Annotated in this window: 51 protein-coding genes (2 of these 51 running past the window's edge); 33 read left to right on the top strand and 18 right to left on the bottom strand. The window is 67.7% G+C overall.

Annotated elements, in window-relative coordinates; genetic code table 11:
- Window positions 1-511, bottom strand: partial view of an isochorismate synthase gene (locus ABDZ81_RS12145; RefSeq protein WP_343774248.1) — the 5' portion only. Its footprint begins 827 nt before the window's first position; 511 of the gene's 1,338 nt are visible here — the first part of the coding sequence; it begins with the start codon at window positions 509-511; its stop codon lies beyond the left edge, outside the window.
- A 193-nt stretch (window positions 512-704) separates the two neighbouring features.
- Between ABDZ81_RS12145 and ABDZ81_RS12140 the strand changes: the two genes are divergently transcribed.
- The 9 genes from ABDZ81_RS12140 to ABDZ81_RS12100 all read left to right on the top strand — a co-directional run bounded on the left by ABDZ81_RS12140 (window position 705) and on the right by ABDZ81_RS12100 (window position 13,009).
- Complete coding sequence (locus ABDZ81_RS12140; protein WP_343774247.1) at window positions 705-1,595, top strand: DUF4129 domain-containing protein; 891 nt, start codon at window positions 705-707, stop codon at window positions 1,593-1,595.
- Window positions 1,592-2,155 (top strand): DUF7269 family protein, encoded by a 564-nt coding sequence (locus tag ABDZ81_RS12135; protein ID WP_343774246.1) that lies wholly within the window; start codon window positions 1,592-1,594, stop codon window positions 2,153-2,155. The genes ABDZ81_RS12140 and ABDZ81_RS12135 overlap by 4 nt, the downstream gene beginning before the upstream one ends.
- The gene (locus ABDZ81_RS12130) at window positions 2,152-3,711 is read left to right on the top strand and encodes a DUF58 domain-containing protein (protein ID WP_343774245.1); all 1,560 of its coding nucleotides are present in this window, start codon (window positions 2,152-2,154) and stop codon (window positions 3,709-3,711) included. The genes ABDZ81_RS12135 and ABDZ81_RS12130 overlap by 4 nt, the downstream gene beginning before the upstream one ends.
- Entirely contained in the window at window positions 3,654-4,229 is a 576-nt protein-coding gene (locus ABDZ81_RS12125; RefSeq protein WP_343774244.1) for a DUF7519 family protein, read from the top strand. Before ABDZ81_RS12130 ends, ABDZ81_RS12125 begins: the two co-directional genes overlap by 58 nt.
- Window positions 4,230-4,818: 589 nt before the next feature.
- Window positions 4,819-6,891, top strand: coding sequence for a PrkA family serine protein kinase (locus ABDZ81_RS12120; RefSeq protein ID WP_343774243.1), 2,073 nt, complete (start codon window positions 4,819-4,821; stop codon window positions 6,889-6,891).
- Window positions 6,891-9,170, top strand: coding sequence for a PrkA family serine protein kinase (locus ABDZ81_RS12115; RefSeq protein ID WP_343774242.1), 2,280 nt, complete (start codon window positions 6,891-6,893; stop codon window positions 9,168-9,170). Before ABDZ81_RS12120 ends, ABDZ81_RS12115 begins: the two co-directional genes overlap by 1 nt.
- Window position 9,171: 1 nt before the next feature.
- Window positions 9,172-10,485, top strand: coding sequence for a YeaH/YhbH family protein (locus ABDZ81_RS12110; protein ID WP_343774241.1), 1,314 nt, complete (start codon window positions 9,172-9,174; stop codon window positions 10,483-10,485).
- A gap of 16 nt (window positions 10,486-10,501) precedes the next feature.
- A complete protein-coding gene (locus tag ABDZ81_RS12105) occupies window positions 10,502-12,520 on the top strand; it encodes a SpoVR family protein (RefSeq protein ID WP_343774240.1) in 2,019 nt (672 codons plus the stop codon).
- Between the two features lie 87 nt (window positions 12,521-12,607).
- Entirely contained in the window at window positions 12,608-13,009 is a 402-nt protein-coding gene (locus ABDZ81_RS12100; protein WP_343774239.1) for a secondary thiamine-phosphate synthase enzyme YjbQ, read from the top strand.
- A 279-nt stretch (window positions 13,010-13,288) separates the two neighbouring features.
- On the opposite strand, the gene ABDZ81_RS12095 is transcribed toward ABDZ81_RS12100, so the two are convergent.
- Together ABDZ81_RS12095 and ABDZ81_RS12090 are read right to left on the bottom strand one after the other, a co-directional pair.
- On the bottom strand, window positions 13,289-13,663 hold the full coding sequence (locus ABDZ81_RS12095; protein ID WP_343774238.1) for a DUF5658 family protein: 375 nt from the start codon (window positions 13,661-13,663) through the stop codon (window positions 13,289-13,291).
- A 277-nt stretch (window positions 13,664-13,940) separates the two neighbouring features.
- Entirely contained in the window at window positions 13,941-14,636 is a 696-nt protein-coding gene (locus tag ABDZ81_RS12090) for a glycerophosphodiester phosphodiesterase (RefSeq protein ID WP_343774237.1), read from the bottom strand.
- Between the two features lie 87 nt (window positions 14,637-14,723).
- On the opposite strand from ABDZ81_RS12090, the gene ABDZ81_RS12085 reads away from it, so the two are divergent.
- The 4 genes from ABDZ81_RS12085 (at window position 14,724) to ABDZ81_RS12070 (ending at window position 18,987) form a co-directional block, all read left to right on the top strand.
- On the top strand, window positions 14,724-15,434 hold the full coding sequence (locus ABDZ81_RS12085) for an SDR family oxidoreductase (protein WP_343774236.1): 711 nt from the start codon (window positions 14,724-14,726) through the stop codon (window positions 15,432-15,434).
- A 243-nt stretch (window positions 15,435-15,677) separates the two neighbouring features.
- A complete protein-coding gene (locus ABDZ81_RS12080; protein WP_343774235.1) occupies window positions 15,678-17,021 on the top strand; it encodes a sodium-dependent transporter in 1,344 nt (447 codons plus the stop codon).
- A gap of 95 nt (window positions 17,022-17,116) precedes the next feature.
- A complete protein-coding gene (locus ABDZ81_RS12075; RefSeq protein WP_343774234.1) occupies window positions 17,117-18,661 on the top strand; it encodes an acyl-CoA carboxylase subunit beta in 1,545 nt (514 codons plus the stop codon).
- Window positions 18,661-18,987, top strand: coding sequence for a DUF8022 family protein (locus ABDZ81_RS12070; protein WP_343774233.1), 327 nt, complete (start codon window positions 18,661-18,663; stop codon window positions 18,985-18,987). The genes ABDZ81_RS12075 and ABDZ81_RS12070 overlap by 1 nt, the downstream gene beginning before the upstream one ends.
- 46 nt (window positions 18,988-19,033) lie before the next feature.
- Here ABDZ81_RS12070 and ABDZ81_RS12065 read toward each other — a convergent pair whose 3' ends face one another.
- On the bottom strand, window positions 19,034-20,503 hold the full coding sequence (locus tag ABDZ81_RS12065) for a cytochrome P450 (RefSeq protein ID WP_343774232.1): 1,470 nt from the start codon (window positions 20,501-20,503) through the stop codon (window positions 19,034-19,036).
- A gap of 89 nt (window positions 20,504-20,592) precedes the next feature.
- Here ABDZ81_RS12065 and ABDZ81_RS12060 point away from each other — a divergent pair, with 89 nt between their 5' ends.
- The 8 genes from ABDZ81_RS12060 (at window position 20,593) to ABDZ81_RS12025 (ending at window position 30,793) form a co-directional block, all read left to right on the top strand.
- Window positions 20,593-21,261, top strand: a complete 669-nt coding sequence (locus ABDZ81_RS12060) for a helix-turn-helix domain-containing protein (RefSeq protein WP_343774231.1) — start codon at window positions 20,593-20,595, stop codon at window positions 21,259-21,261.
- A 196-nt stretch (window positions 21,262-21,457) separates the two neighbouring features.
- Complete coding sequence (locus tag ABDZ81_RS12055; protein WP_343774331.1) at window positions 21,458-23,287, top strand: acetyl-CoA carboxylase biotin carboxylase subunit; 1,830 nt, start codon at window positions 21,458-21,460, stop codon at window positions 23,285-23,287.
- A gap of 439 nt (window positions 23,288-23,726) precedes the next feature.
- Window positions 23,727-25,385 carry an ABC transporter substrate-binding protein gene (locus tag ABDZ81_RS12050; RefSeq protein WP_343774230.1) on the top strand — a complete coding sequence of 553 codons (1,659 nt, stop codon included), beginning with the start codon at window positions 23,727-23,729 and terminating at the stop codon, window positions 25,383-25,385.
- 15 nt (window positions 25,386-25,400) lie between these two features.
- A complete protein-coding gene (locus ABDZ81_RS12045; RefSeq protein WP_343774229.1) occupies window positions 25,401-26,351 on the top strand; it encodes an ABC transporter permease in 951 nt (316 codons plus the stop codon).
- Between the two features lie 2 nt (window positions 26,352-26,353).
- Window positions 26,354-27,385 carry an ABC transporter permease gene (locus tag ABDZ81_RS12040; protein ID WP_343774228.1) on the top strand — a complete coding sequence of 344 codons (1,032 nt, stop codon included), beginning with the start codon at window positions 26,354-26,356 and terminating at the stop codon, window positions 27,383-27,385.
- Entirely contained in the window at window positions 27,386-28,834 is a 1,449-nt protein-coding gene (locus ABDZ81_RS12035; protein WP_343774227.1) for an ABC transporter ATP-binding protein, read from the top strand. It begins immediately after the preceding gene.
- Window positions 28,827-30,182 (top strand): ABC transporter ATP-binding protein, encoded by a 1,356-nt coding sequence (locus tag ABDZ81_RS12030; RefSeq protein ID WP_343774226.1) that lies wholly within the window; start codon window positions 28,827-28,829, stop codon window positions 30,180-30,182. Before ABDZ81_RS12035 ends, ABDZ81_RS12030 begins: the two co-directional genes overlap by 8 nt.
- 71 nt (window positions 30,183-30,253) lie before the next feature.
- Window positions 30,254-30,793 carry a DUF7974 family protein gene (locus ABDZ81_RS12025; protein ID WP_343774225.1) on the top strand — a complete coding sequence of 180 codons (540 nt, stop codon included), beginning with the start codon at window positions 30,254-30,256 and terminating at the stop codon, window positions 30,791-30,793.
- Between the two features lie 45 nt (window positions 30,794-30,838).
- On the opposite strand, the gene ABDZ81_RS12020 is transcribed toward ABDZ81_RS12025, so the two are convergent.
- Window positions 30,839-34,006, bottom strand: coding sequence for an FAD-binding and (Fe-S)-binding domain-containing protein (locus ABDZ81_RS12020; RefSeq protein ID WP_343774224.1), 3,168 nt, complete (start codon window positions 34,004-34,006; stop codon window positions 30,839-30,841).
- 269 nt (window positions 34,007-34,275) lie between these two features.
- Here ABDZ81_RS12020 and ABDZ81_RS12015 point away from each other — a divergent pair, with 269 nt between their 5' ends.
- The gene (locus ABDZ81_RS12015) at window positions 34,276-34,467 is read left to right on the top strand and encodes an HEWD family protein (RefSeq protein WP_343774223.1); all 192 of its coding nucleotides are present in this window, start codon (window positions 34,276-34,278) and stop codon (window positions 34,465-34,467) included.
- Between the two features lie 55 nt (window positions 34,468-34,522).
- A complete protein-coding gene (gene cutA / locus ABDZ81_RS12010) occupies window positions 34,523-34,834 on the top strand; it encodes a divalent-cation tolerance protein CutA (RefSeq protein WP_343774222.1) in 312 nt (103 codons plus the stop codon).
- Window positions 34,835-34,904: 70 nt separating this feature from the next.
- On the opposite strand, the gene ABDZ81_RS12005 is transcribed toward cutA, so the two are convergent.
- Both ABDZ81_RS12005 and ABDZ81_RS12000 read right to left on the bottom strand, forming a co-directional pair.
- Complete coding sequence (locus ABDZ81_RS12005; protein WP_343774221.1) at window positions 34,905-35,864, bottom strand: hypothetical protein; 960 nt, start codon at window positions 35,862-35,864, stop codon at window positions 34,905-34,907.
- An 80-nt stretch (window positions 35,865-35,944) separates the two neighbouring features.
- Window positions 35,945-36,598 carry a DUF7978 family protein gene (locus ABDZ81_RS12000; protein ID WP_464489246.1) on the bottom strand — a complete coding sequence of 218 codons (654 nt, stop codon included), beginning with the start codon at window positions 36,596-36,598 and terminating at the stop codon, window positions 35,945-35,947.
- Window positions 36,599-36,750: 152 nt separating this feature from the next.
- Between ABDZ81_RS12000 and ABDZ81_RS11995 the strand changes: the two genes are divergently transcribed.
- Window positions 36,751-37,239, top strand: coding sequence for a 50S ribosomal protein L11 (locus ABDZ81_RS11995; RefSeq protein WP_343774218.1), 489 nt, complete (start codon window positions 36,751-36,753; stop codon window positions 37,237-37,239).
- Window positions 37,240-37,340: 101 nt separating this feature from the next.
- On the opposite strand, the gene ABDZ81_RS11990 is transcribed toward ABDZ81_RS11995, so the two are convergent.
- On the bottom strand, window positions 37,341-38,924 hold the full coding sequence (locus ABDZ81_RS11990; RefSeq protein ID WP_343774217.1) for an outer membrane protein assembly factor BamB family protein: 1,584 nt from the start codon (window positions 38,922-38,924) through the stop codon (window positions 37,341-37,343).
- On the opposite strand from ABDZ81_RS11990, the gene ABDZ81_RS11985 reads away from it, so the two are divergent.
- The 4 genes from ABDZ81_RS11985 (at window position 38,885) to ABDZ81_RS11970 (ending at window position 41,542) form a co-directional block, all read left to right on the top strand.
- The gene (locus ABDZ81_RS11985) at window positions 38,885-39,523 is read left to right on the top strand and encodes a 50S ribosomal protein L1 (protein ID WP_343774216.1); all 639 of its coding nucleotides are present in this window, start codon (window positions 38,885-38,887) and stop codon (window positions 39,521-39,523) included. The two genes, ABDZ81_RS11990 and ABDZ81_RS11985, sit on opposite strands and share 40 nt — an antisense overlap.
- Before the next feature lies 1 nt (window position 39,524).
- Window positions 39,525-40,583, top strand: a complete 1,059-nt coding sequence (locus tag ABDZ81_RS11980; RefSeq protein ID WP_343774215.1) for a 50S ribosomal protein L10 — start codon at window positions 39,525-39,527, stop codon at window positions 40,581-40,583.
- Between the two features lie 7 nt (window positions 40,584-40,590).
- Window positions 40,591-40,950 (top strand): 50S ribosomal protein P1, encoded by a 360-nt coding sequence (gene rpl12p / locus ABDZ81_RS11975; RefSeq protein WP_343774214.1) that lies wholly within the window; start codon window positions 40,591-40,593, stop codon window positions 40,948-40,950.
- Window positions 40,951-41,107: 157 nt separating this feature from the next.
- Window positions 41,108-41,542 carry a DUF488 domain-containing protein gene (locus tag ABDZ81_RS11970; RefSeq protein ID WP_343774213.1) on the top strand — a complete coding sequence of 145 codons (435 nt, stop codon included), beginning with the start codon at window positions 41,108-41,110 and terminating at the stop codon, window positions 41,540-41,542.
- Window positions 41,543-41,549: 7 nt separating this feature from the next.
- Here the strand turns inward: ABDZ81_RS11970 and ABDZ81_RS11965 are convergent, their stop codons facing one another.
- Window positions 41,550-41,828, bottom strand: coding sequence for a DUF7513 family protein (locus ABDZ81_RS11965; protein ID WP_343774212.1), 279 nt, complete (start codon window positions 41,826-41,828; stop codon window positions 41,550-41,552).
- On the bottom strand, window positions 41,825-43,390 hold the full coding sequence (locus tag ABDZ81_RS11960; RefSeq protein WP_343774211.1) for a Na+/H+ antiporter NhaC family protein: 1,566 nt from the start codon (window positions 43,388-43,390) through the stop codon (window positions 41,825-41,827). The genes ABDZ81_RS11965 and ABDZ81_RS11960 overlap by 4 nt, the downstream gene beginning before the upstream one ends.
- A gap of 200 nt (window positions 43,391-43,590) precedes the next feature.
- On the opposite strand from ABDZ81_RS11960, the gene ABDZ81_RS11955 reads away from it, so the two are divergent.
- A complete protein-coding gene (locus ABDZ81_RS11955; protein WP_343774210.1) occupies window positions 43,591-44,484 on the top strand; it encodes a bifunctional methylenetetrahydrofolate dehydrogenase/methenyltetrahydrofolate cyclohydrolase in 894 nt (297 codons plus the stop codon).
- Window positions 44,485-44,509: 25 nt separating this feature from the next.
- On the opposite strand, the gene ABDZ81_RS11950 is transcribed toward ABDZ81_RS11955, so the two are convergent.
- The 3 genes from ABDZ81_RS11950 to ABDZ81_RS11940 form a co-directional block, all read right to left on the bottom strand.
- Complete coding sequence (locus ABDZ81_RS11950; protein WP_343774209.1) at window positions 44,510-45,427, bottom strand: glycosyltransferase family 2 protein; 918 nt, start codon at window positions 45,425-45,427, stop codon at window positions 44,510-44,512.
- Window positions 45,428-45,502: 75 nt separating this feature from the next.
- Window positions 45,503-46,231: a DUF7117 family protein gene (locus ABDZ81_RS11945; protein ID WP_343774208.1), complete on the bottom strand. Its 729-nt coding sequence runs from the start codon at window positions 46,229-46,231 to the stop codon at window positions 45,503-45,505.
- Window positions 46,232-46,321: 90 nt separating this feature from the next.
- Entirely contained in the window at window positions 46,322-48,586 is a 2,265-nt protein-coding gene (locus ABDZ81_RS11940) for a DNA methyltransferase family protein (RefSeq protein WP_343774207.1), read from the bottom strand.
- A 145-nt stretch (window positions 48,587-48,731) separates the two neighbouring features.
- Between ABDZ81_RS11940 and ABDZ81_RS11935 the strand changes: the two genes are divergently transcribed.
- The 4 genes from ABDZ81_RS11935 (at window position 48,732) to ABDZ81_RS11920 (ending at window position 50,864) form a co-directional block, all read left to right on the top strand.
- Entirely contained in the window at window positions 48,732-48,878 is a 147-nt protein-coding gene (locus ABDZ81_RS11935; protein ID WP_343774206.1) for a hypothetical protein, read from the top strand.
- Window positions 48,879-49,299: 421 nt separating this feature from the next.
- Entirely contained in the window at window positions 49,300-50,052 is a 753-nt protein-coding gene (locus tag ABDZ81_RS11930; protein ID WP_343774205.1) for a high-affinity nickel-transporter protein, read from the top strand.
- A 123-nt stretch (window positions 50,053-50,175) separates the two neighbouring features.
- Window positions 50,176-50,430: a glutaredoxin family protein gene (locus ABDZ81_RS11925; RefSeq protein WP_343774204.1), complete on the top strand. Its 255-nt coding sequence runs from the start codon at window positions 50,176-50,178 to the stop codon at window positions 50,428-50,430.
- A 110-nt stretch (window positions 50,431-50,540) separates the two neighbouring features.
- Window positions 50,541-50,864 carry a PadR family transcriptional regulator gene (locus ABDZ81_RS11920; RefSeq protein ID WP_343774203.1) on the top strand — a complete coding sequence of 108 codons (324 nt, stop codon included), beginning with the start codon at window positions 50,541-50,543 and terminating at the stop codon, window positions 50,862-50,864.
- Between the two features lie 40 nt (window positions 50,865-50,904).
- Here the strand turns inward: ABDZ81_RS11920 and ABDZ81_RS11915 are convergent, their stop codons facing one another.
- From ABDZ81_RS11915 to ABDZ81_RS11895, 5 genes are all read right to left on the bottom strand, one after another.
- On the bottom strand, window positions 50,905-51,843 hold the full coding sequence (locus tag ABDZ81_RS11915; RefSeq protein WP_343774202.1) for a phosphoribosyltransferase HisG-related protein: 939 nt from the start codon (window positions 51,841-51,843) through the stop codon (window positions 50,905-50,907).
- Between the two features lie 50 nt (window positions 51,844-51,893).
- Entirely contained in the window at window positions 51,894-53,927 is a 2,034-nt protein-coding gene (locus ABDZ81_RS11910) for a midas domain-containing protein (protein ID WP_343774201.1), read from the bottom strand.
- Window positions 53,928-54,095: 168 nt separating this feature from the next.
- Window positions 54,096-54,932 (bottom strand): MBL fold metallo-hydrolase, encoded by an 837-nt coding sequence (locus tag ABDZ81_RS11905; protein WP_343774200.1) that lies wholly within the window; start codon window positions 54,930-54,932, stop codon window positions 54,096-54,098.
- A 79-nt stretch (window positions 54,933-55,011) separates the two neighbouring features.
- Window positions 55,012-55,404, bottom strand: coding sequence for a YlbF/YmcA family competence regulator (locus ABDZ81_RS11900; RefSeq protein WP_343774199.1), 393 nt, complete (start codon window positions 55,402-55,404; stop codon window positions 55,012-55,014).
- Window positions 55,405-55,462: 58 nt separating this feature from the next.
- Window positions 55,463-56,465, bottom strand: partial view of a hypothetical protein gene (locus tag ABDZ81_RS11895; RefSeq protein WP_343774198.1) — the final stretch only. The gene runs 1,073 nt beyond the window's last position; 1,003 of the gene's 2,076 nt are visible here — the last part of the coding sequence; its start codon lies off the right edge, out of view — the gene reads right to left on this strand; the stop codon is at window positions 55,463-55,465.

The following is a 56,465-nucleotide window of genomic DNA, read 5'->3' as shown; positions in this document are numbered from 1 at the left end:
GCTCGCCGGGGGTTTCTGCGGCCGCGGCCTCGATGTCCTCGGCGACGGCGTCGAGACGCCGATCGACGGCGTCGGACTCGGGCGGGTCGACCGCCGCGACGGTCAGCCAGACGGCGTCGTCACCCCAGACGAGTTGCACCTGCGGGAGGACGAACCGGGCGCCGGCAAACCCCTCCCAGGGCCCGACTGGATCGTGATCGTCGTGAAACGCGAACCCGCCGAACAGTCGCGGACGGGCGACGGCCCCCTCGCCGTCGGCGTCCAGCCCCGAGAACAGCCGCTCGGCGGCCTCGCGCACCGCGGCGAAGCGATCCGGGCCGTCCGCGGCGATCGTCGACGCCGCGCCCCAGCCGGCGATCGCCGGACCGTCCGGCGGCGTCCAGAGGCCTCTCGGCGGTTCGAAGGCGTCGAGCACGGCGCCCCGGGACACGTCCGCGAGTTCGCGGCGCCGGGTCACGAGCGGTCCGTCCGCCGGATCGCGGCGGCCGTCGCCGCTGCGCAGCGATTCCATCGCACGTCACTCGGGAGGCCGGACTATTTAGCCTGTCCCTCTCCGCCGGGACGTCGTCCGTCCTCCGGTCGGCGGCCGCGCCGGCGGGTGTGAATCTCTACCGGTACGTTTTTTTCGGGGTCACCCGAAGGATCGGTCAATCGACTGACGCGGCGGCGTCGCTCGGACGGCGCCGACGGTCAGTTTTCACACCATGCAATCCGACACGCTCCGACCCGCGCTCGCCGCCGGCCTCTGTATCGCCGCCCTGGGGCTCGGAGCGGCGACGCTGTCGAACGCCGTCGTCGTCGAGTCGAACCCGATGGCGATGCCGGGCGGCGGGATCGACCCCCCGTGGTCGACTACCGCTGCGTTCGTCGCCGTGGGGGTTCTGTTCGCACTACTCGCGCTCGCCGTCTACGCGGTCAACGGCGGCGGCATCGGCGACAAGCGGTGGGCGCTCAAGGGCATCCCGGTGCTCGTCGGAATCATCGCGTTGATCATCGTCGTCAACCACCTGTGGCTCACTGCACTACAGCCGCCCGAGGGGTTCCCGATGCCGACCGGCAACGAGTCCGGCGGTGGCGGCGGTGGCGGCGCTAACGTGTCGCCCGGCGGCGGGGGCGGACCGGGCGACCCCGTCGGAAGTGGAAATATGTTGGTCACCATCGCCCTGTTCGGCGCGGTGCTGGTCGGGGTGGTCGCGGTCTTCGGCGCGGAGTACATCCCCTGGCAGCGGGATGACGACACCACGCGCGCGGAGGTCGCCGAGGAGGCGAGCGACGACGACGAATCGATCGGCGAGGCCGCGGGGCGCGCGGCCGACCGAATCGAATCCGCCGAGGATAGCGCCGAAAACGAGGTGTACCGCGCCTGGCGCGAGATGGCCGAGAGCGTCGACGTCGGCAACCCGCGGACGAGCACGCCCGCGGAGTTCGCCGCCGCAGCTGCCGACGCCGGGCTCGACCGCGATCGGGTCGCGGAGCTCACCGAACTGTTCGAGGCGGTGCGCTACGGCGACCGACCGGTCACCGAGGAGCGCGAGGAGCGTGCGGTCGCGGCGCTCCGCGAGATCGAGCGCGAGCACGGAGGTGACGAGCGGTGAGCGACTTCAGCCGCGCGCTCACCGGGCTCGGCGTTGTACTCGCGGTCGCCGGACTGGCCGTCTTTCTCGTCCCGTCCCTCGGCGGGGCGGCGGCCGCCGGCCAGTTCTACGTCGGCGCCGTCGGCGTCATCGCGCTGCTCCAGGGCGGCCGCTACGCCCGCGACGCCTGGCGATCGCCGCTCGCCGGCGCCGACACAGGCGATCCGGAACTCGTCTCTGGCGTCCCGACGCCGGGCGACGGCTTCGACGAGGCGCTGGCGGCGACGTTCGAGGTCCACTCGCTGGAGGGTCGCAAGGAGGTCGAAGCGCGCCTCGATCCGGTCGCGCGCGCCGTCCTCGAACGGCGACGCGACTGGTCGACCGACGAGGCCGAGCGCAGACTGGCGGCCGGCGACTGGACGGACGATCCGCTCGCAGCGGCCTTTTTCAGCGACGACGCCGCCGACCGGGTCCCGTTCGCGACCCGCCTGAAAATTCGCTGGAGCGAGAAATCGGCCTACGGCGTCCGCGCCGAGCGGGCGGCGGCCGAACTCGAACGGATCTGGAGGACAGAATCGTGACCGAAGATCGAGCGAGCGACGGGGCGGGACGAACAGGTGGCGGATCGGGGCGGACGGACGGCGGATCCGAGCGCGCCGACGGCGGTGCGGCGGTGGTCGGAGAGACCGACGATCCGTCCGACCGACCATCGGCGTCGGACGACGCCGAACCCGGGGCAGACACGGCCGAGAGCGACGCCGGAGACGGCACGGCAGGCGGCGACGCCGACACCGTACCGGGCGACCGCGAAGCGGGCAGCGACGCCGACCACGCAGCGGAGACGAGGGACCGGCTCGCGTCGTTCGAGGACAGTTTCACCGGGCGGTGGAACGGCGTCGACGCCGCGGCGCTGCTGGCGATCGGCGTCGGGGCGATCGCCCAGTCGCCGGCGGCGTTCCTCGTCGGCGCGGTCGGCGTCGCCTACGCCGCCTACGCCCGCGCGGCCCGACCGCCCGAGGTCGATCTGCGGATCGAGCGCGCGTTCGGCGACGATCGGCCCGATCCGGGCGAGGAGGTCGAGGTCACGGTGCGAATCACGAACGAGGGCGAAGCGATCCCGGACCTGCGGATCGTCGACGGCGTCCCCGCGCAGCTGCACGTCGTCGAGGGGACGCCGCGGCTCGCGGCCGAACTGGGGGCGGGCGAGACCGTCGAACTGACCTACTCGATCGGTGCCGAGCGGGGGCGCCACGGCTTCGAGCCGGTGCGAGCGATCGCTCGCGGCTACAGCGGCGCCGTCGAGCGCGACGCACGCGTCCGGTCGGCGACCGACGACGAGGTGTACTGCACGCCCGGCGGGCTGCCGCCGTCGACCGACCTCTCCCTGCAGTCGCTGACGACACCGTACGCCGGGCGCGTCGAGACCGACATCGGCGGCGACGGCACCGAGTTCTACGCGACCCGCGAGTACCAGCGCGGCGACCCGCTCTCGCGGGTCGACTGGAACCGGAAGGCCCGCACGGGTGAGCTCTCGACCGTCGAGTTCCGCGAGGAGCGGGCGGCGTCGGTCGTGCTGCTGATCGACGTGCGAACCGAAGCGTGGCTGCGGCCCGACGACGCCTCGCCCAGCGCCGTCGAGCGATCGGTCGAGGGGGCGATGCAGGTGTTCTCCTCGCTGGTCGAGGGCGGCGACCGGGTCGGCGTCGCGGTCGTCGGCGCGACCGACCCGTGGCTCCCGCCGGGCAGCGGCGAGGACCACCGCGCGAAGGCGCGCGAGCTGTTCGTCGAGCACCCGCTACTGACCGCCGAGTCCGCCGACGACCTGATCCAGCGGCCGATCAGCGTCCAGGCGCTGCGCCGCCAGCTGCCGAGCCACTCCCAGGTGATCCTGTTCTCGCCGCTGTGCGACGACGGCGTGATCGAGCAGGCGAAGCTACTGGAGGCCAGCGGCCATCTCGTCACCGCGATCAGTCCCGACCCGACCGCGACGGCGACCTCGGGGCAAACCGTCGCCCACGTCGAGCGCGAACTCCGGCTCTCGGAGCTACGCCGATCGGGGGCTCGGGTCGCCGACTGGGAGTGGAACGAGTCGCTGGCGTCCGCGATCTCGCGGGCCGGCGAGAGGTGGTCGGCGTGACGGGCGTCGACCGATCGCCGACGCGGACGAGCGGGCGAATCGCCGTCCTCGCGGGCGCCGCGGCCGCCGTCGCGCTGGCGACCGGCTCGCTCCCGTCGCTGGCGCTGGGCGGTCCGGGCGTCACCGTGCTCGCGGTCGGCGTCCGGCGCGGCGAACACTCGTTCGTCTCGGTCGGCGGGTTCGGACTGTTCCTGGCGGCGCTGCTGGCCGGCGTCGCCGGCGCACCGGTTCCGACGACGCTCGTCGGCGCCGCGCTGGCCGTGCTCGCGTGGGACGCCGGCACCGGGGCGATCGAACTCGGCGAACAGGTGGGGCGAAACGCGGCGACCCGAAGCGCCGAACTCGCGCACGTTTCGGGCACCGTCACCGTCGCCGCGGTCGCCGGCGGGTTGGCGTACGGAACCTACGCGGCGACCGCGGGCGGGCGTCCGGTGACGGCGCTCGTGCTCCTGACGTTCGCCGCCGTGGCGCTGGCGTCCGGCCTCCGGCTGATGCCCGTCTCGGACGGCGAAAGCTGATCGCCTGTCGCTACTGGATTTTTGAAGACGGCGACGCCAGCAGCGCCGCGTCGTTCGAATTCCCGTCTCGCGGACAGCCGCGCAGCCCCCGCTGATTATAAACTGCGTCGACGTACCAACCGATGAGGATCCATCGTCGCCCGCTCCGACGACACGATATCGACAGGCTTTATAAGGGAGAGTATGCTGGTAAATAGGGTTTGGGGACACACTTATACGTCGTGACTCCTGTACATAGTACACGCCCGGTGGCCGCCCGCCGGACCCCGCACCCGAGCCCGTTCGCGTCGTATCGTGTCGTCGTTCGCCGCCGAAGCCGTCGTCTCGCGGAGAGGTTTGGGGAACGACACCACATGACAGACCAACGCGCCGCTCGCCCTCGCGTCGCCGCACGAACGCAGTCCTTCGGAGAGCGGCGTCGCCGTTCGGCCGACGGACTGCGTCGTCGTGCCGACCGTTCGCGTCCGTCGAGCGTCGGCCACGCCGCGGCGCGGCGTCCGCGCGCTTCGCACGTCGCCCTGCGAGATACTCTCTCGCGGATGACCGCCGCTGCGGGACCGATCGGTGGAACTCGGCCGCCAGTGATACAATGTCAGGAGATACAGAGACCCTCGACGAACTGAGCCAGGAGTACAGGCAGTCGATGCCCGAAGACCTCCGGGAGACCAAGTCTTTCGAGTGGTACCTCGACGAGGTCTACGCGGACCCGAAGATCGCCCGGAACGCCCACCAGCGGGTGGCGGACATGTTCGACCACTACGGCACCGAGTACGACGAGGAGACCGGGGTCGTCGAGTACCGCCTGGCCTCGGAGGATCCGCTCCACGACGGCGAGAACCGATTCTTCGGTCGCGTCGTCCACGAGTCGATCCACGAGTTCGTCAACAAGGTCAAAAGCGGCGCCCGGCGTCTCGGTCCCGAGCGCCGCATCAAGCTCCTGCTCGGGCCGGTCGGGTCGGGGAAATCCCACTTCGACAAGCAGGTCCGCAAGTACTTTGAGGACTACACGCTGCGTGACGAGGGGCGGATGTACACGTTCCGCTGGACGAACCTCTGTAGCGTGATCGACGACCAGGACCCCGCCGACGACACGGTCCGGTCGCCGATGAACCAGGATCCGCTCGTGTTGCTCCCTCAGGAGCAGCGCGAGTCCGTCATCGAGGGGATCAACGAGCGCCTCGACGCCCCCTACACGATCCGCAACGAGCAGTCGCTCGATCCCGAAAGCGAGTTCTACATGGACCGGCTGCTCGCCCACTACGAGGACGACCTCAAGGAGGTTCTCGCGAACCACGTCGAGATCATCCGGCTGACCGCCGACGAGAACAAGCGCCAGGCCCTGGAGACGTTCGAGCCCAAGGACAAGAAGAATCAGGACGAGACCGAACTCACGGGCGACGTCAACTACAGCAAGATCGCCGTCTACGGCGAGTCCGACCCGCGCGCGTTCGACTACTCGGGCGCGTTCTGTAACGCCAACCGCGGCGTGTTCTCCGGCGAGGAGCTGCTGAAACTCCAGCGGGAGTTCCTCTACGACTTCCTGCACGCCACCCAGGAACAGACGATCAAGCCCAAGTCCAACCCCCGGATCGACATCGACCAGGTGATCGTCGGGCGGACGAACATGCCCGAGTACAAGGACAAGAAGGGCGACGAGAAGATGGAGGCCTTTAACGACCGCACCAAGCGGATCGACTTCCCGTACGTCCTCAGCTACGAGAACGAGGCCGACATCTACGACAAGATGCTGAGCAACGCCGACGTGCCCGACATCCACGTCGAGCCCCACACCCTGGAGATGGCGGGGCTGTTCGGCGTCCTGACGCGGATCGAGGAGCCCGACACCGAGCTCGTCGACCTCCTCCAGAAGGCCAAGGCGTACAACGGCGAGGTCGACGAGGCCGACGACATCGACATCAAGAAGCTCCGCGACGAGGCCGAACAGAAGGCCGAGATCGGCGAGGGGATGGACGGCATCTCGCCGCGGTTCATCGGCGACGAGATCGCCGAGGCGATCATGGACTCCAAGCACCGCTCGCGCGGGTTCCTCTCGCCGCTGACGGTGTTCAACTTCTTCGAGGAGAACCTCGAACACCACGGCTCGATCCCCGAGGAGAACTTCGAGCGGTACTACCGCTACCTCGAAACCGTCCGCGAGGAGTACCGCGAGCGCGCCATCGAGGACGTGCGCCACGCGCTGGCCTACGACGTCGACGAGATCCAGCGCCAGGGCGAGAAGTACATGGACCACGTGATGGCCTACATCGACGACGACACCGTCGAGGACGAGCTCACCGGCCGCGAACAGGAGCCCGACGAGACGTTCCTGCGCTCGGTCGAGGAGAAACTCGACATCCCCGAGGACCGCAAGGACGACTTCCGCCAGGAAGTCTCGAACTGGGTGTCGCGCAGAGCGCGCGAGGGCGAGGCGTTCAACCCGCAGGACAACGAGCGCCTGCGCCGCGCCCTCGAGCGGAAGCTCTGGGAGGACAAGAAGCACAACATCAACTTCAGCGCCCTGGTCAGCGCCAACGAGTTCGACGACGACGAGCGCAACCAGTGGATCGACGCGCTGATCGAGCAGGGGTACAGCGAGGACGGCGCGCGGGAGGTGCTAGAGTTCGCCGGCGCTGAGGTCGCCAAATCGGAGCTGGAGGAATAATGAGTCGAGGCGACGAGTACGTCAGCGCGGCCGACCGCGCGCTCGAGGGCGCCTACGAGGAGCCGATGAGCCTCGGGGAGTACGTCGACCAGATCTTCGAGAACCCGAAGATCGCCTCCCACGCCAGCAAGTACCTGCTGGAGGCGATCGAGGCCGCCGGCACCCGCACGGTCGTCGAGGAGGGCGAGGAGACGGAGCGCTACCGCTTCTTCGACGATCCGCACAACGACGGCGAACACGCCATCCTCGGCAACACCGAAGTGCTCAACGCGTTCGTCGACGACCTCCGGACGATCGCGGCCGAGCGCGGAAAGAACGAGAAGATCATCTGGTTCGACGGCCCGACCGCGACCGGCAAGTCCGAGCTCAAGCGCTGCCTGATCAACGGGCTCCGGGAGTACTCGAAAACGCCGGAAGGACGCCGCTACACGGTCGAGTGGAACGTCGAGGGCGCCGTCGAGAGCCGCGGGCTCAGCTACGGCGACCAGGCCGTCGAGGACGAGGACGACTGGTACGAGAGCCCGGTGCAGGTTCATCCGCTGTCGGTGTTCCCAGACGACGTCCGCGAGGAGCTGCTCGCCGAGCTCAACGAGACGACCGAGGACCACATCGACCTCCACGTCGACCAGCGCCTCGACCCGTTCTCGCGGGAGGCCTACGAGTACCTCGAGGAGCAGTACCGCCGCAACGGCGCCGAGGAGCTGTTCGCGACGATCACCGATCCTCAGCACCTGCGCGTCAAGAACTACGTCGTCGGCGTCGGGCAGGGGATCGGCGTGCTCCACTCCGAGGACGAGGGCCACCCCAAGCAGCGGCTCGTCGGATCGTGGATGCAGGGAATGTTGCAGGAACTGGACTCGCGCGGGCGGAAGAACCCGCAGGCGTTCAGCTACGACGGCGTGCTCTCGCAGGGCAACGGCCTCCTGACGATCGTCGAGGACGCCGCCCAGCACGCCGACCTGCTCCAGAAGCTGCTGAACGTGCCCGACGAGGGCACCGTGAAGCTCGACAAGGGGATCGGGATGGACATCGACACGCAGATGCTGATCATCTCGAACCCCGACCTCGACGCCCAGCTCAACCAGCACGCCGACCGCAACGGCACCGACCCGCTGAAGGCGCTCAAGCGCCGGCTCGACAAGCACGAGTTCACGTACCTCACCAACCACTCGCTGGAGGCCGAGCTGATCCGCCGCGAGCTGACCGGCGAGACCGAGGTCTGGGAGGCCCGCGGGTACGAGGAGCTCGAGGAGAAGATCCGCGAGTCGATCTCGCTGCGGGTGCGCGACGCCGACGGCGAGATCACCGAACGGGAGCTGGCGCCCCACGCCGTCGAGGCCGCCGCGATGTACGCCGTCGTCACGCGACTCGACGACGGCGACCTGCCGGCCGGCGTCGATCTGGTCGACAAGGCGATCCTGTTCGACCGGGGGTACCTGCAGGACGGCGACGAGCGCGTCGACAAGGACGAGTTCGAGTTCGAGGACGCGACCAACGGCGAGCACGGCATCCCCGTGACCTACACGCGCGACGAGCTGGCGAGCCTGCTCCAGACCGAGCGGGACCGCCACCACGCAGAGCTGCCGGTCGAGGACGTCGTGATGCCACGGGACGTGCTCAACGCGATGGCCGAAGATCTCGACGACGCGCCGGTGTTCTCGGCGGGCGAGCGCACCGAGTTCGAGAACCGGGTCGTTCCGGTGAAGAACTACGTGTTCCAGCAGCAGGAAGACGACGTCCTCGAAGCCATGATGCGGGACAAGCGCGTCGAGGAGTCGACGGTCGAGGAGTACATCCAGCACGTGTACGCCTGGGCGACCGACGAGCGCATCACGAACGATCGGGGCGAGCGCGTCGACCCGGACCCGCTGAAGATGAAGGTGTTCGAGATCGAGCACATGGGCCGGTTCGACGAGGACAGCTACGACGGCGACGAGCCCGGCCCCGCGGTCCGGGAGTTCCGCACCGAGAAGATCATCACGGCGCTGAACCGCCACGCGTGGGAGCGCCGGAACGAGGACTTCTCGGTGAGCGACGTCGACCTGACGGACATCCCGATCATCCGCTCGCTGCTGGAGAGCTACGACTGGGACGACGTCGCTCGCATCCACGAGGACTTCGACCCGCGCCAGTGGGACGACCCGCCGGCCGACACCGAGACCGCGACCGTGAAGGAACGGACGATCGAGAACATGACGGATCTGTTCGACTACAGCGAGGCGTCCGCGGAGCTGACGAGCCGCCACGTGGTCGGACAGATCGCCTACAAGTGGGATTAGCATGGGACTGCAAGACGACCTCGAACGATTCAGGGAAGTCGGGGAAAAGCGCCGCGAGGACCTGGCCGACTTCATCCAGTACGGCGACCTCGGACAGAGCGGGAAGGACGACGTCCGCATCCCGATCAAGATCGTCGACCTCCCCGAGTTCGAGTACGACCAGCGCGACCAGGGCGGCGTCGGACAGGGCGACGCCGACGTCGGCGACCCGGTCGGCCAGCCACAGCCACAGCCGGGCGACGGCGACGAGGAGGGGGACCCGGGCGAGGAGGGCGCCGAACACGAGTACTACGAGATGGACCCCGAGGAGTTCGCCCAGGAGTTAGACGAGGAGCTCGGGCTCGAACTCGACCCGAAGGGCAAGAAGGTGATCGAGGAGAAGGAAGGCCCCTTCACAGACCTGACCCGGACCGGCCCCGACTCGACGCTGGACTTCGAGCGCATGTTCAAGGAGGGTCTCAAGCGCAAGCTCGCGATGGACTTCGACGAGGAGTTCCTCCGAGAGGTGCTCAAGATCGAGGGCTGGGGGCCGGACAAGGCCTTCGAGTGGGCGCGCGGCGAGAACGTGCCCGTCTCGAAAGCCTGGATCGACGACGCGTACGACGACGTCCCGCGAGACGAGCGGACGACGTGGTCGAGCATCGAGGAACTGGAGGAGAACGTCGACCGCGAGCCCGTCCAGCAGAAGATCCGCCGGGAGGGGATCAAGCAGGTCCCGTTCCGCCGCGAGGACGAGCGGTACCGCCACCCCGAAATCATCGAGGAGCGCGAGAAGAACGTCGTCGTGTTCAACATCCGCGACGTCTCGGGGTCGATGCGCCAGAACAAGCGCGAACTCGTCGAGCGCGTGTTCACGCCGCTGGACTGGTACCTGCAGGGCAAGTACGACAACGCCGAGTTCGTCTACATCGCCCACGACGCCGAGGCCTGGGAGGTCGAGCGCGACGAGTTCTTCGGCATCCGGTCGGGCGGCGGGACGAAGATCTCCTCGGCGTACGAACTGGCCCAGGAGCTGTTAGAGGAGTACCCCTGGAGCGAGTGGAACCGCTACGTGTTCGCCGCGGGCGACAGCGAGAACTCCTCGAACGACACCGAACAGCGCGTCGTCCCGCTGATGGAGCAGATCCCCGCGAACCTCCACGCCTACGTGGAGACCCAGCCCAGCGGCAACGCGATCAACGCGACCCACGCCGAGGAGGTCGAGAGCCACTTCGGCGACAGCGACGACGTGGCGGTGGCGTACGTCTCCAGCGAGGACGACGTGACCGACGCCATCTACGAGATCCTCTCGACCGAGGAGGAGGCAGAACAGTGAGTCCCCAGGTGAACCTATGAGTTTCGACCGCTACGAGGCCAAGCGCGAGGCATCGAAGTTGCAGGAACCCGTCGACGAGGCGCGGCTGCTCGCCGAGAAGCTCGGCTTAGAGCCCTATCCGGTCAACTACTGGATCGTCGACTACGACGAGATGAACGAGCTGATCGCCTACGGCGGGTTCCAGCACCGCTACCCTCACTGGCGGTGGGGGATGCAGTACGACAAGCAACAGAAGCAGGGCCAGTACGGCGGCGGGAAGGCCTTCGAGATCGTCAACAACGATAACCCATCCCACGCGTTCTTACAGGAGTCCAATGACGTCGCCGACCAGAAAGCCGTCATCACGCACGTCGAGGCCCACGCGGACTTCTTCGCGAACAACGAGTGGTTCGGTATGTTCACCGACGCGAGGGGCGACGACGAGGTCGACGCCGCCGCGATGCTGGAACGGCACGGCCGGTCGATCCGCGAGTACATGGCCGACCCGGACGTCGAGCAGGCCGAGGTCGAACGCTGGATCGACAACGTGCTCACGCTGGAGGACACGATCGACCAGCACCAGACGTTCTCGGCGTCGCACCTGCTGGGCGGGCCGGACGCCGACGACGAGGAGCTCGACGACGACCTCGCCGAGAAGCTCTCCGAACTGGATCTGAGCGACGAGGTGCTCGAAGAGGTGTTCGACGAGGAGTGGGTCGAGGACCAGGAGGTCGACGGGTCGGCCGCATCCTTCCCCGAGACGCCCGAGAAAGACGTCATCGCGTTCCTCAGGGAGCACGGCAAGCAGTACGACGAGGAGGCCGGCAAGGCCGTCGAGTTCGAGCCCTGGCAGCGCGACGTGATCGAGATGCTGCGCGCCGAGTCGTACTACTTCGCCGCCCAGAAGATGACGAAGGTGATGAACGAGGGATGGGCGGCCCTATGGGAATCGATGATGATGGGCGAGGAGGCGTTCGCGGGCGCCGACGAGTTCCTCAGCTACGCCGACCACCAGGCACGCGTGCTGGGATCGCCCGGCCTGAACCCCTACAAGCTCGGCAAGGAGCTCTGGGAGTACGTCGAGAACACCACGAACCGTCAAGAGGTACTCGACAAGCTGCTGCGCGTCGAGGGCATCTCGTGGCGCAACGTCGCGGACACCGTCGACTTCGACGACATTCTGGGGCAGTTAGAGCCCCCGAAGGCGCTTACTTCGATCACCAGCGACTCGCTCGACGACGTCGCCGAGCTTCCCGACGAATACGTCGACCGCGACGCTCTTCAGCGAGCGCGCGAGGGCGAGGTGGACGTCGACAAGTACCCCTGGAAGGTGCTGACCTACGAGGGGCTGGCGCGGCGCCACTACTCGCTGACCAAGCGCCAGAACCGCGGGTTCCTCAAGCGCGTCGGCCAGTCGGAACTCGAACGGATCGGCCGGTACCTGTTCGACGACGCCGTCTACGAATCGGTCGACGAGGCGCTCGACGACGTCGACCACGCGCGGGGCTGGGACCGGATGCGCGAGATCCGCGAGAGCCACAACGACGTGACGTTCCTCGACGAGTTCCTCACCCAGGAGTTCGTCGACGAGAACGAGTACTTCACCTACGAGTACTCGCAGGCCGCCGGCCAGAACCGCGTCGCCAGCACGGACTACGAGGACGTCAAGAAGAAGCTCCTGCTGCAGTTCACCAACTTCGGGAAGCCGACGATCGTCGTGCAGGACGGCAACTACAACAACCGCAACGAGTTGCTGCTGGCCCACCGCTACAACGGCGTCATGCTCGACATCGAGCAGGCCCAGCGCACGCTCGAACGCGTGTTCGACCTCTGGGGGCGCCCGGTGAACCTGATGACGATCGTCAAGACCGTCGACGAGCACGACATCGAGGTGGCCAAGCGCCGGAACCGCGAGCCAGAGCCCGAGGAGCAGGGCCTGCTGATCCGCTACGACGGCTCGACCTTCGAGGAGCGCGAGCTCCCCTGGGAGGAGGTCGAGGACATCGCCGCCAGCGACGTCGACTACGACACCAAGCCCGACGAATGGCTGGCCTGACGGCGCCGAATCCGCCGCGACGCGCGTCCCGATCCGACGGCGAATCGCCCCGACGCACCTTTTTGATCTCGGTTCGAGGATCCGGACATGGCTACGACGAGTTCGTTCGAGGTCGCGACCGATCGTCGCACCGACACCGTCGACGTGACAGACCGCGTCGCCGGCGCGATCCCCGATGGCCTCGAGACGGGCGTCTGTTCGGTGTTCGTCCGCCACACCACCGCCGGGATCAGCGTCAACGAGAACGAGTCGCGACTCCGCGACGACACCGAGGACTTCTTCGAGGAGCTCGTCCCCGACGAGGGCCACCGTCACGACCAGCTCGACGGGAACGCGGACTCCCACCTGCGCGCGACGCTGGTCGGCGCGAGCGAGTCGATCCCGGTCGAGGACGGCGATCTCTCGCTCGGGCGCTGGCAGTCGATACTCCTGCTGGAGTTCGACGGGCCGCGGACGCGCGAGGTGACGGTGACCGTCGTCGGCGAGTGAGCATCGGCGTCCGGCGCCGACGCCGCCGACGCGACGCTTCTTGCTCCGGACTCGATGCCAACGCGCCATCGGGTGACGACGACGCGTCCTCGCGGGACGCCACCAGCGACCCCGGCGCGATGAGACGCTGGAGGGTGTCGCTGCCGGCCGTCGTGAGCAAGATCGGCGCGGCTCCGGCGTCGAACCGGAGCCACGCGGCCAGCCCCAGAACGCTCGCGACGAGAACGAGCCGATCGTCACGCAGCGACGCGACGCCATAGAGCAGTTCGCGGTGCAGCGTCACGTCGAGACAGTAAGGATCACCGACGCGTTCCAGCTCACAACTGTCAGGCCGATCAGACACAGCCCCGCCGGAATCGCGGCGGCGTAGGGCGCGGGGAGCCGCCAGGCGACGAGCGCGAACGCCGCCATCGTGATCGCCTTCCAGAGCGTCAGGAGCACGACGACCGCGAGGAAGCCGGGCGCGAGCTCGATCAGCGCCGCCGGGATCGGGTTGCTCTCGCTGGCGCCCAGTTGCAGCCCGACGATCGTCGAGGCCAGGTCGCCGACGCCGTAGACGGCGATCGCCAGCCCCCACAGCGAGCCGACGCTGGCCAGCCAGCGCGACGGCGAGGCGTCGACGCCGCCGAGCAGCACGTCGCTGCCCGGCGTCACGGCGGTCGCCCTCCCGAGCCATGCGGTTCGATCCCCCGATCCGGTCGACGCTGTCGGCGATCCCCCCAGATCATAGTTGCGACGGTCCCCCGCGAGAGCGGCGGCCGTTACGCTCGACTGAGAGGAGATTGCCTGATTGATATATTTGCCATACCGTTGCGAAGCGAGCGGTTACCGGGCGGATGTGGAAGTTCGTGAGAAGATCACCGGGGCAGAGCGGTACGCGGTAGCACGCCTCTTGCACCTGACCAGCGGCGTTTCGTCGAGTAGGAGCCGCCTACGGCTTGCGATCGTCGGCAACGGTGCGGTATCGGTCCGGCACGACGCCGCTCCGGTCGGTGACGACGCCGTCGACGCCGAGGCGACACAGCGCCCGGACGACCAGCGGGTCGTCGACCGTCCAGGCGTTGACGCCGAGACCGAGGTCGTGCGCGCGAGAGATGATCGGCGAGTAGAAACACAGCGCGAATCGCGGGTGGACGCACCGGCAGTCGAGTTCGACGGCGGTCGTAACCGGTCGATCGCGCAGGCGATCGGCGAGGTACGCCGTCGGGATCGACGCCGACGCTGCGCGAGTCTCTCTCAGAGCCCGCTCGGAGAACGACGAGACGATCACGGGATTCTCGGCGGGATCGATGGCTTCGACCGCATCGGTCGCGATCCCCGTTTCCTTGAGCTCGACGTTGATCGCGACGTCCGCCGGAACGATCGACAGCACCTCGGCGAGCGTCGGAATCGACTCGCCGGAGCCGAGCACGTCGAGCGCCTCGAGTTCCGCCAGCGACAGGTCCGCGACCCGCCCCGTCCCGTCGGTGAGTCGATCAACCTCGGCGTCGTGGATCACGACGAGGTCGCCCGATCCGCACCGGCGAACGTCGATCTCGACGGCGTCGGCGTGCCGGCCCGCTCGCCGGAGCGCCGCGAGCGTGTTTTCGGGCGCCTCGGCGGCGTAGCCGCGGTGGGCGATCTCCATTCGACGACGGGTTCGCGCTCGGGTCTCAAAAGCCATCGGGCTGGCGCCGCCCACAGATTCAACTTCCGAACCGACACGAGTACCAGTATGTCCGTCAGCTTCGACTTCGAAGGGAACGTCGCAGTCGTCACCGGTGCCTGCGGGGCGCTCGGCAGCGCCGTCGTCGATCGGTTCCGCGACGCGGGCGCGACCGTCGCGGCGGTCGACGTCGTCGATCCCGACGACGAGGACGCGTTGCTCGACCCCGACGAGAACACCCACTACTACCGGATCGACCTGACCGACGAGGGATCGGTCGAGGACGGGGTCGCCGAGATCGTCGACGACCACGGTCGGATCGACTACCTCGCGAACGTCGCGGGCACCTGGCGCGGCGGCCAGCCGATCGACGAGACGCCCGTCGAGGAGTTCGACATGCTGTTCGACGTCAACCTCAAGAGCGCCTTCCTCGCGAGCAAGCACGCCCTTCCACACTTGCGGGATCGCGAGGGCGCCATCGTCAGCATCAGCTCCCGGTCGTCGCTTTCGGGCGGCGAAGGCGACGGCCCCTACCGCGCCTCGAAAGCGGGCGTGCGACTGCTGACCGAGACGCTGGCCGAGGAGAACAAAGGTCAGGTGCGCGCCAACGCCGTCATGCCGAGCGTGATCGACACGCCGGCCAACCGCGAAATGATGCCCGACGCCGATCACGACGCGTGGGTCGACCCGGCCGACATCGCGGGCGTGATCGCGTTCCTCTGTAGCGACGGCGCCGGTCCGACCAGCGGCGCCGCCGTGCCGGTGTACGGCGAGGCGTAACGTACTCGAGCGCGCGTCGTTCCGGTTTCTCGTCTGGCACCGGGTGCATCTATCTCCGAACTGGATCGCGGATCCGCTCGTTCAGGGCGTATGACAGTTATTGTATACTAAATGCGCTCTTTGGGTGAAGAGAACGATATAATGGACGTTCGTCCGGATATCACGAGATGGCGGAATTGAAACCACACGAACACTAACGTCGATCCGCAAAATTATTATGAAGTCGGTGGGAGAGTACGTACCATGTCTCTCGAAGACGTAACGCGCGAGAAGTGGGCGACGCGAATCGGCTTCATCCTCGCCGCCGTCGGTAGCGCGGTGGGGCTTGGTAACATCTGGCGATTCCCGTTCCAGGTCGGCCAGGAAGGCGGTGCGGCGTTCCTGGTGATATACCTGCTGTTCGTGGGATTGATCGGAATCCCGGCGATGCTCGTCGAGTTCGTCGTCGGGCGGCGTTCGGAGCGCAACCCGATCAACGCGTTCGACCGACTCGGCCACGGCGAGTGGCGCTTCGTCGGCGCTCTGGGCGTGTTCACCGGGTTCGTCATCCTGGCGTTCTACTCGGTCGTCGCCGGGTGGGTTACCCGGTACACGTTTGCCAGCCTGACCGGCGCGTACTTCGGCGAACCTAGCGTGTACTTCAATTCGATCGCTGAAGGGCCAGCGGCGATCGGCTTCCACGCGCTGTTCATGGTCGCGACGGCCGTGATCGTGGCCGCCGGGATCCAGCGCGGGATCGAACTCGCGGTCAAGGTGATGGTGCCGGCGCTGCTGGCGCTGCTCGTCGGACTGATCGGCTACGCGTTCACGCTGGAGGGTGCAGCCGAGGGGTACCAGTACTACCTGTCGCCGGAGATCGGCGTCATCGCGTCTAACTGGATGTCGATCCTCCCGGCCGCCGCGGGTCAGGCCTTTTTCACCCTGTCGCTGGGGATGGGCGTGATGATCACCTACGCGTCCTACCTCGGCGAGGATCGGAATCTCGCCGTCGACGGCGGTTGGATCGCCGCCCTGAACACGCTCGTGTCGATCCTCGCCGGACTGGTCGTGTTCCCGGTGCTGTTCACGATCGGCGTCGAACCAGGCTCCGGCGGCGCGGGTGAGCTGTTCGTCGGCGTCGGCGGCGCGATCGCTCAGGTCCCCGGGAGCCGGCTCGTGGGCTTCGTGTTCTTCGGCGTCGTGGTGATCGCTGCACTCTCCAGCGCGATCAGTATCCTGGAGGTGCTGGTGTCGTACGCCATCGACAACTACGGCATGGAGCGGAAGAAGGCGACCGCGGTGATCTCGTCGGTCGTGTTCCTCGTCGGGATCCCGACCGCCATCGACCTCGACGTGCTCAACCTGTACGACCAGATCACGGCGAGCCTGCTGTTGCCGCTGGGCGTGTTCCTCACCGTCGTCTTCGTCGGGTGGGTGTACCCCGACTCCGCCGAGGAGGTCGCGAAGGGCACCTCCAAGGGGTCTGACGGGACATTGCCGACCGCGTGGCTCTGGTACATCCGGATCCCGATTCTCCTCGTGGTCGGCCTCGTGCTCGTGATCAGCGCGATCGACCTGTACGGAACGCTGACCGACATGTTCCTGTAACCTCGGCATTCCCCGTTTCGGCTTGCGGAAAACTTTTCCTTCCACTGGTAGTCACTTCGGACTATGACTGATAGCCGGAGGGACCTGCCGTGACGATGGAGGACCGTATCGAGGAGTTGCGCGACCTCCGCGAGGACGCCGAGAAGGGCGGCGGAGAGGCCCGGATCGAGCGCCAACACGAGAAGGGGAAGATGACTGCCCGCGAGCGGATCGAGTACTTCCTCGACGACGGCACGTTCAACGAGTTCGACCAGCTCCGGACCCACGGCAACCACAACTTCGGGATGGAGGAAAAGCAGATCCTGACCGACGGCGTCGTGACGGGGTACGGCGAGGTCGACGGGCGCAAGGTGTTCGTGTTCGCCCACGACTTCACCGTGTTCGGCGGCTCGCTGGGGGAAGTGTTCGCCGAGAAGATCTGCAAGGTGATGGACACCGCGATCGAGGTCGGCTGCCCGATCGTCGGCCTCAACGACTCCGCGGGCGCGCGCATCCAGGAGGGCGTCAACAGCCTCGCCGGGTTCGCGGACATCTTCCACCGCAACCAGAAGGCCAGCGGCGTCGTGCCCCAGATATCGGGGATCATGGGCCCCTGCGCGGGCGGCGCGGTGTACTCCCCGTCGATCACCGACTTCGTGTTCATGGTCGAGGACACCAGCCACATGTACATCACCGGCCCCGGCGTCACCGAGACGGTCACGGGCGAGTCGGTGACCCACGAGGAGCTGGGCGGCGCCTCGACCCACAGCTCGACCACCGGCGTCGCGCAGTTCGCGGTGCCCGACGACGAGACCGCGCTCGACCAGATCCGACACCTGCTGTCGTACCTCCCGCAAAATAACGTCGAGGACCCGCCGCGCGTCGAGCCGTGGGACGACCCCGACCGGCGCGACGAGCGACTGGAGGAGATCGTCCCGCCGAGCCCGCAGAAACCGTACGACATGGTCGACGTGATCGACTCGGTGATGGACGAAGGCTCGTTCTTCGAGGTCAACGAGAACTTCGCCAAGAACATCGTCGTCGGTTTCTCCCGGCTCGACGGGCACGCCGTCGGCATCGTGGCGAACCAGCCCCGGGTGAACGCCGGGACGCTCACCGTCGACTCCTCGATGAAGGCCTCGCGATTCGTGCGCTTCTGCGATTCCTTCAACATCCCGATCGTCACGTTCGTCGACGTGCCGGGCTACATGCCCGGCACCGACCAGGAGCACCGCGGGATCATCCGCCACGGCGCGAAGCTGCTGTACGCATACTCCGAGGCGACGGTGCCCCTGATGACCGTGATCACGCGCAAGGCCTACGGCGGCGCCTACTGCGTGATGGCGTCGAAACACCTCGGCGCCGACGTCAACTACGCCTGGCCGACCGCCGAGATCGCCGTGATGGGTCCCCAGGGCGCGGTCAACCTGCTGTACGACGACGAACTCGAAGCGGCCGACGACACCGAGGCGCTCCGCCAGGAGCTGATCGACGAGTACCGCGACGAGTTCGCCAACCCCTACACGGCGGCCGACCGGGGCTACCTCGACGACGTGATCGAGCCCACCGAGACGCGCCCGCGGCTCATCGACGACCTCGAGATGCTCCGCTCGAAGCGCGAGGACCAGCCCGACAAGAAACACGGCAACATCCCCCTCTGATGGCGGGGAGTTCGGACGCGCCGACGGCGACCGATCCCGAGAACGTCGCGACGCCGGTCGGTGAAGTGATGCCCGAGGACGTCGCGATCGACCTGCCGGACGACGCCACCGACGCCGAGGCGGCGGCCATCGCGGCGGCGATCGGCGCTCACCTCCGGGATCGGGAGCTCGCCGCGGCGCGCGCGGCGGCCGGCGAGGAGACCTGGGACGGGAAGCGCTGGTCGTTCGCCGGCCGGACCGAGGCGACGCAGGGCCGGAGCGATCGGGTGCCGCTGGACGCGCCGACCGACGCGTGGACCGCGGCGGGCCGGACGGAGCGGTTCTGAAGGCGGTTCGGGGCCGCGTCGCTCCCCATCCTGGCGCGACGCGGCGCTACCGCTTCGAGACGCGCATTCTGACGTCTTCGTCGGGCTGCAGAGTGATGCCGGCGCCCAGATCGGGGTCGGGGTCGCTCAGCAGCTCGAAGTCGACGCGCTGGGCGATCGTCGGCAGCACCGTCTTCAGCTCCAGCATCGCGAAGCGCATCCCGATACAGTGGCGCGGTCCGCCGCCGAACGGGAAGTACGCGTACTCGGGTAGCTGCTCCTCGAACTCGTCGGTCCAGCGTTCCGGGCGAAACCGCTCGGGGTCGTCGTAGAACCGTTCGTCGACGTGGAGCCGGAACTGAGGGAGCGTCACCACGGTCCCTTCGGGGACGCGGTAACCGCCGATCTCGACGTCCTCCAGCGCCTCGCGGAACATGACGTAGGCGGGCGGGTACAGCCGCATCGCCTCGTCGATCACCGTCTCGGTGTACTCCAGGTCGTCCAGGTCCGCCAGCGTCGGAGCGGCGCCGCCGAGCACGCGCTCGTGTTCGGCGTCGAGTTTCTCGCGGACCTGATCGTGCTGAGCGAGCAGCAGGAACGCGTAGGTCAGCGCAAGCGACGTCGTCTCGTGGCCCGCGAACAGGAACGTGATCATCTGGTCGCGCACCTCCTCGTCGCTCATCGTCCGGCCCGACTCGTCTTCGGCGTCGAGCAGGATCGCCAGCAGGTCGTCGTACTCGCCGGGCGCCCGCCGCCGGCGCTCGATCAGGCCGTCGACGGTCTCGCGGAACTGCTCCATCGACCGCCGGTAGCGCCTGTTGGCGGGCGTCGGTACCCAGTCGGGGAGGAACGCGCCGGGGCTCCGCGAGTCGGCGCGCTCGTCGAGCGCGCGGGCCGCGCGCGTGACGGCTTCGGCTCCCCCGCCCGCTCGGACGTCGAGATCGAACAGCGACCGCGCGAGGATCTCCAGCGCGAGCTGCGAGAACTCCCGATTCAGCGCGATCTCCTCGCCGTCGGTCCAGCCTTCGACCGTCCGCTCGGCGTACTCGGCCATCGAGTCCGCGTAGCTCGCGATCCGGTCCGGCCTGAACGCCGGCTGGATCAGCGTGCGCTGGCGGCGCCACTGCTCGCCCGAGGACATGAGCAGCCCCTCGGGCGCGAACTCGAACCCGATCTCGTCGAAGAAGAACCGCTCGAACGAGTCCGCCTCCTCGACGAGCACCTGCTCGACGTAGTCCGGGTGCAGGACGGTACAGAAGTCCCGCCACGCGACCCGGTAGCCGACGACGTCGCCGTACGTCGCGAGCCGGTCGTAGAACTCGTAGGGGCCGGCGCGGAGGAACTGGTGGGTGTTGCCGACGACCGGGAGCCCGTCGGGACCCGGCGGCAGCTCGTCGTCCCCCGGCCGGTTGCGGCCGGGCGACCGGTCATCTCCAGGCGACCGATCGTCCCTGGACGGCACCTCGTCTCCCGACGGCCGCTCGTCCGGCGATGTAGCTGTGCTGGAGGCCGTCTCGGGGGAGCCTGAGGGAGTCATCGGACGTGTTCGAATACGCCGTCCGATCCGATCGATCTTCGCGCTAGCTCGCTAGATAGTTTAAGTGTAATCGTGGAGTACGACCGTCCGTGGACTACCTCGACCTGAGCGTGTTCCAGCCGCCGGCGGTCCGGCACCCGATGGAGGCGTTCCTCGTCGAGGACGAGCGGATGGACCGCGCGGAGCTCGTCACCTGGCACATCGAGCACGAGGCCGGCGTCGAGTACGCGCTGTTCCGCGTCGCGGGCGACGTCGACGCCTACCGCGACCGGATCGCGAGCGTCGAGTCGATCCCGGAGTACACCGTCTCGCCGATCGACGAGCGCGAGTTCTACTCGTACGTCTGCCAGGAGACCAGGGAGGTCGACCGGGAGTTCCGGCGCGCGTTCGTCCGCCGGAACCTCGTCGTCGTGCCGCCGATCGAGTACCCCGGAGACGGGACGATGCGAGTCACGATCGTGGGGCAGAGCGACGACCTCAGCAGGCTCGTGGAAGATATGCCCGACTGGGCCGACGCCGACGTCGAGCGCGTCGGGAAGTTCGACCGCCGCCGCGGACGTGTCGCGAGCGAACTGACGGCGCGCCAGCGCGACGCCGTCGCCGCCGCGGTGGAGCGAGGCTACTACGACGTCCCGCGGTCGGCGTCGCTGGACGACGTCGCCGCGGACCTGGACTGTAGCCCGGGGACGGCGTCGGTGCTGCTCAGGAAGGCCGAGCGGGCGGTGATGGGCGCGGTCGTGGAGGACGCCGAGCGGTAGTCGCAACGATGCCGAACGGCGGCGTCGCGACGCCTGACGATGGTGTCTTGTCGCAAATCGACGGCATCGTGACGCCGCCACGCGGGCAGCACGGCATCGTGACGCCGCCGTGTAGACGACGACGGCGGTGCGGCTCCCGACGGAACTTCAGGAACCGGTAAAGTAACGTACGTGGTCGCTGATGGTTCAGTCAAGAATGTTCCGGAAGGTTCTGGTCGCGAACCGCGGCGAGATCGCCGTGCGGGTGATGCGGGCGTGCGAGGAGCTCAACGTCGGGACGGTCGCCATCTACAGCGACGCCGACAAGAACTCCGGCCACGTCCGGTACGCCGACGAGGCGTACAACGTCGGCCCCGCGAAGGCCAGCGAGTCGTACCTGGACCACGAGGCGGTCATCGAGGCGGCGCGCAAGGCCAACGCCGACGCGATCCACCCGGGCTACGGCTTCCTCGCCGAGAACGCCGAGTTCGCCAGCAAGGTCGAGGACACCGAGATCACCTGGATCGGTCCGGCCAGCGACGCGATGGAGTCGCTGGGCGAGAAGACGAAGGCCCGGAAGATCATGCAGTCGGCGGACGTCCCCATCGTCCCCGGGACGACCGATCCGGTCACGGAACCCGAGCAGGTCACGGAGTTCGGCGACGAACACGGCTACCCCGTCGCGATCAAGGCCGAGGGCGGGGGCGGCGGCCGCGGGATGAAGATCGTCGAGTCGCCCGAGGAGGCCGAGGATCAGCTCCAGAGCGCCAAGCGCGAGGGCGAGGCGTACTTCGGCAACGACTCGGTGTACCTGGAGCGATTTCTGGAGAACCCGCGCCACATCGAGGTCCAGATCGTCGCCGACCAAGAGGGCAACGTGCGACACCTCGGCGAGCGGGACTGCTCGCTCCAGCGGCGCCACCAGAAGGTCATCGAAGAGGGCCCGAGCCCGGCGCTGTCGGACGAGCTGCGCGAGCAGATCGGCGAGTCAGCTCGACGGGGCGTCAAGGAGGCCGAGTACACGAACGCCGGCACCGTCGAGTTCCTCGTCGAGGAGGACGAGGATCGGGCCGACGGCGAACTGCTCGGCCCCGACACCAACTTCTACTTCCTCGAAGTGAACACGCGGATCCAGGTCGAGCACACCGTCACCGAGGAGATCACGGGCATCGATATCGTGAAGTGGCAGATCCGGATCGCCGCGGGCCAGGAACTGGGATTCGAGCAAGAGGACGTCGAGATCGACGGCCACGCGATGGAGTTCCGGATCAACGCCGAGAACGCCGCCGAGGAGTTCGCCCCCGCGACGGGCGGCAAGCTCGAAACGTACGACCCGCCGGGCGGGATCGGCGTCCGGCTCGACGACGCCCTGCGCCAGGGCGACGAGATCGTCACCGACTACGACTCGATGATCGCCAAGCTCGTCGTCCACGGGGGCGACCGCGACGAGTGCATCGCGCGCAGCCTGCGGGCGCTCCGCGAGTACGAGATCGACGGCGTCGTGACGATCGTCCCGTTCCACCGGCTGATGCTCTCCGACGAGACGTTCGTCGAGGGCAAGCACACCACGAAGTACCTCGACGAGGAGATCGACCGGAGCCGGATCGCGGAGGCCCAGCAGCAGTGGGGCTCCGAGACCGAGGCCGACGAGGACGAAGACGACGTGGTCGAGCGGGAGTTCACCGTCGAGGTCAACGGCAAGCGCTTCGAGGTCGACTTAGAGGAGCGCGGCGCGGCGCCGATCACCGCCGAAGCCGGCGGCGGCGGATCGGCGTCACGACCGGCCAGCGCCGGCCCGGACGAGGGAAGCGGCGGGACGGAGATCACCGGCGAGGGCGAGACCGTCACCGCCGAGATGCAGGGGACGATCCTGGAGATCAACGTCGAGGAGGGCGACGAGGTCGCCGCGGGCGACGTGATCTGCGTGCTCGAAGCGATGAAGATGGAGAACGACGTCGTCGCCGAGTCCGGCGGCACCGTCACGCAGGTCGCCGTCTCGGAGGGCGAGAGCGTCGACATGGGCGACGTGCTGGTCGTGCTGGACTGACAGCCGTTGCGGCGGCTGCACCGACGTTCGGTCGGTTTTTGTGGTCCTGTTACGGAAGTTCGAGGAGACGCCCCCGTCCGCTAGGGCGGGGAGGATGTCGAGAATCGCTTCTTCGTATCGCCGGGAGGGGAGGAGCCGGCGGCAAATGCCGTGAGCTAACAGCGGCGTGCGGCGGCTGGTCGAACGCGGGCGCTCGCGGTTAGACAGCGTATCAGAGAACAGATGTGGCAACTATCGGTCGTATTCGTCCGGCTAGGATGACATCTACTCGTTAGTGGTCATTCGTGGCAATAAACGTCGCAACCGAAATTGCGTTCCAAACAGTTCATACCAGCAAACCCGACGACTGAATCGATGTGGCGACAATATAGTCCGCTCCGTTAGGTTTTTAATGGATGGATGTGGAGTTTTGAATATCGCCATAGTACGGTGATAAATCATGACAAACGAAGGACGACCCACTCGAGGAATCAGCCGACGTAACGTACTGAAAACGAGCGCCGCGGCCGGCGCGTTCGGGCTCGCGGGCTGTGTCGACGGCGGCGGCGGCGGTGGCGGCGGTTCCGTCGACTTCGGGACGCTTGGAGCAAACGCGTCGACGTTCGATCCCGCGGCGTCGGCCGACGCTTCGTCCTCCAACTGCATCGATCTGATGTACGAACCGCTGGTCGGGTTCGACTTCGATCTCAACCCGCAGCCGGTACTGGCGAGCGACTGGGAGCAAGTCGACGACACGACGTTCCGGTTCACGCTACGGGAGGGCGTCCAGTTCCACAACGGCGACGAGATGACCGCCGAGGACGTCCAGCACTCGATCGAACGGTATCAGGGGACCGTCAATACGGCCGTGGTGGCGAGCTGGTACGACTCCAGCGAAATCCTGGGCGACTACGAGATCCGGCTCAACCTCTCCCGGCCGTACGCACCGTTCCTCGCGGACCTTTCGGGCGTGTTGATCGTCCCCGCCGGAACGACGAGTCCCGCCGACGGCGACACGCCTCTGGACGACGAGTCGCGGGGCACCGGCCCGTTCCAGTACGAGTCGTGGTCCCAGGACGACCGGTTCGTCGCGACCCGGTTCGACAACTACTGGTGGGGCGACGTCAACGACGCCGGCGACTTCTCCGGCGAGGCCCCGCTTGACGAGGTCAACCTGCGAGTGGTCGTCGATCCGTCCGCCCAGTTCAACGCCATTCAGGCGGGCGACGTCAACGCGATCAACTCCGTGCCGCCGATGGACGTTCCGTCCGTCGAGGACGACGACAACCTCACGCTGAACCGGAACGACGGTATCACCTACGATTTCCTGATCTACCCGGTGAACCAGGGGCCGTTCCAGAACGAGAAGCTGCGGCGTGGTATCACCCGGATGATCCCGCGAGACGACATCGTCGGGGACGCTGTGTACAACGACACCGCGAGAAAGTCCGGAACGCCCTACCCGCCGATCCTCGGCGAGCCGTACTGGGACGAGGAGTTCGAACAGCGCATCCTTGACGAGTACGTCGGCGAGGACACCGAGGCTGCGACGACCCTGCTCGACGAGGCGTTCAGCGAGGAGGGAATCGAAGCGCCCTACCAGACCGAGATCCGAACGAACGAGCATCCCGTGCGCCAGCGCTGGTGCGAAGTCATCGCGAACACGCTCTCGGAGACTGAGTACTTCGACGTGAGCGTCAACGTGATGGAGTGGAGCTCCTACGTCAATTTCATCACGGGGCCGGCAGCCGAGACGAGCGACATCGTCGCGCTCGGCTGGACCGCGAGCGCGGATCCCGACTCCTTCGTCTACCAGCTGTTCTCCTCGGACCAGTTCACGCCCAACGGGTACAACATCAACCACTACTCGAACGAGGAGCTGGACTCCCTGATGCAGGAGGGCCAGACGACGTTCGGAGCCGACCAGCGCGGATCGATCTACAAGGACATCGCCGAGATCCTCGCTCAGGACGTGCCCGTCACGTTCCTCTGGCACGGCCAGCGGCTCATGGCGACGCGTGACGCGATCAGCGACTTCCAGGTCCACCCGAGCGCCAGCGCCGACTACTCCGGCATTTACAGCCCCGCACTCGGTCAGGAGATCGAGTACGACGACTAACCACCCTCCCAAAGAATGTCTCTTCGACGATACGTCGCAAAGCGATTGCTCGTGACGATCCCGGTTCTGCTGATAGTGACGCTCGTCACGTTCATGATGTCGCACCTGCTACCCGGCGATCCCGTCTCGTACATGACGCAGTTCTCCGAGATCGACGACGAGACCGTCCAGCAGTTGCGAGCCCAGTACAACCTCAACGAACCGATCTGGAAGCAGTACGTGCTGTGGCTCGGTGACGCGATCCAGCTCGAGTTCGGGGAGTCGATCATCTCCGAGCGGAACGTCACCGAGGAGATCCTCTCGCGGCTCCCCTACACGGTCTTGCTCGGCGTGATGTCGCTGGGGATCGCGCTGGCGATCTCGATCCCGACCGGTATCATCGCCGCCTACAGGAAAGACGAACTGGCCGACGAGATCAGCCGGGTGTTCGCGCTGCTGGGGGTCTCGCTGCCCAACTTCTGGCTCGGACTGATCCTGATCCTGATCTTCAGCGTCCGGCTCGACCTGTTTCCGGTGTTGCCGCCCACGTCCTACCCGCTGTTGAGCTACAACATGATCATGTTCACGCTGCTGCCGGCGGTGACGATCGGCACCGCATCGTCAGCGCTGCTGATGCGGCTGATGCGGTCCTCGATGGTCGAGGAGCTCAACAAGGACTACGTCACGATGGCCCGCGCCAAGGGGCTCCCCGAGCGGACCGTCGTGATCAAGCACGTCGTTCGCAACTCCATGATCGCGGTCGTGACCGTGGCGGCGCTCCAGATCGCCTTCATCGTCAACGGCGCGGTCGTCATCGAGCAGGTGTTCTCCTATCCGGGCATCGGCCGGCTGCTGCTGAACGCCGTCTCGCAGCGTGACTTCCCGATCATCCAGGCGACGGTGCTGATGATCGGCGTAACGATCGTGTTCGCGAACCTGGTCGCGGACATCGCGTACGCGTGGCTCGACCCGCGCATCAGATACTGACTATGTCACAGGAACGAGGACGTATTCGAATCACGGGCTACGACACCCAGACGGTCGACGAGCGCGAAGATCTCTCCGACTGGGAACCCGAACTGCAATCCGAAGACGCCAAAGGGCGGATGTACTACGCGTGGCAGCGGTTCAAGGGCAACCGGGCGGCGGTGTTCGGGCTCTCGGTCATCCTCCTGATGACGCTGTTGGCGATCTTCGCTCGACCGATCGAGATCGCCGGGACGACCGTCCAGCCGTTCTCGATCGCCCCGTACTCGCCGAGCACGCACCGGTACGACGTCGCGACGCAGGCGCCGTCGTGGCTCTGGGAGCCGCGGTCGCTCGAGTACCTCTTCGGCACCGACTGGGCTGGCCGCGACATCTTCTCGCGCGTGCTGTTCGGCGGCCGCTGGAGCCTCTCGATCGGCTTCATCGCCGTCGGACTCGCGGTGTTCGTCGGCGTCCCGCTGGGTGCGATCGCCGGCTACTACGGCGGCTGGATCGACGAGGCGATCATGCGCCTGGTCGACGCGCTGTACGCGTTTCCGTTTCTCGTGCTGGCGATCGCCATCGTCGCGATCGTCGGCAAGGGGTACTGGAACATGATCGCGGCGCTGGTCGTGGTCGGCTGGCTCCCCTACGCCCGCATCATCCGCGGCGAGATCCTCAGCGTCAAAGAAAACGAGTACGTGACCGCCGCGAAGGCCCTCGGGGCGAGGGACCGGTCCGTGATCTTCCGGCACATCGTGCCGAACGCGATGGCGCCGGTGATCGTCCAGGCGACCCTCTCGATCGGCAGCGTCGTGCTGGCGGCGGCGTCGCTCGGCTTCCTCGGTCTGGGGCTCCCGCCGTCGAGCGCCGAGTGGGGGAGCATGCTCTCGAACAGCCAGCAGACGCTCCACCGCGGCCAGTGGTGGATCACCTTCTTCCCCGGCCTGGCGATCTTCGCGTTCGTGATGGCGATCAACCTGGTCGGTGACGGCGTCCGCGAGGCGTTCGACCCCCAAAGCGAGAGCGGCGGCACCGAAGGAGGGTTCCGGTAGATGGCGCTGCTCGAAGCCGAGGACCTCAACGTCCGGTTCTACACGGAGGACGGTGTCGTCAAGGCCGTCAACGACCTCTCGTATCAGATCGAGGCCGGCGAGACGTTCGGCGTCGTCGGCGAGAGCGGCGCCGGCAAGAGCGTCACCAGCCTCTCGCTGATGCGGTTGCTTGAGTACCCCGGCCGGATCGAGAGCGGGAGCATCCGCTTCCGCGCCGACGACGCCGTCGACCGATTCGAGTCCGAGTACCCGGACAACATCGTCGATCTCGGCGCGGTCCGGACGAATCACGACGTCGAGACTGCCGCCGCGCGGCTGGACGACCGTGACGTCAGCGGCGCCCAGCTCACCGGCGACGACCGACACGAGGACGTCCCGCCGTCGGAACTGGCGGCCGAGGGCGCGATCGACCTCGACGACATCCTCGACGGCGGGTTCGGCGCCGAAGCCGGGCTGATCGCCGAGGACGACTTCGTCGTCCACGACGGCGACCGACGCTACCTCGAACTGCTGCGCGCGCCGGACGACGCGATGCGCAAGCTGCGAGGCAACCGGATCGCGATGGTGTTCCAGGACGCCGAGACAGCGCTCAACCCCGTCTACAGCGTCGGCGAGCAGGTCGCCGAGGCGATCCGCCACCACCTCGACTACGACGAGGAGGCTGCCCGCGAGCGGGCGATCGAGATGCTCGAAACCGTCGGTATCCCCGACGCCGAGGAGCGCTACTCGGACTACCCACACCAGTTCAGCGGCGGGATGCAACAGCGCGCGGTGATCGCCATCGCACTGTCGTGTGACCCGGACCTGCTGATCTGCGACGAGCCGACGACCGCGCTCGACGTGACGATCGAGGCCCAGATCCTCGAACTGCTCAAGGATCTGGCCGAGGAGTTCGACACCGCGATCCAGATGATCACCCACGACCTGGGCGTGATCGCGGACATCTGCGACCGCGTGATGGTGATGTACGCCGGCAGTGCCGTCGAAACGGCTCCCGTCGAGGATCTGTACTACGATCCCAAACACCCCTACACCGCGGGGCTGATGGGGTCGATCCCGCGGATCGGCGACGGGCGCGAGCGGCTACAGACGATCCCCGGCACGATGCCGGACCTGATCGAACTGCCGCCGGGCTGTGACTTCCACCCGCGCTGTCCGTACGCCGAGGACGCCTGCGTCCGCAACGAGCCGCCGCTGGTCGATACCGAGACGGGCGGGGCGTTCGACCCGGCCGACCACGATCAGCACGTGGCGTCCTGCCTGGAGTACACCGGCGAACTGAAGGGCGACCTCGACTTCGAGGTCGAGATCCGCGGCGCCGACCCGCGCGATCGACCGGGGCGCGGTGCCGACGCGGGGAAGGCGGACCCGACCGGTATCGACACCGACGGCGGCGATCTGTCGGGAGCGAGTGCTTCCGACCGCGACGGAGGTGAGCTCGATGAGTGACGAACCCTTGATCAGCGCGAACGGACTCACGAAGTACTACTCGAACGATTCCGGCTTCCTGGATCGCCTGCTCGGCGGCCGCGAGTGGGTCAAAGCCGTCGACGGCGTCGACCTCGAGATCCGCGAGGGCGAGACGCTCGGCCTCGTCGGCGAGAGCGGCTGCGGGAAGAGCACGCTCGGGCGGACGCTACTGCAGCTCGAGGAGCCGACCGAGGGCGACGTCTACTACCGCGGGAAGAGCCTGACCGAGCTGTCGGACAGCGAGCTGCGCGAGCACCGGAAGGACCTGCAGTTCATCTTCCAGAACCCCTTTTCCAGCCTCAACCCGCGCCTGACGATCAGCGACATCGTCGGCGAGGCGCTGGACATCCACGGGCTCGCCGAGGGCCAGACCCGCGACGAGCGCGTGAAGGAACTGCTGGAGACGGTCGGGTTGAGCGCGAGCCACGCCAACCGCTACCCACACGAGTTCTCCGGCGGGCAGCGCCAGCGCATCGGCATCGCGCGGGCGCTCGCGGTCGACCCCGAGTTCGTCGTCTGCGACGAGCCCGTCTCGGCGCTGGACGTTTCGGTCCAGGCACAGATCCTCAACCTCCTGGAGGACCTTCAGGAGGAGTTCGGGCTGTCCTACCTCTTCATCGCCCACGACCTCTCGGTGGTCGAGCACATCGCCGACCGGATCGCGGTGATGTACCTGGGCGAGGTCGTCGAGATCGGGACACCCGAGGAGATCTTCGAGCCGCCGCATCACCCCTACACCGAGGCGCTGCTGTCGGCGATCCCCGAGCCCGACCCGCTGTGGGAGGAAGACCGCATCGTGCTCGAGGGAACGGTTCCCTCGCCGATCGATCCGCCCGAGGGCTGCAAGTTCCACACCCGCTGTCCGCGCGTGATCCAGCCGGCGGATTACGAGTTCGAGCAGTCGACGTGGCGATCGGTGCTGACGCTGCGCACGAAGATCGAGGACGGCGCCGTCGATCTCGAGGCGGCCCGCTCGGACGCCGCGGACGCTACCGGCGCCGACGGCGGTGACGACCCCGCCCCCGAGGCGATCGCACGGGCGATCCGCGAGCGACACGACGTCCCGCCCGAAATCGCCGATGCGTCGGCCGACGCCGTGCTGTCCGAGGCGCTGACCGAGGTCGCCAGCGGGGAGGTCGAGGCGGCCGCGAAGCGGCTCCGATCCGAGTTCGCGACGCCCTGCGTCGCTCACGATCCCGAACTGCGCGACACCGAGGCCGGCGAGGCCGCGTGTCACCTGTTCGATCCGCGCTACGAGGACGGAGCGGTCGACCCCGACCGCGGCGAGTTCGGCGCCGAAGGCGCGGAGACGAGTGCCGACGACTGACGCCCCGCCCGCGACGACGACCGACGCACGGGGGCACACTCTTTTGACGGCGCGACGAGTACCGCATTCCAATGCGGCGGATCTACGAATCGGACGCGCTGCGACGCGGCGAGGAGCCTCACGAACCGAGCGACGAGGACGACGACGTCGCGGGCAACCGCCTCCCGACGATGCTCGACTGGGGCGGCGTCAGCAAGCTCTTCGTGCCGACGTCGCTCCGGGATCGTGCGATCACGGTCGACGTCGAGACCGAACGCGAGACGTACGCGCCGGGCGAACCGGTGGCGATCCGAGTCCGGATGCGCAACCGCGCGCCCGTCCCGATCGCGATCCCGACACCGACGCCGGTGCGCTGGGACTGGACGGTCGACGGCGTCCGGCAGGACGCCCGCGTCGACGACGTCGATCCGCCGGACCGCAAGGAGCACCTGACGTTCGCCCGAAGCGAGACCAAGGCGTTCTCGCGCACCTGGCGCCAGACGTTCAAGACCGGCGATCGGGAGTGGACCGACGCCGAGGAGGGCCGCCACGAGATCGCGGCGTTCGTCGACGTCGATTCGCCCGAGGAGCGGGGACTGTACGCGAGCGCGAAGATCGAGATCCGCCCCTGACGGCGCGCGGACAGGCGGCACGGGGCCGACGACGGCGGCCCCTCGTCACAGCGCCCGATCGAGCAGCTCGACAGGGTGGGTCGGTTTTTCCGCGCCACCGTCGCGCTCGGCGAGCTGGCTGCGACAGGAGGTTCCCGGCGCCGTCACCGTCTCGCCGCCGCTCGATTCGACCTGGTCGAACAGGATCGAGCCGATCGCTTGGCTCATCGAGTAGTGTTCCTCCTCGTAGCCGAAGCTCCCGGCCATGCCGCAGCAGCCGCTGTCGAGCACGTCGACGTCGTAGCCCGCCCGCTCGAGCACCGCGGGGGCGTGGCGCTCGCGCTTGGTCGCGGTCTGGTGGCAGTGGCCGTGGTAGGTGACCGATTCGCCGCCGGCGTCCGCCGGGACGTCGAGATCGAACAGATCCAGATACTCCGCGACGCCGAAGGTGTTGCCGGCGACGCGCTCGACCGCCTCACCGGTGAGCAGGTCGCGGTAGTCCGACTGGAGCATGACGGCGTCGGAGGGCTCGACCACGACGACGTCCCAGCCGTCCGCGACGAGCGGCGCGAGTTCCTCGACGTTGTGCCGGGCGCGCTCGCGGGCGAGGTCGAGAAAGCCCTTCGAGAACGCCGGCCGGCCGCTGCCGGTGACCTCGGTGGGCACGGCGACGTGGACGTCCGCGGCTTCGAGCGCGCGCACGGCGGCCATCCCGATCTCGGGGTCGCTGTAGTTCGTGTACGTGTCCGGGAACACGAGCGCCTTGCGTTCGGCCTCCGCGACGCTCACGTCGGGGTCGCGGTCGGCCATCCGGTCGACGAACGACTGGCGCTCGAACGTCGGAAGGTCGCGCTCGCGGGCGATGCCCAGCGCCTTCTCCGCGAGGACGCCGGCGCCCGGCACTTTGGTCAGCCAGTTCGAGAGCGGCGCCGTCGCCGAGCCGAGCTTGGCGGCCAGTTCGACGTTCGCGAACAGGCGATCGCGCAGGCTCGCGCCCTCGCGCTGGTGGTACTCGTGGGTCAGCTCGGCTTTCATCTTCGCCATGTCGACCTCGCTGGGGCAGTCGCGAGCGCAGCCCTTGCAGCCGATACAGAGATCGAGCACCTCGGTGACGAACTCGTCGGTGAACACCTCGTCGTCCGGCAGGTCGCCGCTCATCGCCTGGCGAAGGGCGTTGGCCCGCCCGCGCGTGCTGGTGATCTCCTCGTCGGCCGCCCGGAACGTCGGGCACATCACGCCGCCGGTGGTGTCCTGTCCGCCGCGACAGCCCCCGCAGCCGTGACAGAGCTCGGCCATCCCCTGGAACCCGTTGTCGTTCGACCACTCCAGCGTCGGCTCGAAGCCGGCGTCGAACTCGTAGTCGGGGTCGAACCGGAGGTTCTCGGTCATGTCCGGCAGAGCGGCGTCGGCGTCAGTCGGTCGACCTTCGGTGTCGGCGTCCGTACGGGCAGCGGCGTCGGACGCCGCTGCGTCCGTACCCTCGGCCGCCGCGACGCGCTCGGGCGACAGGCCACAGACCTGCCCCGGGTTCAACAGCCAGTCGGGGTCGAACGCCGATTTGAGATCGCGGAACACCTCCCAGACCGCCTCGCCGTACAGCTTGTGGTTCCACCGCGTCCGCGCGCGGCCGTCGCCGTGCTCGCCCGAGACGCTGCCGCCGTACTCGACGACGAGATCGGTGATGGCGTCGGCCAGCGACTCCATGCGCTCGACGCCCGCCTCCGATTTGGTGTCGATCAGCGGACGGATGTGCAGACAGCCCGGTCCGGCGTGGGCGTAGAAGGAGGCGAACGTGTCGTGGTCCTCGAGCACCTGCTGAACGTCCGCGACGTACTCGGGGAGGTTCTCCGGAGGGACCGCGGTATCCTCGATGAAGGAGATGTGCTTGGCGTCGCTCGTCCGGGAGAGCAAGATCGGCAGCCCCGACTTCCGGAGCTTCCAGAACTTCGCGCGCTCTGCGGGCTCGTGTGCCTCGCGAGCGGCGAACGCCTGCTGCGGGGCCGCCGTGATCGACGCGGCGTTCTCGGCCGGCGCCACCTCGCTCGTGGCGTCCGGCACGCGGTCGGCGAGCAGGTCGGCGACGGCTTCCATCCCTTCGGCGTCGTCCTCGGCGTAGAACTCGACGAGCAGGACCGCGCGAGTCCCTTCGGGGAGCATCTCGACGAGATCGCCGAACTCCTCGGTCTCGCGGGCGAGATCGAGCAGTACGCCGTCGAGCACTTCGACCGCGGCGGGATCGTGTTCGAGGATCGGCGCCACGTCCTCCATGGCGTCGAGCAGGTCCTCGTAGGTCAGCAGCGCCATCGACTTCGTCTCGGGGATCGGTTCGAGGTCCAGCGTCGCCTCCGTGATCACCGCGAGGGTCCCCTCGCTGCCCGCGAGCAGGCGGGCGAGGTTGACCGAGCCGTCCTCGCTCACGGTTTCACCGTTCGCGCCGTCCGAGGCGCGTGGCGCCTCGCCGGCCTCGTCGAGGAGCCGGTCCAGGTTGTACCCCGAAACGTTGCGCTTGAGCTGCGGGAACACCTCACGGACGGCGTCGCTGCGCTCGTCGACGACGTCGGCGACCGCGGCGTGGATCCGCGCTTCGAGGTCGCCCTCGGGATCGGCCTTCCGCCGGAGCTCGTCGAGCGACACCTCGCCGAGCGTCGTCACGGTGCCGTCGGCTAGCACGACTTCGGCCTCCCGGACGTACGCGTCGGTCTTGCCGTACTTCAGCGAGTGGGCCCCCGTTGAGTTGTTGCCGATCGCGCCCCCGACCGCGCTTCGATTCCCGGCGGCCGGGTCCGGCGCGAACTTCAGGTCGTGGGGTTCGAGCGCGGCGTTGAGCTCGTCGACGATCGCGCCCGACTGGACGCGGGCGGTCGCGGCGTCGGGATCGACGCCGAGCAGCCCGTCCATGTGTCTGGTGAAGTCCAGCACGACGGCCTCGTTGACCGCCTGGCCGGCGAGGCTCGTCCCGCCGCCGCGCGGGAGGACGGGGATCTCGCGCCGGGCGCAGTACTCCACGACGGCGGCGACGTCGTCGGTCGACGCCGGGAAGACGACGCCGATCGGCGTCACCTCGTAGGCGGAGGCGTCCGTGGCGTACAGTTGGCGGGAGTACTCGTCGAAGCGGACGTCGCCGTCGACTCGATCCTCGAGGTCGTCGACCAGCCCTGCGCGGCGCACCGTCTCGCTCTGGTAGTCGTACGCTGCTCTCGGGTCCGTCTCCGGGGAGTGCTGGGAGTCGCTCATTGGAAGGTGGACGCGGCGTCGCGACGGCGAGCTGTCCGGGACGCCGCGGTGGTTCGTGTACGACTGTCACGACCTCACAGTAATCAATCGTTCGACAGCGAACCGGCCGGCAGCTCGCTGCGGGGGGCGCGCCGTCAGCATTCGTCCAGTTCGCCGAGAGGTATGTCAGCAATCACCGCTGCATCGGCGCGGTCCGTGGGTGTTCTTCTCGTGGGGGAAGGGAGCACGGCTGCAAATCAATTATTACGGAGGACGACGAAAGACCTAGTATGGCGACAACGATCCGAAAACCGCGCTCGCGCAAGTGCGAGCTGTGTGGCCGTCAGGAGGCCTGGGACGACGAGCGAGGCTCCTGGCAGATCGTCGCGGACGACGGCGAGCGCGCGGTGGGCAACCCCCACTGCATCCACGAGTGGGACATCACGGGCTCGTTCACGCCCATCGAGCGGACCGACGCCTGAGCGGTCGACCGGACGACCGCGATTCCTTTTGTACTCGCGCCCCGTAGCGCCCGCCGTGCCGACCGCATTTATCACCGCGCCGCCGGACGCCGCCGCCGAGATCGCGCGAACGCTCGTCGACGAGCGACTGGCCGCCTGCGTGAACCGCGTCTCCTGCCGATCGACCTACCGGTGGGACGGGGAGGTCCACGACGACGAGGAGGAGATCCTGCTCGCGAAGACGACCGACAATGCTTACGACGAGCTCGCAGAGCGCGTCGAGGCGCTCCACCCCTACGACGTGCCCTGCATCGAGCGCTTCGAGGAGGACGACGTGCTGCCGGCGTTCGCTGAATGGCGAGGCGACGCCGTCGAGGCGGAGCGCTGACGAGTCCAGATCGGAACGCGAAATAAATAGTACGGCTTGAGCGTTCTGACTGCGAGTGCGATACGATCGATCAGGCCGTCGGTTCGAGACCCTCGCGGTCGACGTAGACGTCCATCTCCTCGGCGAGCTCCTCTAGCTCGCTGCGGAGTTCGTCGTGCTGCTCGTCGATCTGGTCCTGCACGTCCGGGGCCAGTTCGTCGAGCAGGGTGTCGGTGTAGGCCTCCCGCAGCTCGAAGCTGTTCTCGAAGTCGGCCTGGAGCTGTTCGATAGGCTGGCGGTGGGAACGAACGCTTCGACTCGTCCAGGCGCCGAGATAGCCGAAGAACCCGTCGCTGACGTCTTTCCGGTACTCCTTGGCGACGATCGAGTTGTACCAGCGCTTGGTCTGGTTCATCAGCGCGAACCGGAGCGTCCAGCTCATGTCGTCCATGTCGCCCGTGTACACGTTGACGAGCGTGTCACCCGCGTAGATCACGCTCATGTTCGCGAAGATGTCGGTGCGCGTCTCGTCGTCGTCGTCGATCGTCCGCTCGCTGACTTCGCCGGTCATCAGCACCCGGATGACGTCGCGCCGGACGAGCGGGAACGATCCGGTGTCGGTGTTGAAGTACAGGAACCCGCCGCCGAGGACCGCCACGATCCCGACCGCGGCGACTCGCATGTCCTGGGCGAGTCCGCCCACGAGCGTCACCAAGAGCCCGACGATCAGCGCCAGCGCTCCGTGCGGGCCGTACGGTTTGTACTCCAGCGAGCCGTTCCCGATCAGCTCCCAGTCGGACTCGGCGACCTGTCGCCCCTCGACGCGACCGGTCTTCTCGCCGACGTTCTCGCTGAGGATGTTCAGATCCTCGCGCTGGTCCCCGAAGGTCTGGTACTTGAAGTCGTTCGCGACCTGAAACTCCTCCAGGCGTCGTTTGAGTCGCCGGTAGAACTCGCGGGGGTTGATTCCCTTGTAATCCCCTTCGACGAACCGGGTCGCCTTCCGGAGATCTTGCCGAGTGTAATCCGGCACCTGGCCTTTCGAACTCATATACTTGCAATGTCAACGTTCGGGCTTAAAATTTCTGGAAGGTGTGGAGATTTATTTCAGGACAAAAAACGGCGGACGCGCTAGAGCGACCCCGAGAGAATCCCGGCCAGTCCCCCGACGCCCACGGGATAGATCAGACCGGCAATCAGAACCGTCGACTGCAGTTCCGGACCGAGGGACAACCCGGCATCGGAGACGGTGAAGAAGAACGATCCGCCGATCAGGATCGGGGCGTACCCGATCGCGACCGAGGCACCCGCGACGAACCCGCTTACCGGGTTCGAACGCTTTCGGGCCAGCAGCAGACCACAGAAGAACAACAACGCGGCAGGGATCAGGTGAAAGTGCAGCGCGTTGCCGACGGGCAGTTGGGTGATGTAATTGAACGGCTGGGTGGGGACGCTCTGCGCCGAGGACTTATACACGATGTCGACGGTGAAATCCTTGTAGCCGTGGGCGTTGTAGAACAGCCAGGCGAACAGTTCGACGACGTACTCCTCGCCGATGACGTTCTGGAGGTCGGTCCGCGACGGAAGCCTGCTGATAAACAGCGCGACGACGCCGATCCAGCCGGCGATCACGGAGAGCACTCCGTAGAAGAGGCCGCCAAAGATCGAAACGCCCGGACTGCTGCTCGATTGTGCCGACGACGACGTCGACGGCGACGAGGATTCGACCCCGCTCTCCGATTCGTCTCTCGCCGGTCGCGGTGCCGGCCCGTTCGCTGAACCCATACGCGAAAACGCTTTTGGAGCAACAAATTACTTTGGTTCTCTGAACATTTCGCCAAGGAAAGACAAACGACCGACCGCGCCCCCGTGTCACGCCGTCACTCGCCCCGGACAGAAAGATAATCCTTAAAAATCGCGCGAGGATTGTATCCAGTATGGCTGGAACTATCGAAGTGCTCGTCCCGGGCGGCCAGGCCAACCCTGGCCCGCCGCTCGGCCCCGAGCTGGGCCCGACGCCCGTCGACGTGCAGGCAGTCGTCCAGGAGATCAACGACCAGACCGAAGCGTTCGACGGCACGGAAGTGCCCGTCACCGTCGACTACGACGACGACGGCTCCTTCGAGATCGAAGTCGGCGTCCCGCCGACGGCCGAGCTCATCAAGGACGAGGCCGGCTTCGAGACCGGCAGCGGCGAGCCCCAGGAGGACTTCGTCGCGGACCTCTCGGTCGACCAGGTCAAGCAGATCGCCGAGCAGAAGCTCCCCGACCTGCTCGCCTACGACCTGAAGAACGCCGCGAAGGAAGTCGTCGGCACCTGTACCTCGCTGGGCGTCACCATCGAAGGCGAGAACCCCCGCGAGTTCAAGGAGCGACTCGACGGCGGCGAGTACGACGACCGGTTCGCGGACGAAGCCGCAGCGTAATCGATAACGGCGTTTTCTCGCCTTTTTCAGCGTATTATTGCGTAGCCGCGCATTCGCTTCGTCGATCTGGACCCGCAACGAGCAGAGTGGGTGCCGGATCGCTACCCGTCGCGGAGCCGCCGCGCCACCGTTCCGAGACCGAGGCCGGCGAGCGCGGTCGTGACCCCCAGTCCGTCGAGGCGGTCGCCCGAGACATCGTCCGCCCCGGCTCGCTCGCCGTCGTCTCGATCGGACTCCTCGTTCGACGACAGGCGGGTTGCCGGCGGCGGGTCGACGATCTCCGTCTCCACGTCGCGTATCGCGGCAACCCATCCTCGGGCACTCTTTCCGGCGCCGGGGCGCGTGCTGCCGACCACGAGGGCGCCGCCGGACCACGGGAGGGCCGTCTCGACGGTATCTCCGGTCCCGCGAGGGTAAAACGAACGCAGTCGCTCTCCCGTCGGCCCTAACTGGAAGACGACCGTTTCGGTCGCGTAGCCGTGCGGACGCCGCGTTTCGCCGACCACCAGAGTGCGGTGGTCGTTCGGCTCCAGTACGGCGTCGATGTCCACCGGAACGTCGAGTGATCGGTACCAGGGGTACTCCAAACCGCTCGATGTCGAATCGTTCGTGCCGACGCGATCGAGCGCAAGAATCCACGGGCTGCCACCGTTGCTCTGAGCGATCCACAGATGGCCACTGTCGGAGAGCATCGCATCGTGAGGGTCGGCGTCCAGTTCGCCGACCCCTGCGACTGCGCCGTCGGGGCCGAAGGCCCGCACGCGTCCGCCGTGCTCATCAGAGTCGCGAACGTGTCGACGAGCGATCGAGTAGAACCCACCGCGGGGAACATCGCCGAGAGCGCGGTCTCGCCACGGCACTAACGCGACGACGCTGCCGGTCCCCTCCAAGACCTCGGTGCGCCACTCGACTGCGCCGTCGTCCGGATCGAGCGCGATGATACGCGTCCGATACTCGCCCGATGTCCAGACGTTGTCGGCGACGACGGCGCGTCCGTCTTCTAACTCCGCGACGGCCGCCGAGCCTTCGGGCGTCAGGTCGTCATATCGCCACCGCACCTCGCCGTCCGGTGAGAGTCCGACGACAACCGATCCGGCGACGATGTACCCGCCGTCGCTCAGTTCGAGAAGGGCGTCGAAGTCGATGCCGCCGGTCCGGTACTCGCGGTCCCACCTGATGTCGCCGGAGTAATCGATGCAGGCGATCCTCGGATTCTCGCCGGCAGAAACGCCGCTGAGCGCGAGCAGGAATTCATCGCCGACCGCGGTCGCGGTCGCGGCGGTGACCGACGACGAGTTATAAATTGTCCGGCTCCACGCCATCCCGGGCGCGAGCGGCTCCGAGGACGTTCGCGAGTACCCGGCGACAGACGACCCGAGCCTCGGTACGGATGCAAATCCAACTCCGGCCCCAAGAAACGCCCGGCGTGAAAAGACCCTCTCCATACATACATGAACCCCCAAGCTATTTAAAACAAGTTTCGTTTCTCTGAAGTAACGGCGCATCGCTGTCAATCCGTATATCGAGACCACGACGGTTCGTAACGACGGCTTTAAGTTTCGCATGGACCTCGTCTCCGGTGAGACAGGCATCGCCTGTTTCACTGACCCGTAGGAGCAGTTCCTGCGTACTACGGAGGTGAACGATGGCAGATCAGGACATAGAGCAAGCAGTCTCTCGCGCACTCGAGGACGCACCCGACCGCAATTTCAGCGAGACGGTCGACCTCGCGGTTAACCTGCGCGATCTGGATCTCAACGAACCGTCGAATCGCGTCGACGAGTCCGTCGTGCTCCCGTCCGGTACCGGACAGGAGACGCGGATCGTCGTAATAGCGGAGGGTGAAACAGCCATCCGCGCGGAGGACGTCGCCGACGAGGTTATCGGCGGCGACGACCTCTCGGATCTCGGTGACGACGACGACGAGGCGAAGGACCTCGCCGAGGCGACCGACTTCTTCATCGCCGAAGAAGGGATGATGCAGGACGTCGGTCGCTACCTCGGTACGATCCTCGGCCCGCGGGGCAAGATGCCCGAGCCGCTCTCGCCCGACGACGACGTCGTCGAAGTCGTCAACCGAATGAAAAACACCGTCCAGCTCCGCAGCGGCGACCGCCGCACGTTCCACACGCGCGTCGGCGCCGAGGACATGGGCGCCGAGGAGATCGCCGACAACATCGACGTGATCCTCCGCCGTCTCCACGCGGACCTGGAGAAGGGCCCGCTGAACCTGGACTCGGTCTACGTCAAGACCACCATGGGCCCGGCAGTGGAGGTGGCCTGAGATGAGCGCAGAAGCCGAGCGCAAGACCCAGAACCTTCCCGAGTGGAAGCGCGAGGAGGTCGACGAGATCGTCGGCATCCTCGAGGGCTACGAGAGCGTCGGCGTCGTCAACATCGCCGGCATCCCGTCGCGACAGCTTCAGGACATGCGTCGCGACCTGCACGGCACCGCCGAGCTGCGCGTCAGCCGCAACACGCTGCTGGAGCGCGCGCTCGACGAGGCCGGCGACGGACTCGACGAGCTCAAGACCCACGTCGAGGGCCAGGTCGGGCTGATCGGCACGAACTCCAACCCCTTCACGCTCTACCAGGAGCTGGAGGCGTCCAAGACGCCCGCGCCCATCGGCGCCGGCGAGGTCGCGCCCAACGACATCGTCATCCCCGAAGGCGACACGGGCGTCGACCCCGGTCCGTTCGTCGGCGAGCTACAGAGCGTCGGCGCGTCGGCCCGGATCCAGGACGGTTCGATCCAGGTAACCGAGGACAGCACGGTCCTATCGGCCGGCGAGGAGGTCTCACAGGACCTCTCGAACGTCCTCAGCGAGCTGGGCATCGAGCCCAAGGAAGTCGGACTGGACCTGCGCGCCGTCGTCTCCGAGGGCGTGCTGTTCGACCCCGAGGATCTCGACATCGACGTCGAGGCCTACCGGTCGGACGTCCAGACCGCCGCCGCTCGCGCGCGGAACCTCTCGATCAACGCCGAGTACGCCACGCCCGCCACGGCGCCGACGCTCATCGCGAAGGCGACCGGCGAGGCCAAGAGCCTCGGCATCCAGGCATCGATCGAGAGCCCCGACCTCGCCGACGATCTCGTGAGCAAGGCCGACGCGCAGGTGCGCGCGCTGGCCGCGCAGATCGACGACGAGGAGGCGCTCCCCGAGGAGCTGCAGGACGTCGAAGCGCCTGCGGCCGCCGCGGAGACCGCCGACGAAGAATCGACTGACGACCAAGACGACGAAGCGGACGAGACCGACGCCGACGACGCCGCCGAGGAAGACGAAGACGACGACGACGACGGCGACGACGGCGCTGCCGAGGGTCTCGGCAACATGTTCGGGTGATTCATCCATGGAATACGTTTACGCAGCACTCATCCTCAACGAGACTGGCGAAGAGATCAACGAAGACAACCTGACCGGCGTGCTCGAGGCAGCCGGCGTCGACGTGGAGGAGTCCCGCGTCAAGGCGCTGGTCGCCGCACTGGAGGACGTCGACATCGACGAAGCCGTCGACGAGGCCGCAGCGGTCCCCGCGGGCGGCGCCGCAGCGGGCGGCGCGGCCGGCGGCGCTGCAGCCGAAGGCGGCGACGACGAGGAAGACGTCGAGGAGGCCGACGAGGAGCTCCCCGACACGACCGACGAGGACGACGGCGACGACGACGAGGACGAGGAGGCCAGCGGCGAGGGCCTCGGCGAGCTCTTCGGTTAAACTCGACGCCCCAGATCCCACACTTTCTTTCGACGCCACGGCCGCCAGCGACCGCTGTGTCGCACGCCGAGCAACGGCGTCACGCAGCCGTCGACGCCGCGGCGCAGCCTCGACGGCGTCGCGCAGCTTTTAGTGTGATCCCGACCAACGGCCGGCCGTGAGCGACACCGGCCGGCTTCGGGATACCTACGTCGCCGCGATTCAGCACGATCTCGCGGAGCTGCCAGAGAAAACGACACTCGTCGGCGTCGTCCGCGAGCCGACGTCGTGGTTCCACGCCGCGGTCGACGAGAACCGGCCGGCGCTGGCGCCGCCGACGGGGTTGCTGGAGGACGTCCGGGCCGAACAGGAGACGCTCGAATCCGAGGGCGTCGCTGACGCCGTGGCACATAATCAGGCGATGGCCGCCGTCGACTTCGATCGGCGCTACCGCGAGCACCTCGACGATTCGGACGCGGCGTCGAGCGCGATCGAGGGGTTGATCGAGCGGTTACGGGGCGGCAAGGACGTCGCGCTGGTGTGTTACGAGAACACCGACGAGAAGCGCTGCCACCGGACGCTGCTACGCGAGCGAATCGAAAAGAGACGCTGACAGGCTCTCAGCCGGCGTACGAGCTGTCGCCGACGACCTCGACGAACTCGCCGCGCCCGACGCCGCCGTTGGAGTCGAACTCGGCGACCTCGACGCGGACCTGCTGTTCGACGTGTTCGGGCGCCGCGCCCTCGACGTACAGTTTCGTGTCGCCGACAAACGCGAGGCCCGCCTCCTCGCCGGCGTCGTACTCGGCGAGGAACACGTCGACCGTGCTGCCGGGCTCCAGCGACGGTCGGGTGGTGCGGAACGACCAGCCCTTCGTGTACTTCTCGAGGAAGCTCATACGCGGGCCACCTCCTCGGACTGCCGGTCGATGGTGTACTCCCGCCCGAAGCCGGTCAGCGCCGCGACGACGAACACCGCGACGAGCAGCCAGCCCTGGAACACGAACGGGACGACCTCGACCGGGTTGACGACCATGCTCGCCTCGAACCAGTCGTACTGCTCGGGCAAGGTCTGCATCTCCGTGAACCCGACGAGTACGCCGCCGGACCACGGGAAGATGTAGCCCAGCGCCGCGGTCTGGGCGTCGAGGATGTTCGCGCGGCGGTACCCGTTGAGGTTGAACCGCTCGCCGACCTTCGAGATGAACGGCCCGATCGCGATCTCGGCGGCGGTGTTGATCGTGATGATGGCGTTGATCAGCGCCGCCGAGCCGACCATCGTCAGCTCGGCGTTGCGGACGTTCGTCGCGAGGTTCGCGAGCGACCAGTCGAGGATCGCCTGGAACGCCCCGCCGCGGATCATGATCTGGGCGGCCGCGATGATCAGCAAGACGAGGATCGACAGCGCGAAGAAGCCCGCCGCGCCGGAGTAGATGCTGCCGCCGACGCCGACCGCGCTCGCGTCCGTCGTCACCTCCAGAAACGGCAGGAAGGACAGTTGCTCGGAGGCCGGAGCGCCTGCCGGCGCGGTGAACACGAGCATGTCGCTGACCGGCGCCAGCCCGAGCAGGAGGTTGAGAACGACCGCGGTGACGAGCCCCCAGGAGATCGCCTCGACGATGTGACGCCCGCTGACGGCCGTCCCGATCACCATCCCCATCGAGAGCAGGTGGACGAGCCCGGCCGGTTCGCTCTCCGCGACGAGGAGATCCTGAGCGCCGCCGGCGATGTCCAGCCCCGACATGGTGCCGCTGACGATCACGTACGCCGGGAACGCGATCGCCGCGGCGACGATCACGTACTTGAATCGCGAGGCGACGACGCCGCCGATGTCCGAGTCCTGGGTCACCGCGCTGACGATCGTCGTGTCGCTGACCGGCGCGAGGTTGTCGCCGAACACCGCCCCCGAGAGGATCGCGCCGAACAGCAAGACGGGGTTGGCGCCCAGCAGCACGCCCGCCGGGAAGAACAGCGCGACGAACGCGACGGTCGTCCCGTAGCCGGTGCCGATGCCGGTCGCCAGCACCGCCGCCAGCAGGAACGTGAGCGCGGGGAACAGCGTCGCGCCGATGCCGAGCGCGTCGGCCAGCCAGACGAGGCCGCCGACGAACCCGCCGGCCTGCAGCGTGTCGGCGAACATGCCGGCCCAGAGCCACGCCACGATCGCGGTGACCGCGACGGGCTGGGTCATCCCCTCGAACAGAGTGTTGGCGTACCCCGTCCACGAGCCCTTCACGAAGAACATCCCGACGATCAGGCCGATCAGCATCCCCGCGACCAGGCCGCTGGTGTCGGAGATGCGCCACAGCGCGGTCTGGGCGACCGCCCAGACGATGAAAAACAGGATCGGGAGCGCGCTCATCCCCCGACCGCCGTAGAACTCGATCCGGGGTGCTTCGTCTTCGCCCGCCGTGACGAACTCGCTCGATACGTCCCTGTCCGGTGGTCCGTCCGTGCCCATAGTTCGTCCCGAACGTCAGCGCACTTCTACATAAGAATGAGTGGTAATACCACACAAATCGACACGTTCGTCGCTGTCGCGGCGCCCGCGCTCTCCCCGTCGCACTATATATACACACATATGCATACACTCACTCGAATCGGCGCCGATCTAGGCACGAACCCGAGGATTCAAGAGCGTCGCGGCCGGTCGTCTACGTAATGACGCACGTGATCGACGGCAACGCGGTGGCCGACGAGATCCGGTCGGACCTCTCGGAGAGCATCGACGCGCTGGGCGACGCCGGCGTCGAGCCGGGCCTGGCGACGGTGCTGATGAGCGAGGATCCCGCCAGCGAGACGTACGTGTCGATGAAACAGCGCGACTGCGAGGAGGTCGGCATCGACGGCATCCACGTCGAGATCGACCCCGAGGCGCCCGCAGAGGAGCTGTACGACACGATCGACGAACTCAACGAGGACCCCGAGGTTCACGGTATCCTCGTCCAGATGCCGGTGCCCGACCACGTCGACGAGCGCGAGGTGCTCAACCGGATCGACCCCGTCAAGGACGTCGACGGGTTCCACCCCGAGAACGTCGGCAAGCTCGTCGCCGGTCACGCCCGCTACAAGCCCTGCACGCCCCACGGCGTCCAGAAGCTGCTCGAAGCCGCCGACGTCGACCCCGAGGGCAAAGACGTCGTGATCGTCGGCCGCTCGAACATCGTCGGGAAGCCGCTGGCGAACCTGCTGATCCAGAAGACCGATCTCGGCAACGCGACCGTGACGGTCTGTCACTCCCGGACGAACGATCTGGGCGCCAAGACCCGCAACGCTGACGTCGTCGTCGCGGCCTGCGGCGTCCCGCAGCTCGTCGACGGCGAGATGCTCACCGAGGGCACCACCGTGATCGACGTCGGCGTCAACCGCGTCGACGCGGACACCGACAAGGGGTACGAGCTGGTCGGCGACGTCGACTTCGAGAGCGCCAAGGAGAAGGCCGGCGCGATCACGCCGGTGCCCGGCGGCGTCGGCCCGATGACGCGGGCGATGCTGCTGTACAACACGGTGAAAGCGGCCGGCCTGCAGAAAGACGTCGACGTCGAGCTTCCCTGAGAGACCGCGATCGCCGTTTCGAGCCTCAGTCCAGAACGTCCACGTCGAACTTCGAGCGCCAGCGGTAGCGCCGGCCGCCCCAGACGAAGGTGCGGCGTGCCAGCGCGTAGGCGAACAGCGGCACCTGGCACAGCGTCGCCGGGTACGCCAGCAGCGCGGTCCATCGGCGGACGCCGAAGGCGAGGTAGATCCCCGCGTACGCGAGGGTTAACAGCGGGAACGCGACCAGCGGGGCGAGAAGACAAAAGAGCGTGGCTACCGTCGCCGCCGCGACCATCGCGGCCATCCCGACGGGGTCGTGATGCCGGACGATCTGGACGAACCGGACGTGACGCTCCAGGGTCTCGCGGATCGTGCCGCCGACCGCGACCTGACGCGTTCGACGCAGCGGCGTCACGTCGAGTCGCTCGCCGAGCAGTCCGTCGTCGCTGACGGTGCGCCGGAGATCTGCCAGAAAGCTCTCTTCGTCGAGGTCGTCGCGCTCGAACATCACGGCGCCGGCCCAGGCGTTGTCGCCGGCGTAGACGCCCGCGGTGCCGCCGAGCGCGTAGGTCGGTTCGAGCAGCGTCGCGAGCGGGTCGCGCCCGACGAAGAAGGGGAGTTCGGTGACGGGGCCGTGGCGCTCGTAGTCCTCGTGGAACCGGTCGAGCCAGTCCGGCGGGTGGTGAAAGTCGTCGTCGGTCCAGACGACCCGTTCGTTCCGGGCAGCCTCCATCCCGGCGGCGACGGCGTTCGCCTTGCCCGAACAGGACTCGGGCTCGCCCGCGAACACGAGCCGCGTCCGATCGGGAAGGTCGGCGTCGCGGCGGGCCACCGGGTCGGCGGCGTCGTCGCAGACCACGAGCAGTTCGTCCCCCTGATCGAGCTGGTCTGCGACCTCCCGACACGCCGGCGTCCACTCGACGGTCGGAAGCACGACGCTCGCGGGCGGATGCGACGTCATCCCGAGCGTCTTCGAAGGGAAACCCCGTAAACGATGCTATCGCGCACCGGACGGAGCTACCGCGCACCGCCGGCGCTACTGCGCGTCGGAGAGCCGCTCCAGCCGCTCGCGACACCGCGCCAGGGCGTCCTCGTCGTCCCAGCGCACCGCCTCTGCGAGGTTGCGCGCGGCCCTGACGAGCCGCTCGGCGGTCCCTGGATCGACGTCGCCCTGCAGCGCCTTGATCCGCTTGACGTGATCGCCCAGCGTCGCGAGCGCGCCCATCGCCGCCGGGTACTCGCCGTCCTGATCGTCGATCCAGGTGCCGATCTCCCGTCGGTACGCCTGCACCGCCTCGGCGTACGCCAGCCCGCGCGCCTCCCGAAGTCCGGCGGGCACCTCGTCGGGCGCGGGCCGCTCGCCGCGGTCGGCGCCCCGCAGCAAGGAGAGGTAGTACAGCTCCTCGTCCTCCGTCGGGTCGTAGGAGCGTCCCACGATATCGGCGACCTGCCGGAGCTCGCGGGCGGCGAGGTAGACATCGTCGAGCGGCTGAAGTTCGCCGGCGTCGATGAAGCCCGTCCGGCGGACGAACTCGCGACAGTTCTCGATCGCCGCGTCGGCGACGTCGGACTCCGGCGCGGCGTCGATCATGTTGCGCACCTCAGTGAGATCGAGCGCCGCCTGGCCGGCGGTGTGGCGCTTGCGCTCCTCGTCGACGCCGACGCTGCGGACGCTCTCGCAGTTCGGACAGCTCACGCTGCCGGTCTCGTAGTACGACCACCGCGTGCCGCAGTCCTTGCACTCGCGCTCGCCGCGGATCTCCATGTGGGCCCGTAGCGCTCGCGGCGTGAAATATCCTCCACTCCGGAGCGGCGGGGCGTCGTCGGCTCGTCCGTGCGTCCGCTCGCCCGCAGGTCACTCGTCCCGCCGCGCGAGCAGTTCCTCGACGGCGGCGTCGACGTCCGCTCGGATCGGCTCCAGAGCCCCGATCGTCGTCCGGTTGTACTCGCGCTTGCTCACGTCGGTGTGCTCGGGGACGATCTCGTGGGCTCGGCGCGAACCATCGGCGAGCCGGTCGACGAGAGCGTCGGGGACGTCCTCCGCGTCCGGGAGGTACAGCCGCGAGACGACCGCCTTCGAGAGGCTGGACTTGCCCTCCGAGACCACGTCGTCGAGCGAGCGCTGGTAGATCGAGGAGTTCAGGAGCGCACAGAGGAAGTGCGCCTCGCGCTCGTCGTCGGTCGCGACGAACATGCAGTGATCGCCCGGCACGACGGGTTTCTCGCCGAGATCCTCGTCCTCGACGGTCGAGACGACCGCGAAGTGGGGCTTGTAGCCCAGCCGGCACCAGACGACCTTGTAGTCGGCCCAGGTGTACTCGCCGAGGCCGAACACGCTGTAGAACGGGCCGCGGTCGAGCCACGAGGAGGAGCGCTCTTCGAGGCGCTCGCGTCGCTCCTGCAGGTGCTCGTACGTGCGCGGCCACTCGCGTTCGAGTCGCTCCTCGTTGTCCTCGCCGGCCTTTCGCTGTGGAACGATCCGGAGGTCGTGGCCGAACAGCCCGTACTTGACGACGTGGCGGGACTTGAGATACGGAAAGACGCGGTCGGGTTCGAGATCAGCGAGTCGGCTCCGGTCGATCTCGAACACCTCGCGCGCGTCGTCCTTGACGCCGTGGCGGATCTCGTGGGCGCACTCGCCGAGCGCCCGGCGGTCGGCGTCCGCGCGGAGCCACGACGACGCCGGATCGTCCGCGTCGACCGGGACGAACTCGGTCTCCTCGCGGGCGAGCGTGGCGTCGATCGCCGCCCGCGTCGAGAACTCCGGCGCAGCGTCGCCGCGGGCCCACGCCGTGACGGGGATCGGCGTCGACGCGGGCTCGCCCGCCGAGAGCGCGAAGATCGCCGCGCCCGCCCGGACGCCGTCGCCGAACGGTCGGAGGTCGGCGAAGTCGTGGACCCGCCGAACCTGCAGCGGCGCGTCGTCGAGGCGCTGGGCGCGCAGTCGTCGTCCCGCCGGCCCCTTCGCGATCGTGCGCTTGAGCACGAAGGCGGCGTCGCCGTCGGGCGCGAGGTAGCGATCCGCACAGGTCAGCACGAACGGCACCGAGATGTCGTCGTTCGCGTGGCCGAGCAAGGACGTCGCGCCGTCGCCGGGCGCCAGATCGAGTCGCTCCGCGGGCCCGTCGCACCAGGCCGTCCGGACGGCGTCGGGCAGGTCGCTCCAGGTGATCCAGGGCGGATTACCGACGAGGTGGTCGACCGTCGGATCGAACGGCTCGCCGCGGTAGCTGAGGTCGTCGTCGCGCGTGACGCCGAGCGCGTCCGTGAGAAACACCGGGACGGCGACCGAGTCGACGTCGGATGGGGCGAGCAGCGGCGCGAGCGAAAGCACGTACGACAGCGTCGCGCTCCGGACCGCGACAGGGTTGAGGTCGATCCCGACCACGGCGTCGGTAATCCGGTCGAGCCGCTCGCGCGCGTTCAGTCCGGCGTCCGCGGTCGCCGCAAGCTTGCGATCGATCAGGACCGACAGAAACGCGCCCGAGCCACACCCCGGATCGAGGTAGGTGTCGCCACCGACGCCGGCGTCCGCGTCGACGCCATCCGCGCCGACGTCGCCCTCGAGCGCGTCGACCGCCAGCGCGGCGACGCCGCGGGGCGTGTAGTACTCGCCGAGCGCGAGGCGCACTGAACGAGTGACCACCGACTCGTAGAGCCGCCTGAGCGCGTCGGGATCGACGGCGTCGGCGACGGTCCCCGTCCCAGTCGCCGCGGCGAGCGCGTCGTCGACGCGGTTCCGGAGCTCGTCGTCGACGACGGCGCCGTGGACAGCGGAGAGGTCGACGTCGAGCGCGCCCGAGTTGGCGCCGGGTGCGCGATCGCGCACCCGCACGCCGAGGCGACGCTCGACGGCGACGAACAGCCGTTCGAGCAGGAAGTCGTAGTACAGCCAGTCGCGGACGAGCGCCTCGCGCGAGCGCTCGCCCGGCAGCGAGTCGACGGCGTCGCCGTGGCTCCGGCGGACGAACGCGAGCCACTCCGCGACGGCGTCCGCGACGACGCCGTCGTCCGGCCGGTCGCGGGCGGCCGCCGCGTACCGCGCGTGGGCGTCGCTCCCGCGGCCGAGTCGATCAGCCAGTCGTTCGCCCACATCGGGGGCGTGTTCCGCGCCGGTCATCGTCTGGTAGTCGCGCCCGCCGTCGCCGAACGTCGGGTCGACCCTGACGTTGCCGGGGCGTCATTAAAAGTGTTCGAGTCTCGGGGTTCGCCTCGTGATCGCCCTCCCCGGGGCTTTCATGTCACTCGCGCCGGTATCCGGGCGTATGCGATCCGAAGACGAAATCCGCGAGCAGTACGAGTACCTGCAGGATCAGCTCGACGACGAGGAAATGCGTCACGAAGGCGTCCGACAACTGTTCAGCCACTACAAGCGAGCGCTGGGCTGGGTTCTCGAGGAGGAACACATGTAAACGCAGCTTAATATTTGGATCGGGAAAGCGATCGGCAGGTCTCTGTCGAAACATTTAAGATCTACGAGTGAATTTTCACAGTTGACGCTTCGCTTGGAGGGCCGAAGCGTCAGCGGGGACCAATTCAGGGCGGCAAGCGATCGCGCGTTTTTCGCGCGCGATTCGCTTTCCTGTTTCGACGAACTTCTGAGCGAAAGCTCCCGCTCGAACACCGGTCGGCGCGTTCGTGAGTGGGCCGATCGCTTCGATCGTCGGCGCGGACGAGCGCATCGCGACGAGGTCGCGGTCGCGCGGCGCTCGCAGACGCCGACGAGAAGTGGCCGCAGATCGACCAGTAACTGCTGGATCTCGTAACGTCTCCCGAGACTCGTCGAGAAATCGCTGCAGTAAGGACCCTCGAAGTCGTCGGACACAGCCAACGATGAGCGTACTCGCTGCACTGGCGGCCGGCGCCGCGATCGGCGTCCGCCACTCCTTCGAACCGGACCACGTCGCCGCCGTCGCGACGCTGGTCGACGACGAGAGCGACGATCACGCGGGGCTGGTCGGAACGTCCTGGGGGATCGGGCACTCGATCCCGATCGCGCTGGTCGCGCTGGCGTTCCTGCTGGCGGGACGACGGCTCCCCGACGGCGTCACCACGCTGTTCGAGGTGCTGGCCGGCGCGATCCTCGTCTACCTCGGCGCCCGGATGCTGTACCGGCTCGTCGACGTGACCGAACACACCCACGACGGGCACACCCACGCCCACGTCGGCCTGGGATCGCTGTCGCTCGGCGCCACGCACAGCCACCGGGCCGACGAGTCGTTCCTCGTCGGGATCGTCCACGGGCTCGCCGGGAGCGGCGCGTTCGTCGTCGTGCTCGTCACGACGGCCCCCACGCTGGGGACGGGGCTCGTCCTGCTGGCGGCGTTTTGCGTCGCCTCGATCGCGACGATGGGCGCGCTCACGCTGCTGTGGGGTCGCGTTCTCGACACCGCCGCCCGGAAGTACCTGCAAGTGGGGGCTGCGCTGGCCAGCCTCGCGGTCGGAGCGGCCCTCCTGCTCGGAGAGTTCGCGGACGGCGGCCGCGGACACGGGCACGCCCACGGAACCGGGCACGAACACGCCGTCGCCGCGGTGGAGCTCTCGACCGAGTACGCGCCGTTGGTCGCGGAACTCGGACTCTGCTAACGGTCGCATCTTCCCGCGTGATTTCGAGGGCGCGGATCCGACGCGTTCGACGGCGATCGATCGCGCCGACCGTCGGCCTCCCGAATCGCAACCGTTGTTCCGCGCCGGCCCCAACGTCCGGCCATGTCCGAGCCGGTACCGATCACCGTGTACACGAGAGAGAACTGTCAGCTCTGCGACGAGGCCGTCGAGACGCTGACGCGGATCGCCGACTCCGAGGGCGTCGCGATCGACATCGACGAGGTCGACGTCGACGAGGATCCCGAGCTCGCCGAGGAGTACGGCGACCGGGTCCCCTACGTGCTCGTCGACGGGACGCCGAAGTTCAAGTACCGGATCGACGCCGCGAAGGCTCGCAGCGTGCTCTCGCGGCAGTGAGACCGCACTCGGGGAGTCACACCGGTCGCGATCCCGCTCCGTTTCTCCAAAACTGTTAGGTGTTCGTTTTGTGTGGTAGCTGGTCGTATCCACTTGCAGAGGCAAACACCATGTACGATCTCACCGGCTTCAAGCGCGACCTGCTGTACGTCATCGCGGGACTGGAAGAGCCCCACGGGCTGGCGATCAAGTCCGAACTCGAGGAGTACTACGAGTCGGAGGTCCATCCGGGACGGCTCTACCCGAACCTCGACGACCTCGTCGACGACGGTCTGGTCGAGAAGGGGTCGCACGACCGCCGGACGAACGCCTACGAACTCACGGACGAGGGGTACGAGAAACTCTCGAAGCGGCGCGACTGGGAGGGGAAGTACTACGGAGACAAGGACGTAGCGGAGGAGGCGACGAGCGTCCCGGCTCAGGCGGGCAACTGAGCCGCGGCGGCGAAGTACCGCCGGAGAGACCTGGATCGAGTCAGACCGTCAACTCCGACTGCTCCGACGCGTCAGCGAACAGGTCCGCGACGAGGCCCGCGCCGCCGCTCGTCTCCGCGAGGTTCTCCATCAGCACCGTTTCGCTGGGGAACAGCTGCTCGCCCAGTTCGAGGCCGTGCTCCCGGGCCGTCGACCCGGTAACGGTCAGGTAGACGCCGAGTCCGGCGTCCGCGATGGCGGCTTCCTCCTCACGGCCGTTCTCGGGGTAGCAAAACTCGATCCCCTCGACGGCGTCGGTGCCAAGCACCGCCTCGACGAGCCGCTCGTAGCGCGGCGAGATGCAAAGCGGCCCCTCGTACTCGCGGACGAACTCGCGATCGAACGAATCCTCGGAACCGTCGCGGCGGAGATCGGGCTGCCCCATCAGCGTGTGGTACACCGTGTCCCCGAGTCCGGCGACGACGCGGACGTCGGTGTCCCGGGGATCGATCCGGGCGTTCAGATCCGCGATCGACTCCAGGGGCTCGGCCCGCAGCCCGACGACCTCCTCCAACACGAGATCGGCGCTGTCGAACCCCAGCGCGAACTCGTGAGTGCGCAGCGCGCGGAACGGCTCCTCGCGGCCGATCAGCTGCAGTTCGACGCCGTCGAGCGGGATCGTGACGCTGTCGAACACGATCCGGCGCGGTCGGCCCTTCCGGGCGTCACGCAGCAGCGTGTACTCCGGGCGCCCCGGCGCCGAGAGGTCGCTGTACTCCGCGAGCCGCTCGTACACGTCGTCCGCGGCGGTCTGCTCGCCCTTGGCGATCGCCTTCTCGTAGCGCAGGATAGAGCTGATCGAGTCCGCCAGCGAGGCGACGTCGACCCCCTCGCGCTCGGGGGCGTGATGGCTGTCCTCGACGCGCGTCGCCAGGCGGTCGAGCACGGCCTCGAGCGGGCGTCCCTTCCGCGGGACGGCCACGGGGATCGTCTCCGTCATTGGCGGGACGAACGTCCCCGGCGGTCAAACAGGTTGCGCTTTCGCGCCGCTCAGTTGAACATCTCGCCGAGCTGGTCGCGCCAGTCCTGGATCTCCCGAACCTCGGACTCGACCGTCTCGACATCTCCTTCGACCGAATCGAGCTGTTCGTCGAGCTCGTCGAGCCACTCCGTCAGCTCCGAGACGTCCGCGGCGGCCTCCTCGGCGACGTCCTCGACGCCCGCCAGCTCCTCGGACAGTTCGTCGAGCTCCGCGCGAACCGATTCCACGTCGTCGCCGACCTCGCCGATCTCGGATTCGACCCTGTCGACGGACTCGGAGACGGCTTCGACCGACTCGTCGACGTCGGCGAGACGCTCGTCCACGCCGTCGACGCGCTCGTCGACCGAGGACACGTCGTCGGCAACGGAGTCGACGCGACCGTCCACGTTCTCGACGCGTTCGTCGAGCGCCGTCGCGTGCTGGTCCACGTCGGCGACCCGCCCCTGCAAGCTGTCGATCGCGTCGTCGTTCTCGGCGACCGACGACTCGACGGACGCGACGTCCGATTCGAGGGCCGCGACGGTCGACTGGAGCTCCTCGATCACTTCGGCGCCCTGCCCGTTCTCGGCGAGGAACTCCTCCATCGCGCCGGCGTAGGCGGACACCTCCTCGACGCGGGACTGCAGGTGGTCGATGCGCGCGACGACGCTCGAATCGACGCCGCTCGCGTCGGCGTCCTCGGCGTCGCCGCCGAGGTCGAGTTCCTCGCGAAGGACCGCTTTGTCTTCCTCGTCGACGCGCCCCGCGCGGAGCTCCTCGGCGAGCGCACTCGCGACGCCGCCCTCGATCGAGGCACCGGCGTCGGCGTCCGACTCGCTCGCGGCGTCCGTCCCGGCGATCTTGTCGACGGATTCGTCGGCCGCGTCGGCTACGACCTCAGCGTCCGAGTCGGTCTCGACGCCCGAGTCGGTCGCGATGTCCGAGTCCGCCGAAGCATCCTCCTCTGCTGCGGCGTCGACGGTCGCCGAGTCGTCGTCAGCCTCGAGTTCGGCGTCGTCGGTCTCGTCGACCTCGGTGCTCGATTCCGGTTCCTCGACCTCGGCATCGTCCTCGTCCGTCGCAACGTCCTCGGTTTCGGCGTCGCCTTCGTCGATCTCGACATCGGCTTCGACGTCTTCGACTTCGACATCGTCCGCCTCGATTTCGACGGATTCGGCGTCCGCATCGGCGTCGTCTCCGTCGATCATCTCGTCGACCGCGTCGGCGCTCGCACCCGTGTCCGCCTCAACCTCCTCGGCGTCGGCGTCCGGATCGTCCGCTGCTGCGGCCGCTTCGCCCTCGGCGGCCGCCGGCTCGTCGTCGGCCGGGACGTCGATCTCGATCTCCGGTTCGTCGTCGGCGTCCTCCTCGGGGTCGGGGATCTGCTCTTCGAGTCCGAGATCGAAGTCCTCGGCGGCGCCCTCATCCGCTTCGTCCTCATCTTCCTCGGCGGCGTCGTCCTCGCCGTCGAGATCGACGTCGTCGAGATTGAGGTCCAGACCGCCGTCGTCGCCGGACTCGTCGTCGTGGTCTTCGTCCGCCTCGTCGGCGTCCTGATCGAGCCCCGGCATCGAGTCGGACTCGCCCGAGATCATGTCCTTGACCGCCTGGCTGCTCTCCTTCGAGGCGATGTCGTCGATCGTCGAGTCGGCGACCGCCTCGGCGTCCGAGCGATCGGCGCCGTCGGCGTCCGCGTTCGCCGGCCGAACCTCCGCGATTTCCGGGGATTCGAGGAACGCGTCGGCGTCCTCGGGATCGTCGATCCGGATGCCGTACACCGTGACGAGCTCCTCGCCGGGCGCCAGCGAGTGCTCGAACTCGACGGTGTGGTCCTCGAAGGCGGTCCAGTGCTCGCTCCCGTACTCCGGGTGGAACCCGACGCCGTCCATCGGGAACTCGTCGGGGATCGGCTCCGAGAGTCGGAGCGTGACCTCGTCGTCGCGCGTCGACTCGATCCGGAACTCGATCGTCGGCACCGCGAAATCCTCTGTCTCGAACGCCTTCCGGACGGTGATCCCGTCGGAAGATACCTCGACTGCTTCCCTGGCGGCCTCTTCGGTCATACGGGGCCCTTTCTGGACTACCAACATAAAAGGATCGGGCACGTATCTCGCAACCGTTCTATTCGCAGCGCGCGGAGATCGTACTACGAATCTCGGAGAAGAAATATAAGAGCGTCGTCAAAGTCGCGCGTCGGGCACGACCGCACGCGTCGGCGATCGACCGAAACCCTACAGGTCGACTCGATCGCCGATCTCGACGATCTCCAGCGCGCCGGGGTGCTCGAAGCTCTTCGCGTGGTGGTGAAGCACCTTCGGGTCGGCGGTCAGCCCCTTCCACATGTCCCAGTGGCTCGGGAGGAACCGATCGAACTGCAGGTCGCTGGCGGCCTCGATGGCCTGGTTCTCGTCGTTGTACCACTTCGTGCGGACGGGATCGCCGGTCTCCTTGTCCGGGACGTTGCCGACCGTGCCGAACGCCAGCACGCCGAGGTCGATGTCGTACTCGTCGCCGACGCGCTCGAACTCGTCGCTGGGCTTGGTGTCGCCGCCGTGGAAGAACGTCGATCCCTCGTACTCGATCACGTAGCTCACCGGGTGGGTCGCGTCGGCGTCCTGGGCGACCTCGACGCTGATCGAGACGTCGCCCACCTCGAACTCGTCGCCTTCCGCGACCTCGACGAACTGGTCGTCGTCGATGTCGTAGTCGGCCTGCCAGTCCTCGTCGTCGAGCGCGACGTCGAGGCTGTCGTCGGGCGCGTACAGGGAGGCCCCGGTCGATTCGAGGATCGGCGCCTGGCTCGGGCCGTGCACGTGGTCGGTGTGCTCGTGGGTCGCCAGCACGGCGTCGGCGTCCGCGACGTCCTCGGGGTCGAACGGGACGGGGATCATCCGCACCGTCCGCGGCGGGTCGCCCAGTCCGACGTAGGGGTCGATAAAGAGCGTCGTTCCGTCGCCGGCCTTCACGGCGAAGCCGTTGCAGCCGAGATACCAGACTGCGATGCCGTCCGGATCGGCCGCCTCGATCTCGCGGGGCAGCCAGTCGCCCCAGTCGCTTTCGATCTGCATACTCGAACGATGCGACCAGTCGCAGCCTAAGTGTTGTGCTCTCGGTCCGGGCGTGCCGGACGGAACGATAGAGGAGCGTCTAGTCTTCGCAGCAACCGCCCGCTTCCTCGCCGAAGTCGATGTCGAGCGGTTCGGAGATAGCGTCGTTGATCGCCTCCAGGCGAGCGTCGAGCCGGTTCTGGGCTTCCAGATACTCGGCCATCACGGGAATCTCGTGGAGTTCGCTCTGGGCTTCCTGGAGCTCTCGCAGGTCCTCCTGAGAGGCGTCGCCTGTCTGACGGGCCAGCATGAACTCCTGGCGGAGCTGCTCGAACTCGTCGATGCGCTCCTGGGCGTTCTCGGATTCCTCGACGGCGGCCTTGGCTTCCTGCAGTTCGCGGTACTCGGGGAGCTGCTCGATCGCCTCGCCGAGCTGGCGGCCGAGCGTCTCGACGTCCTGCTCGATCGTGCCGGCGTCGGTCTCGATGCTCATGGATCGACGTTGCCGCCCGAGGCGTTTGAAGCTGCCGGAAGCGGCCGCAGGGTCGGACTCAACTCCTTCCCTCGATGACGGGTCGGAGGTCGGCGGACCAGTACACGTCGCCGTCGAAGATGACCGGCATCTCCGCTCGATCGAGGTACGCGAGCAACTCGTCGCGCGAAAGGGCGTGCTCGGACTCGGTGCCACAGAGGTAGGAGTACTCGTTGTCCTCTATGAACGGCTGGTAGAACCCGCCGACGTGACGCGAGGAAAACTGGTCGTACGACAGCAGGAATCCGTCGCCCTCGACGCGTTCGAGTTCGGCGGTCGCGGGGAGCCGGTTCTCGCTCTGTGCGAGCGAGTGGGTGCCGTCGCCGACGACCGCGTAGTCCTTGCCCATCATGATGCGCCGCCGAGCGAGCTGGAGCGCCCGTTCGATGCCGAACCCGTGGACCAGGAGGCGGGCGAACGTCGAGCCGACCTTGACGGCGTGCTCGTTGAGCACCTGCGAGAACGTGATCGCGCCCGCGACGCTGCCCCGCTCGACCAGTTCCAGGCCCTCGTAGTAGGATCCGCAGGCGTTCAGGAAGAACGTCTGTGCGCGACAGGCCTCCAGGCTGGACGCCGACAGATAGCCGTCGGGACAGCGCAGCCCACTTTTCTCGCAGTGGCCGATGTAGTGGACGAAGTCGTGCGGCGTCTCGAACAGTCGGGCCAGCCCGTCCGTCGAGAGCTGCTCCTCGACGGTGACGTCGATCGAGAGGTCCTCGCCGCGCCGCCGGTAGATCTCGGCGACGTCGACGTGCTCGTCGGACATCTCCTCGTCGTTGAGCACGACGGCGATGTCGATGCCGTCCCCGCCGCGTTCGAGGTAGTCGAGGCGATTCTCGTAGGCTGCGGGCGTCGATTTGAACACGTCGATCGGCGTCCCCTCCGCGAGCCAGCCGTGGATGCGGCCCTCGCGGAGTTCCGGCTTGAGGATGTCGACCGACGCCACCTGCCCGACGCCGCGCTCGCCGGCGACCGAGCCGCGGTAGAAGTCGTCGAGCGATCGCTCCACGAGTTCGCTGCCC

The organism is Natronoarchaeum mannanilyticum (assembly GCF_039522665.1).
Taxonomy (GTDB): Archaea; Halobacteriota; Halobacteria; order Halobacteriales; family Natronoarchaeaceae; genus Natronoarchaeum; species Natronoarchaeum mannanilyticum.
The sequence above is the reverse complement of the archived record's forward strand: the minus strand, read 5'-3'. Positions and strand labels throughout refer to the sequence as shown.

Bases quoted from the DNA above. Each gene is read 5' to 3' on its own strand.
- ABDZ81_RS12140 (WP_343774247.1), top strand. From the start codon at position 705: ATGCAATCCGACACGCTCCGACCCGCGCTCGCCGCCGGCCTCTGTATC.
- ABDZ81_RS12120 (WP_343774243.1), top strand. From the start codon at position 4,819: ATGTCAGGAGATACAGAGACCCTCGACGAACTGAGCCAGGAGTACAGG.
- ABDZ81_RS12115 (WP_343774242.1), top strand. From the start codon at position 6,891: ATGAGTCGAGGCGACGAGTACGTCAGCGCGGCCGACCGCGCGCTCGAG.
- ABDZ81_RS12110 (WP_343774241.1), top strand. From the start codon at position 9,172: ATGGGACTGCAAGACGACCTCGAACGATTCAGGGAAGTCGGGGAAAAG.
- ABDZ81_RS12105 (WP_343774240.1), top strand. From the start codon at position 10,502: ATGAGTTTCGACCGCTACGAGGCCAAGCGCGAGGCATCGAAGTTGCAG.
- ABDZ81_RS12100 (WP_343774239.1), top strand. From the start codon at position 12,608: ATGGCTACGACGAGTTCGTTCGAGGTCGCGACCGATCGTCGCACCGAC.
- ABDZ81_RS12090 (WP_343774237.1), bottom strand. From the start codon at position 14,636: ATGGAGATCGCCCACCGCGGCTACGCCGCCGAGGCGCCCGAAAACACG.
- ABDZ81_RS12085 (WP_343774236.1), top strand. From the start codon at position 14,724: ATGTCCGTCAGCTTCGACTTCGAAGGGAACGTCGCAGTCGTCACCGGT.
- ABDZ81_RS12080 (WP_343774235.1), top strand. From the start codon at position 15,678: ATGTCTCTCGAAGACGTAACGCGCGAGAAGTGGGCGACGCGAATCGGC.
- ABDZ81_RS12075 (WP_343774234.1), top strand. From the start codon at position 17,117: ATGGAGGACCGTATCGAGGAGTTGCGCGACCTCCGCGAGGACGCCGAG.
- ABDZ81_RS12070 (WP_343774233.1), top strand. From the start codon at position 18,661: ATGGCGGGGAGTTCGGACGCGCCGACGGCGACCGATCCCGAGAACGTC.
- ABDZ81_RS12065 (WP_343774232.1), bottom strand. From the start codon at position 20,503: ATGACTCCCTCAGGCTCCCCCGAGACGGCCTCCAGCACAGCTACATCG.
- ABDZ81_RS12055 (WP_343774331.1), top strand. From the start codon at position 21,458: ATGTTCCGGAAGGTTCTGGTCGCGAACCGCGGCGAGATCGCCGTGCGG.
- ABDZ81_RS12050 (WP_343774230.1), top strand. From the start codon at position 23,727: ATGACAAACGAAGGACGACCCACTCGAGGAATCAGCCGACGTAACGTA.
- ABDZ81_RS12045 (WP_343774229.1), top strand. From the start codon at position 25,401: ATGTCTCTTCGACGATACGTCGCAAAGCGATTGCTCGTGACGATCCCG.
- ABDZ81_RS12040 (WP_343774228.1), top strand. From the start codon at position 26,354: ATGTCACAGGAACGAGGACGTATTCGAATCACGGGCTACGACACCCAG.
- ABDZ81_RS12035 (WP_343774227.1), top strand. From the start codon at position 27,386: ATGGCGCTGCTCGAAGCCGAGGACCTCAACGTCCGGTTCTACACGGAG.
- ABDZ81_RS12030 (WP_343774226.1), top strand. From the start codon at position 28,827: ATGAGTGACGAACCCTTGATCAGCGCGAACGGACTCACGAAGTACTAC.
- ABDZ81_RS12025 (WP_343774225.1), top strand. From the start codon at position 30,254: ATGCGGCGGATCTACGAATCGGACGCGCTGCGACGCGGCGAGGAGCCT.
- ABDZ81_RS12020 (WP_343774224.1), bottom strand. From the start codon at position 34,006: ATGAGCGACTCCCAGCACTCCCCGGAGACGGACCCGAGAGCAGCGTAC.
- ABDZ81_RS12015 (WP_343774223.1), top strand. From the start codon at position 34,276: ATGGCGACAACGATCCGAAAACCGCGCTCGCGCAAGTGCGAGCTGTGT.
- ABDZ81_RS12005 (WP_343774221.1), bottom strand. From the start codon at position 35,864: ATGAGTTCGAAAGGCCAGGTGCCGGATTACACTCGGCAAGATCTCCGG.
- ABDZ81_RS12000 (WP_464489246.1), bottom strand. From the start codon at position 36,598: ATGGGTTCAGCGAACGGGCCGGCACCGCGACCGGCGAGAGACGAATCG.
- ABDZ81_RS11995 (WP_343774218.1), top strand. From the start codon at position 36,751: ATGGCTGGAACTATCGAAGTGCTCGTCCCGGGCGGCCAGGCCAACCCT.
- ABDZ81_RS11985 (WP_343774216.1), top strand. From the start codon at position 38,885: ATGGCAGATCAGGACATAGAGCAAGCAGTCTCTCGCGCACTCGAGGAC.
- ABDZ81_RS11980 (WP_343774215.1), top strand. From the start codon at position 39,525: ATGAGCGCAGAAGCCGAGCGCAAGACCCAGAACCTTCCCGAGTGGAAG.
- rpl12p (WP_343774214.1), top strand. From the start codon at position 40,591: ATGGAATACGTTTACGCAGCACTCATCCTCAACGAGACTGGCGAAGAG.
- ABDZ81_RS11965 (WP_343774212.1), bottom strand. From the start codon at position 41,828: ATGAGCTTCCTCGAGAAGTACACGAAGGGCTGGTCGTTCCGCACCACC.
- ABDZ81_RS11960 (WP_343774211.1), bottom strand. From the start codon at position 43,390: ATGGGCACGGACGGACCACCGGACAGGGACGTATCGAGCGAGTTCGTC.
- ABDZ81_RS11955 (WP_343774210.1), top strand. From the start codon at position 43,591: ATGACGCACGTGATCGACGGCAACGCGGTGGCCGACGAGATCCGGTCG.
- ABDZ81_RS11950 (WP_343774209.1), bottom strand. From the start codon at position 45,427: ATGACGTCGCATCCGCCCGCGAGCGTCGTGCTTCCGACCGTCGAGTGG.
- ABDZ81_RS11945 (WP_343774208.1), bottom strand. From the start codon at position 46,231: ATGGAGATCCGCGGCGAGCGCGAGTGCAAGGACTGCGGCACGCGGTGG.
- ABDZ81_RS11940 (WP_343774207.1), bottom strand. From the start codon at position 48,586: ATGACCGGCGCGGAACACGCCCCCGATGTGGGCGAACGACTGGCTGAT.
- ABDZ81_RS11935 (WP_343774206.1), top strand. From the start codon at position 48,732: ATGCGATCCGAAGACGAAATCCGCGAGCAGTACGAGTACCTGCAGGAT.
- ABDZ81_RS11930 (WP_343774205.1), top strand. From the start codon at position 49,300: ATGAGCGTACTCGCTGCACTGGCGGCCGGCGCCGCGATCGGCGTCCGC.
- ABDZ81_RS11925 (WP_343774204.1), top strand. From the start codon at position 50,176: ATGTCCGAGCCGGTACCGATCACCGTGTACACGAGAGAGAACTGTCAG.
- ABDZ81_RS11920 (WP_343774203.1), top strand. From the start codon at position 50,541: ATGTACGATCTCACCGGCTTCAAGCGCGACCTGCTGTACGTCATCGCG.
- ABDZ81_RS11915 (WP_343774202.1), bottom strand. From the start codon at position 51,843: ATGACGGAGACGATCCCCGTGGCCGTCCCGCGGAAGGGACGCCCGCTC.
- ABDZ81_RS11910 (WP_343774201.1), bottom strand. From the start codon at position 53,927: ATGACCGAAGAGGCCGCCAGGGAAGCAGTCGAGGTATCTTCCGACGGG.
- ABDZ81_RS11905 (WP_343774200.1), bottom strand. From the start codon at position 54,932: ATGCAGATCGAAAGCGACTGGGGCGACTGGCTGCCCCGCGAGATCGAG.
- ABDZ81_RS11900 (WP_343774199.1), bottom strand. From the start codon at position 55,404: ATGAGCATCGAGACCGACGCCGGCACGATCGAGCAGGACGTCGAGACG.